The sequence below is a fragment of the Paenibacillus solanacearum genome (assembly GCF_910593845.1).
Classification (GTDB): Bacteria; Bacillota; Bacilli; order Paenibacillales; family NBRC-103111; genus Paenibacillus_G; species Paenibacillus_G solanacearum.
The window spans coordinates 1-41,666 of the sequence record NZ_CAJVAS010000052.1 but is presented as its reverse complement, the minus strand read 5'-3'; the positions used below and the strand labels follow the sequence as shown (position 1 = coordinate 41,666).

Sequence of the window (41,666 nt, the reverse complement as noted above, 5' to 3'; positions counted from 1 at the left end):
TTAAAGACGCTCTTGTAATCTGCATGCACATGAAAGACGAACATCGGAAAGCCGTATGAGGGAAAACCTCACGTACGGTTTGATGAGGAGGGGCTGAAAGTTTCAGCCCTTCACTCTAGCTGCATCGGAATACGTGATCCGGCCGGTCGGCACGCAAGGCAGCGAGCGGGTGAAGCGCCGGGCGCTAAGCGATCAGAATCGCGGGTCTTTGACGCGATGCTTTAAGTAAAACAGGATGGCGGCGCAGTCGATGCCAATAAATTGCTGCGGCTCGTTCCGCACTCGCTCAGCCAGCTCGTCTACGGTAATCCAGCGCGGGTTATGCGTCTGGTCGCCTTGCGCGAGCAGCTCGCCTTCCGCCATGCAAACAAAGTAATAGCCGACGGAATCGATCCCGCCTTTCAGCGTCTGGTAGGCGGCGAACGGCCGAATTGCTTCCACAACGGCATGCGGATGGATGCCGTCCGTGTCGATCCGCGTATCTTCCCCTTCGATCCAGGTGACCTCAAGTCCGGTTTCTTCCTTCACTTCGCGGCGCAGCGCGCCGGTCAGCGATTCGAAGGGCTCAACCCGTCCGCCCGGCAGCTCCAGCTGCCTCGGCTCGTTAGGCTTGACACGGGTTTGAATGATGATTTCGGTCTTTCCGTCGGATTCTCGCTCGACAATGGCACGGGCATTGACATAAAACAACGGCGGTCACTCCTTCTCCCCAATTGGACATTCTATATTTTAACATAAATGGATCGAGTGGAGGGCAGACCGAGACGGCACGGAGGAAAACAATGAAGAAATCGATAATTGTTTATTGCCAAATGGAAAAGGTTGGACTAATATTTTGTTATGTTAATGCGTTATCGAGTTAAATTAGTAACGTATTAACTTAATGAAAGTTCATGAGAGGCGGCGCGAGACATGACTAAAGCGATATTCCTGGATTTTTACGGTACGGTCGTCCATGAAGACGATGCTTACATCGACATGCTGTGCAAGCGAATCGCAAGCACCGCTTCGGTTCCGGCGGTATCTTCAGAGATTGGCCGGTTTTGGTGGAAACGGTTTTGCGGCAAATGCGCCGAAGCGTACGGTGAACGGTTCCAAACGCAAAGAGCGCTGGAAATCGAGGCGCTGCACGAGACGCTGGCCTCCGTCCAATCGCCGGAAAATCCCGACGAGCTCGCCGGGATTTTGTTCGAGCATTGGATGAAGCCCGGGCTGTTCGAAGACAGCGAGGCATTTTTTCGGCAGACGCAGCTGCCGGTATATATTTTGTCCAATATCGACCGCTCCGATCTGATCGCGGCGACCCGCAGCTGCGGCCTGGCGCTGGAAGGGGACCGTCTCATCACCAGCGAAGACGTTCGATCGTATAAGCCGCGGCAGGAAATGTTCGCCGAAGCGCTGAGGCGGTCGGGCGTCAAGCCCCATGAAGCGCTGCATGTAGGCGATTCACTCGCCAATGATGTGGGAGGCGCACGCATGGCCGGCATTCCGGTCGTGTGGATTAACCGCAAGCAAAAGCGGCTGCCGCCGGATTGCCGGCCCGATCGCGTCATATCCCGCTTAACGGAGCTGCTGGAGCCGCAATGAGATGCAAGAAGGAGTAAACAACCGTCAAAAATGTTGCAATGGTCCATACTTATAGACGGCATGCGGAATAAAATATGGAAGCGAATGCTGCGGGTTGTTTCCATTCGGTCAGAACAGCAGCAAATGGTCAAGAAAGGAACGATACTATGCCGAGCGACAAACAGGAGAACTATTCGCAGCAGCGCGATGCGACCCGGCTGCATGACATACTTCAGTGCGGTTACGCCAAGTTCAAAAGCTTGGAGTATGACGAAGCGCAGCAGCGGTTTGAAGAGGCTGCGGCGCTGGAGCCCCGCAGCGCCGAAGCGCACGCATGGCTGGCTGCGGTATACGGCCGCCGGATCGAAGGCGCGTGGAGCTTGATGGAGAAGGTCAAGCTGCTGCAGATGCTGGAGAACGAAGTGGCCATCGCCCTCGACATCGACCCGTCGCTGCCGCTTGCCCGAAGGATGAACGGCGCCCGCATGCTGAATACGCCGGAAATGCTCGGCGGCGATCCTGCGGCGGCGATCGATGAATTCCGCTACTGCATCGCCCAAGGAATGGATGAGGCCGACGTATGGCTGGCGCTCGCCGAATGCTATATTCAGACGGAGGAGCCGCACCAAGCGGCGGATGCGCTGGAAGAGGCGCTGCGGCGCGAGCCGGACAACGAGAAGGCGGCCGGGCTGCTGCGGCAGCTCGAAGGCGGAAGCGGCAGTGAACCCAATAACGCGCAATAAAGCGAAAATGCCCTGAGCTTATAGAAGCTTAGGGCATTTTCGTTTGAAGGCAAGAAACGTGCTGCTGCCGCCTTTGGCGGGCAGGCGACCGGCATACACCCGCCGCCTTGCCGCCGCCAGACGCATTCAGCGGGCTTTGGCTTGTTTGCGGGCAATTTCTTGCCCGGCTGCAATCAGACCGCTTTTCAACGCATTTCCTACTTTCTCCATGATTTCGTCGATGGGCTGATCCAGGTCATCGGCCACGATCAGCAGTTGTTCGCTGACCGTATTGGCTCCTGTTTTCAAAGCCGACTTAATGTAAGGCATCGCTTGCTTTTTTACCCGTTTGATGATTTTTCTCCGAATGTTGGACATGATGCTCACCTCCTTTCAAAGCTCCTGAGACCGAACCGCGGCTGTGGATCTGCTCGTTTAATGCTTGCGGCTATTCTTTTTCGGTTTGCTGGATGATTTCTTGTTCTTCTGGCTTGAAGACGAATCTTTCTTCGCTTTTTTGGATGCAGCGCGTTCTTTCTTTTCCTTTTTTAATACCGATTCGTCTTTCTTCTCTTTTTTGGCTGCGGTCTCATCGGGTTGATTTGCTTTGCGGGAAGCTTCTTTTTTCTTCTCCGCCGACTTCTTCTTTTTCGGCTGTCCCCAATGCTGGAGGGCGTCGCCGGTGGTGCGGGCGCCGATTCCGATCAATATCGCCTGAACGCTGTTGGCCGGCGGTTTGATTTCAACCGCGGGCTTGCCTTCCGCCGCCTGCAGCTTTTGGCTGACGCGCTGCCGCATGTCCGGCGTGAGCGTCCGGGTTTGCAGATTGCTCCAGCACATGACGGCATCCCGGTTCCGGCCGATGCTGGAATACGCTTCGCCCAGCTCATAAATGATGTTCGAATATTCGTCCGCCTCCAAGACGCCGGGCTGACGCAATTCCTGATCGATCAGGAACGTATAGTCTTCGATCGCCGTCTGCGTCCGTTTGAAGTACTTCTCCGGCAGTTGAGCGGCAGCTTTGCCTCGCAGCAGCCGGACCATGAGGTCATGCGGTGCGGCGGCCACCGCCTTGTCCAGGAGCATTAATCCGTTCTTGCACCATTTGAGCTTGTCGAGCGGCTTCGTCGCGTCCCGGGCGACCAGAATCATCGTGCTGCCATGATAGGCCTCCGCAAGAGGAACGCCCGGGTAATCGCGCCGCAGCAGCTCCAGCAGCCGGTTCGCTTCCTGAACGGAAGCTGCATTGCCTACGACGCCTTCGCCATGCAGCCGGATGATGTGATTCAGCCTCTCGTGGAACGAGGCGGATAGCTGGCTGACCTTTACGCTTTGAATTGTCAACGGATTCCTTCCCCCCTGCGTTATGAATTGTTCGCGTTACTTTTTCGCGGATTTGTGCTGGGCTAGACGCTGCAGTACCGCGCTCGCTTCGGCGGGATTTCCCGCATTTTGATAGGCTGTGCTCAGTTGGCGTAAGATCTCGCTTACCTGTTTATGCGACAAATAGCTGGAATTCTCCTTATAACGGTCCAGCAGAAACGTAAAATCCTCGATCGCCGTCCTGGAGCATTGGAAGTATGACTCTGGCAGCCGTACGCACACGTTGGCGCGCAGCAGCCGGATTTCCTTATGGCCCGGATCGAGCTTCACGGCCCGGTTCAGTGCGTCAAGCCCTTCCTGCGCCTTATCGGCCTTCTCCAGCGGCTTCGCCGCATCCCGCGCCAGCAAAGCAAGAGAACTGCCGTAGTACGCTTCGATGAGCGCATCGGAAGGCTCCGCTTCCCGCAGCTTCGCCAGCTTCTCATTCGCGTTTTTCGCCGCTTTTTTGTCGCCGTCGACGCCTTTGGCATGAAGCTTCTTCACTTCTTCTAACGGTTTCTTCTGTTTGTCGTTGGCCATGAACGATTAACCTCCCGATGGAAATTGCTGTTGAAGGATGAGAATCTGGTACACCTGCTGTGCAGGAAGCGGCACAAATCGGGAGATTCGGAACTCCGGATTGTAGACGTAGATTCCGCCGTCAAGGCTGCAGTTGGACATTTCGTGAGGAATGCGCAGCACATGTCTCATGCGGCTCTGCCCGATAAAGACCGTATCGTCCGTTATGGCCAATCCGCGCGTAAAGCCCGCCACTTGAATTTTCGTATCGTTTCCGGTAACGGCGTAAAAGGACATGGAGTCGCAATAAGCCAGCTGCGCGTTATGCACCATAACCGTGTGCGGCATATACAGGCGGCTCACGACAATATGATTCGCCGGGTCAATGCCGATGCTGTCATGCGGATGAAAGCCGGTCAAATCGACAGCGATAATCGCGCCGTTCCGCTGCATCGGGTCCAAAAACCATTTGTCATAGGGCGAGAACATCGAAACATATAACGTCGAACCTTCCAACCAAATGTCGTTGATATGATGAATATCTTTCTCTATCGGATTGAAACGGATCTCTCCGATTCGCGTGAACGTATCGGTCTCATAGCAGCCGATCGCATTCACCGCTGTCTCGGCCACAAGAACTACCCGCTCGCTGAGCTTGGCGACGCCATGGAAATCGAGCTTCCGGTGCTTCGTTCTGGATGTCAGCCGGAACGCCGAATCGAAAGCAAGGATCTGGTTATCGTCGGTCGCCACGATGAGCTTGTTATCCGCCCACGCCATCCCCATGCAGCTGGCGGTGTACAGCTTCTGCATGGCGTTGCGCTGAAAGTCGAGCAAAAACAATCCTCCTTCGTCCGGACCGCTGGCCGGACAGCTGACCAGGAGGCGCGTATGAACATATTGGAAATCTTGGTCATTTTCCAACCCGTACAGCAACACAGGCTTAATTCCCTCCTTCAGGTTCGATCGCTCTATGCTAGTTACGATATGTGAGTCTTGCAATCGGCGGTTGGATGAAATGCTTACTTTATCGAAAATATACACTTGTCTGAGTCAAGTCTTGTTTCTCTTGCATCTCATAAATAGAGTAATCCGGAAGGGGGGAAGATCACTGATCAATGGGAAGTAAGCGAGGAAAGGGTCCTAGCGAGAAACAAGAAAGAAGCGGAAGCGACCGCCGGCTCCTTGCCTCCGATGGGTATAACGCACACTATAGATTCGCTGTGGGAGGGTAGAATCGGTTGGAAACGAACATTACGCGGCATCCATCCCATATTACAAGAGATCACCGGTACAGGCTGAATCGACATCATAGCAGCGTGCTATGGCTTACGGGCCTGTCGGGATCGGGTAAATCTACGCTGGCTTATGCACTGGAGAAGGCGCTGTATCAGGCGAGCTGCCGCTCTTATGTTCTGGACGGCGACAATATCCGTCACGGCTTGAATCAGGATCTCGGGTTCCAGCCCGAAGACCGCAAGGAGAACATTCGCAGAATTGCGGAGGTGGCAAAGCTGTTCGCGGATGCGGGCATGATTGCCGTAACCGCGTTCATTTCTCCGTATCGGGCGGATCGCGAGATGGCGCGGTCGATTGTCGGCGAAGGGGATTTTATAGAGATTTACGTGAAATGCTCGCTGAGCGAATGCGAAAGGCGCGATCCGAAGGGGCTGTACCAAAAGGCGAGAGCGGGTGAAATCGCGCAGTTCACCGGCATATCCGCGCCTTACGAGCCTCCGGACCGGCCGGAGCTGGTCATCGAATCGGACCGGTATTCGGTAAGCGAATCGGTGGCCCGGATTCTGAACTTGTTATCGTCCCGCACGAAGCTGAGCCTGGAGAACCGGAACCGGGAATGACGCTGCTTCGCAGCCTGACGGCGGCGCCATCCTCTCGCGGGTCACGATGGCCCGGGCTTTCTGCGGAAATGGAATAGGAGGATGAATATGAAACTGCAATCTCACAAGATGACGGTTTCGATCGACGAGCATGCGTCCCATCTGGAACAATTCAAAGCTTTCTATAAACAGCTGGACGACGAAGGAAGAACGATAGAGAAGCTGCCCCGGCAGCGAATCGAAGACTATCAGCTGGAAGCGATCAACGCGACGCTGGCGCATGTCTGGAACCGGAACGAACATTACCGCGCGAAGCTGGAGGAAGCCGGCTTCACCGAGCCGAAGATCGACCGGCTGGAGCAGCTGTCGACGGTACCGCTGCTGCGCAAAGACGTCATTCGGGGAGATAAACAAAAATTATTATGCGTCGACCCGAAAGAAATCGGCCAGGTGCATCTCACGAGCGGAACGTCGGGCAAGCCGATCTATACCGCTTACACGCTGGCTGATCAATACGTGTACGATCTGCTGCCCAAATATTTGGAATTGTTCAAGGAAACGGACGCCGACGTGGCCGCCGTTGCGCTGCCGTACGAGTTTGCGCTGCCGGGTCTCGGATTCCAGCGGCTGTTCCAGTTTGCATTCGGCACGGCGGTGCTGTCGCTCGGCAAAGGCGGATACATGGCTCCCGTCGATAAATCGTTGGAGCTGATGAAAGAATACCAGGCCACAGTGCTGGCCACGACGCCGTCCTATGCGGCGCTTCTGGCGGAGCAAAGCGAGCGGTACGGCATTAAAATCGGCGAGGATATTAAGCTGAAACGAATCATACTCACCGGCGAAGGCTGCTCCCACACCTTCCGCACGCGGCTTGAAGCATGGTGGGGCTGCGAGGTGTCCTTCTTCTACGGCTCGACCGAATGCGGCGGCGTCGCGGTGGAGTGCAGCCATCACAAAGGTTATCACCTCATGGAAGGGCATGTGAAAGTGGAGATAATCGATCCGGTTACGGAAAAGCCGCTGCCTTACGGACAAACCGGAGAAATTATCGTCACGACGCTGCTGCGCGAGGGCATGCCGATGGTGCGGTACCGCTCCGGGGATATCGGCTATTTGCAGCCGTCCCAGTGCGCTTGCGGCATCACGATGGACGTCCTGCATCTGCGAGGCCGGATGGAGAGCATGCTGCGCTTGGGCGGCGAAGATTATTCTCCGTTCCTGATTGAGCATTTCCTGATGGAAATTCCCGATGTCGGCATGTGGTACCACTTCAAGCTGAACAAAGGGAAGTTCAAGATCGAAGCCGAGCCGTTCCGGACGAAGCTGAGCGACAAGCAGCTGGCGTCCAAAATCAAAAAGCATATGTTCGAGCGGATCGGCGTGGAGTGCGAAGTGGAAATCAGGCACGATATTCCTCGCACCTTCGGCAAGGCGACCCGGATATTCCAGTAAACGGGCGGAGACAACCTCTGTCGTCTGCGATGGAAATTCGCTGCGTCATGTGTGCTGGAGCGCATGTTTTCGAAAGGAGGTGTCCTTATGGTCGACAACGGCAAGGGGAGGGAGGCCAAGTTCAAGAATTTGTTGGCGCGCCTGGCAGGCTCCCCTCTGTATCGGCAAAAACTGTCCGGCTATGAGCTCGCCGGCGCGGGATTGGATCACATTCCGGCGCTGCCGTTCACAACGAAAGAAGATCTTCGGAAGGCCGGAACGTTCGGTCATCTGGCTGTTGAGATGAAAGACATCGCGCACTACCACGAGTCGACCGGGACGACCGGCGAGCCCTCTGCTTCGTGGTTTACCCGCGAAGATTTGGCTGCCGGCGGGAGACAGCTGAAGGATTGCGGCGCTCGGCTGACGGCGGACGATCTCGTGCTGGTCCGGTTTCCTTACGCGCTGGCGCTGCCCGCCTTCTTAATGGAGCAGGCGGCTTGGCAGACGGGAGCCGGGATCGTCCCGGCCAGCAGCCGCACCACCGTCACGCCGTACCCCAAAGTGCTCGATCTGATGAAACGGCTGCGCGTCACCGTGCTGGCGGGGCTTCCGCGCGAGATGGAGCTGCTGGCGGAAACGGCGCGTCTTCGGGGGATGGCGGCGCATCAGGATTTTCCTTCGCTGCGGGCCATATGCGTCGCCGGAGAATTGTTGGGCGAGAAGCGAAGGGAGCATATCCAAAGGCTGTGGGGCGTCCCTGTGTTCAATATGTACGGCTCGACGGAAACGGCCAACATCGCCACGATGTGCGAATACGGCGCGATGCATATCGTAGAGGATGATTTCTTCGTGGAGGTGCTGCGCGAAGACGGTTCGGGCCCTGCAGCCAGCGGGGAAAAAGGGTTTGCGGCGATCACGACGTTATCCCATCAAGGCTCTCCGCTGCTGCGGTATTTTAACGAAGATATGATCTCGGTCGAGCATTCTCCGTGCGCCTGCGGCCGTACGGGCGGCAAAATGACGCATTACGGCAGAAGCAAGGACCGGATCCGATTCGGCAGGACCGTTCTGGATGCTTGGGATATTCAAGAAGCGGTATACTCGCTCTCCCCCGTGCCCGATGCGTGGAAGGTGATCGAGCAGGAGAACGGGCTGCATGCGCTTCTCGATTCCCATGATGCCGGCAGCTGGCTAGCGGATGAGCTTGCCGGCGTATTATCCTCCAGGCTGCATGTGCCAGTCACCGTGCAGATCGTCACGGACGCATCGCTGCTCGACCGGGCCGTTCTCGCCAATAATGCGCCGTCCACCAAGCCGGTGTACATTGAGCGGCAGCCAGGGAGCGTATCGAGGCCGGATGCGTCCGCCAGCTTGCAGTACCTGCTGCGCCTTGGACAACGCAAGCTGGCGGACGGCGAGTTCGCTCTGGCGCGAGACCTGTTTCAGCAGGCGGTGACCGCGGATGCCCGGAGCGCGGAAGCGCATGCCTGGCTGGCGGCTGCCTACGGGCGGCTCATCGAAGCGGGCAGCATGCCGGTGAAGCTGAGGCTGCTTCCGCTGCTGGAGCAGCACGTTTCACTCGCGCTGGAGCTGGACCCGTCACAGGCTATGGCGCGACGAGTCAATGGCTCCCGGCTGCTGTATACCCCGGAATCGCTCGGCGGCGATCCGGCTGCGGCTGCGGCGGAGTTCCGGTACTGTATCGATCGCAACGTGGACGATGCGGACGTATGGGTGTCGCTCGGCGAATGCTATATGAAGCTGGGCAAGCCGGAGCGGGCGCTGGACGCATGGAAGGAAGCGTTGTCCCGTGAACCGGGGAACGGGAGGGCTAGGGAGCTGCTGGCCGAAGCCTCGGAAGGAAACGGTGAAATGGAAGCGTAAGGCTGCCGGGAACGGTTATTGACATTGGAGGAAGAGAAGGGAGTGCTCGTGATGAGCGATAAATTGCAACAACTGAGAGCTCAATTGGACGGAATCAACCGACAGCTGCTCCATCTGCTGAGTGAACGGGCGCGCATGGCGGGTGAATTCGTTCAGGAACAGCAGCAGCTCGGTTTGCCGGATGCCGGACCGATGGAGGACCCGAAGCTGATGAATGAAATGGCCCGCCTGCTCCCGGACATTCCAAAAGAGCGGAAGGAAACGAAGCCGAGCAGCCCGCTGCTGGTAAGCCGGCAGCATCAAAGCGAGGATACGGTCATTCGGGTCAAGCACGCGGAGATCGGCGGCGCCTCACATGTCACGGTGGCGGGTCCTTGCTCCATCGAGTCGGTAGAGCAGCTGTATGCCGTAGCGACCGCCATGAAGAAGGCCGGCGTTACGGTTCTGCGTGGCGGGGCGTTCAAGCCGAGAACTTCGCCGTACGACTTTCAAGGTCTCGGCGTGGACGGGTTGAAAATCATGAAGCAAGCGGCCGACGAAATCGGACTGATCACGATCAGCGAGGTCATGAGTGCGGAACAAATCGATATCGCCGCTCCGTATATCGACATCCTTCAGATCGGCGCCCGCAACATGCAGAACTTCGAACTGCTGAAGGCGGCCGGCCGCAGCGGGAAGCCCGTGCTGCTCAAGCGGGGATTATCGGCTACGCTCGAGGAGTTTATCCTGGCGGCGGAATATATCATGTATGGCGGTAACGACCAGGTCATGCTGATCGAACGGGGAATCCGCACCTTTGAGAAATGGACCCGGAACACGCTCGACATTTCCGCAGTGCCGTTATTGAAGCAGGAGACGCATCTTCCGGTGCTCGTGGATGTCAGTCATTCCACCGGCCGCAAAGATATACTGCTCTCCTGCGCGAAAGCGGCGCTTGCTGCCGGAGCCGACGGAATTATGGTCGAGGTGCATCCGAATCCGGAGGCGGCGCTCTCCGACGCGAAGCAGCAAATCAATATTGAAGAATTCAACGCCTTCTGGAAAGGGCTCCGCGATTCGGGCTTGTATCGTTGACACGTACCCGACCGACCATGCTCTTGCTTCCAAACGAGCTCACGAACAGACAGTCGATGGAGGAGAGTATATGACAAATCATGATTCGACGGGCAGAGACCCGCAGGATGCGGGCAAGGCGCTTCATTTGATGCAAGAGTTGATATTCGATATTTTGCTGGCGACGGACGGGCGGACGACGGATTTGCTGGAGACGATGCTGAACGAGAAGACGCTCGTGACCGTTCTACGGCAGGAGCAGGCTGGCGGGGAGGCGTCCGGACATCCGGAGGACGCTCCCGGAGCCGCCTATTATGTAAGGGAATCGCTTCTTTCGGGCGAGAAGAGCGGCTTTATCGTGTCTCACAATATCGCGCTTGTCCACTCGAGGCATGTGCCGCCCGCATTGTTTGAGAAGATTGCACGCCGCCGGGAAGGAATTGGAAAGGCAATCAGCTCAATGGGGCTGCAATCGTTCAGAAAGGTGGAAGAGACCGGGCGCAGGAACGGGGATGAAGCAGTCGACTTGCTCGGCCAGCCTATCAGCCTCCGATTCCCCGAGCTGCGCTCCCCAGTGCCTTACAAGAAATACGTGATCTATTTCGAGCATGCGCCGGGTATCGAGATGCTGGAGTACTTTAACCCGGATGTCATCCGCCACCGGCTGAACCAAGTGTTGAATCGTACAACGGAGGGATAAACCATGAGTAACGAAACGAAGAAAGCGCAAATGGAGGAAAAAAAGCAAATGAAAAAAGAAGAACAGCAAAAGCACAAAGAGCAAATGGAAGCCAAAAAACAGCAGAAAAAAGAGCAAAAGGAAAAAGAGAAAGCGATGAAGCAGGAAGAAAAGCAAGCGCGGAAAGAAGAGCACAAAGCCAAAAAAGAAAAACAACAGGAAGAAAAGAAGCAAAATCAGCCGCAAGAAGACTGAATCAGGCGGCTTGATCGCTAGACGATCGAGGTCCGGCCGCCGCTTGCGGCGCCGAAACATGATCGGGAATAAAGCGTGCACCGGGAATACCGGCCGCTTCGGAGAATTCTGTCCGGCCGCTTCCCTCCATTCGGAGGGGCGGTCGGTTCAGGTTTGAAGAGGCGGCCCTCCTCCGGTCAGCAGCAACATATCGATTACATACGCTCCAGAGGGAAGCCCGCTGCGGCCGCAAGGATGATGGTCATGCAGCGGGCCGTCGTCGCTTCGTTCCGAGGGTAGAGCGGACGCTTCACTTCTTCTTTTTCTTTTTTTGACCGCTTGCCGTGTTGTCCATTTGACCGAAGAAGTCGATTCCCGAATGAATCAATTGCTGGCCGGCATGTCGCGCACCGTTCCTCAGGGCGGCGATCAGCTTACTGGCCGGAATATCGGTCGGCTGATCCAATTGTTCGGCGGCTTCAATGATTTGCTGTCCTGCCATATCGGCTCCGCTCTTTACCGCCTTGGCATAGCTTTCGGTAAATTGCAGAAGATCTTTCTTCAGGCCGCTGATCAAATTCGAGATATCTTGCGGGTTCGATGACATGAGGCTCTCCTCCTCCATTAAGTTTCTTTCCCGTCCTGCGAGTCTAAGCCTCGTCTGCTGTTTTATCCCTATCCAGTCTTCTCAGGCAGTAATCCGCCTCCTGATGGCGGCCGGCTTGGCGGTACGCATGCGCCAGCTTGCCGATCGCTTCGAAGCGGGCATCGGTACCGAGCTCGCCTGGCTTGCGCAAATCCGCTTCCAGCAGCATAATATTCGCTTCAATGGAACGCTCTGACTCCGTTTCACTAACTGCAGGCGCGTGCTGCCGATTTCCGGCTCCCGGGGGCACTTGCCCGGACGTCTCCGCTGCCAGCATCTCCTTCGGCTGGTCAGGCGCAGGAACGGAACGAATTTGCACGGACTGCCTTTTACCGTCCGCATACATTTTCAATACGGCGACGATGATGCCAAGCACGAGAATCGTCATAATAAAGCTGCCCATAATAATTCCGAGAATGAAAATCATTTTGTCCGCGAGTCCCAATTTCTTCAGGTCCACGTCGTTTCACTTCCTTTGTCCGTGAGATCGGTGCCTCTTGCCGTAGTTCAGTTTCAGTATATGTACGGGTGTCCCCGATTTCATGGGTACGTGCATATTGTTCGGCGGAATTCCGCTCTCGTCCATTCCTCCGGCGGGAAGCGGCACATAAGCATATGGAGAAAGCAGCGGACAGAAGCTAGGCGATGATGAGGCTGCTAACGGAATGGATCGGGTCTGCCGTTAGGAGGACAGCCCCAAGGGAGGAACGATGGACATGAGTAACGACGATATGGCTCCTGTGGAAAATGACGAGCCGGCGGAACGCGCGGAGGATGCGGCGCAAGCCGAGCTGCCGCAGGCTGCAACGGAAGCTGACGGCGAATGGAGACAGTTCATTCGCAGCGAAGCGGAAAAGTGGCGGCGCCGGAAGGATGACCAGGAGGCGACATTGAATGCGGCCGCATCGGGACCGGAACCAACGCTCACTTCCGTCGTAGAACAATTACCGATCGATCGCATGATTCAATCCGCCGTGCGCTTGATCAAGAAGGAGCTGGACCTGCAATCGGCCAAAAAACGCAAGAAGCGTCGATAAGGTTCATAAGCACGTAACCGATACCGAGAGATCCTGGAGGATAGACGATGACACACGCATTTCTCCGCCGCACGGCGTCCTTGCTCTTGTTCGGGTCGCTGGTAACTGTGCTTCAGACGGGTCCCGCTGCGCTGATCGGCTGCTGGGGCCTATGCGCCGGACTGCTTGCCTTATATAAGCCAATGCGGTGGTTTGTACTGACGGCGACGTGCTTCGGCGCCGGTTTTTTTGTTTATTTGCACGTGAATTCGCGTTGGATTGCCGAGCTGCAGCCGGAGCAGCTGCGCATTCTGGCCAGCCGGGGGTCGCTGCTGCTTGTGATCCTGCCGCTTGTCCTGCTGACGCTGGCGCGGAAGCTGCCGTTCACAAGGTACGGGGGCAGGCCGCAATGGAACGAGCCGGTGGGCGTTCCTTGGATTTGGGCCGGGGTGGCGCGGACGAACGTCTCCGTATTTTTAGGAATCGCGATGACGGTTAGCGGTTTGGCCTTCCTGCCGTTGATGCTGCGCAGCGGATGGACTTCTATTCAGGAATCAATAGGATTCGCCGTCCTGTTCGCGATGACCAATGCGTTGCTGGAGGAGTTCATTTGGAGAGGCGTGCTGCTCAGCCGGTTTGCTGAGCAGTTCGGCGATCGATGGGCGGTTGTGCTGACGAGCCTTGGGTTCGGGCTGCAGCATTATTCACTTGGATTTTCGTGGGATCTGTGCGTCGCCCTTGCCGGCGGCGGCTTTTATTTCGGCGCAATGACGGTTCAATCGAAAAGCATCGTTCCTGCGATTGTATGGCATATGTCCATTAACATCTGGATGGTGCTGGGCGGCATAATCGTTTAGAGGGGGCTGAGACAATAGTCGGAGGCGGCCGGGCGAGCCTGTTATTCCTCTTTATTCGACAAAATCAGACATAACTCGGGAAAGCTGTTATAATGATAAGGAACTTGGCGCAGGAGGCGATGGAAGCATGAGTGTATGGAAGCATATCCCGTGGAAGGCCTCTCTTGTTTTCATCGTCATTCTTTTGCTGATGAACGGACTGTACTATTATCATGCCAAACAGATCTTGATGAATAACGAGAAGGAAAAGACGATGCTGCTCTTGAACAGCATCATTGCGAACGTCGAGAAGGCGGCGGCAGGGGAAGCCTATGTCGAACGGTTGATCGGAGAGAAGCTCCGCACCGCGGCGATGGCCGTCAAGACGAGACTGGACCCGGATATTGCGAACGTGACGAACGAACAATTGGCGGAGCTGAAGCAGTGGGCCGGTGTCGACGAAATTACGCTGTTCGTGCCCAAGGGAGACGATATTGTCGGCGTCCGATCGTCGGATCCGAAAGACTTGAATATTAGCTCCAAAGGCTGGGACACGATATTTATCGCATTTCAGCAGATGCTTCGCCTTGAGCCGGTGCAGGTCGGAATGGGCCAATCGCTGCCGAATTTCTGGAGCGGCCCGATCGACACCGCGTCCTCCAATCCCGCAGATGTGAACAAGTGGGGTTATTATTACGACGGAACGACCAATTACATCATCAATCCATATGTTCACGCCACGAGCTTTCAGCATTTTCAAACGTCGACCGGCATGACGGATGCGATCCGGCGCGTAACCCAGGATCACCCGCATGTGGTGCTGGAGGTGTCGGTGCTGCGTTCCGACAAGCTGCTCGGACGAAATCGGAATGAAACGCATCCGACGCCGAGCCACTGGTACTCGGAGCGGGACACGCTATTCGGCCAGTATCGTTACCGGGATGCACAGGAGCAGTATTACGCCGAAATGGCGTTATATGAGAGCAGGACGGTCATGTACAGAGCGGAATCAGAAGGCAAGCACGTATTGAAAAGCTTCTCGCCGCTTGTCATGGATTCGATGAAATACAAAGGGCAGGATTCACCGCTGTTAATTGAAATCGCTGCGGATTACGGCGAGATGGAGCATCTGATTCAGCCTTCGCTGTGGCGGTCCATGCTGTTTATGGCGGCATGCTCGGCATTCGTGGTCGTGATTCTGGCAGTCGTGCTAGGACTACTCCGCAAAAATAAGGAAAGCGCGCTGCAGGACGCGCAGGACGTATATGTCGGCAACATCGAAACGCTGTTTCAGTCGATCCGGGAGCAGCGGCATGATTTCATCAATCATATTCAAACGATCCACGCCTTTTTGTCGATGAAGCGGTATGATGACTTGCATCAGTACACCCAATCGCTTGTCGGGGAAATTCGCGTCGTCGGCGAGCTCGTCAACATCAAGGATCCGGCGCTGATTGCTTTGATGCACGCCAAAATTTCGCAAGCCGATTCGCTGCACGTTCAGCTTGAGCATGATTTCAAGCAGATGGAGCAGCTCAAGCTGAGCCCGATCAAAGCGACAGATGTGGTGAAAATGTTATGCAATTTGATCGACAACGCCTTCGATGCGACCGGCGAGCTTGCGCCGGAAGCGCGCAGCGTCCGCGTGAGCGGGAATATAACGGGCCGCCACCTGCAATTCCGCGTCTCGAATACCGGGCCGGCCATACCGTCCGAGCTGCAGCATAAAATATTCGAACGCGGCTATTCCTCCAAGGACACAGGCACGAATTCCGGTCTCGGGCTGCATATCGTCACGCAGCTGGTCGTCCGGTATAAGGGCATCATTCGCATGAAAAGCGATGACGGCATCACCGAATTTTCGATCGACATTCCTTTATCGTGAAGTGTATCGTGCATTAGCGTGCGTGCACTTGGCTTCGGGCGGAATGGAACAGCAACATGACAAAAGTCTCCTCATGGTATAACGAAGGGGAAGCGGGAATCCCGCCGACTACGTATTCAGGAGGAGATCACAGGATGGATCGGTTGAATGGAAAAGTTGCTGTAGTGACCGGAGCAAGCCGGGGGATCGGACAGGCCATAGCGCGGAGGCTGGCGGCCGAAGGCGCGCTTGTCGCCGTTCACTACGTTCACAATCAAAGTGCGGCGGAAGCTACGGTGCGGCACATTCAGGATGGCGGAGGATCGGCATTTGCCGTAGGGGCTGATTTCAGTACGTTTGAGGGCGTCAGCGCTTTTTGGGAAAAGCTCGATGCCCAGCTGCGGGAGCGCACCGGTGCGGCTTCCTTCGATATTCTCGTGAACAATGCCGGTATCGCTCAGATGCTATCCATCGAAGAGATGACGGAGCAAGCTTTCGACGAGGTCATGTCCGTGAATGTCAAAGCGCCGCTGTTCCTCATTCAGCAAGCGCTGCCTCGGCTGAGAGATGAAGGGCGCATTATTAACCTCTCGTCGGCGGTTACGCGGATCGCTTTCCCGAACCTGATCGGTTACAGCATGGCCAAAAGCGCGATCGAGACGTTGACGTTAATGCTGGCCAAGCAGCTCGGGGGGCGGAACATTACGGTTAATGCCGTTCGGCCCGGGATCATCGACACCGATATGAATGCCGCGATGCTGCAGAGCGATGAAGGCCGGAGCTTTGCCGCAGCGTTGTCCGTGTTTGGACGAGTGGGGCAGCCGGGGGATGTCGCGGACATTGCCGCTTTCCTTGCCTCTCCGGACAGCCGCTGGGTCACCGGCCAGTTCATCGATGCGAGCGGCGGTACGCATCTATAACGGCGGCGACGCGGATCGCGGGACTGTCCTGAATGTCTATTATGATGTTTTGAGTTTCGCTTTGGGCTGAATTTTTTTGAAAAAGGACCTCGACCTCCATTTTATAATGGAATGTGAGGTCCTTCTGTTCTGTGTAGGATAAGATGTCCAATGTCCTATGCTACGCGTCAGGCAAGCGCTTCGAGGACGGGGCCCTATTGCTCAGCTACGTTGTTGCGGGCCGTGGCCGGGTTTCGGCCAGGCGGCTTCCAGCTGAATGCCGTTATTGTCCGTAAATATAAAGTTGCGGATTCGCCCCTGGTCGTAAATAGCGGTGGTCACAACTCCGAGCTGCTCCAGCTTCGACCTCAGTGCGAGTCCGTCCGCTTCGGACGGCAGAGAGAAGGCGATGTGCTGAAGCGCTCCCGGCAAGAATCCGTAGATCGCATCGGAAGACGGTTGTTCCGCCAGACGCTTCAGCTCGTCGATGCTTTGGAATATGCGCGCATCCGCCGTTTCGAAAAAATGAATGCCCCACGTCTCTACATTGCCCGGCCGGATAAAGCAGTGCCGTCCCCTCCGTCCGGCCGCCGCGAACACAGGCCCGGCCTGCATTCCCAGCACCTGCTCATAGAAGCGGATCGTCTCGTCCAGATCTGGTGTGACGAGCGCAATATGATGAAACCCTGCCCATTGTGGAAATGCCGCTGTTTGGTTGTTGAAGTTCTCCTGCATTCATCATCAGCTCCTTCATTGATTAGATGGCTCCGTCAGGCGTTCCTACTTTGTTTCGAATATGCCCACGGTTTGGACGAGAAGCGCTTTGAGCGTTTCGAATTGTTCCGGCGTCATGCCTTCCTTCATCCGGTCTTCAACGTTTTGCGCAAAATGCGCGGTTTGTTCGGCCAACTGCTTGCCCGATGCGGTTAAAAAAATTTGTTTCGAGCGGGCGTCGTCGGGATGATCCCGGCGTACAACGAGATTTTTGTTCGCCAAGACGTTGATCAGGCTCGTTACGCTGGGGCGTTCGATCATAAGAATGAGCTCCAGCTCGGAAGATGTCACGCCGGGGAAGTGGTTGATGATGCCGAGCGCGCTCCACTGTGTGTGGCTCAGTCCGATCGGCTTCAGCTGCTTTTCGATTTCCCGCCGAAGGGTAATATAGGTCGTCTTGATCAATCGGCCGACCGGTCCGTTGTTCCATTCCCATGATGAAGCGGCTTTGTCGTTCATGCTTCGCCTCCGTATAATAGTTAGATTTCTAACTAAAATATAAGACTGCAGATGATACATGTCAATAGGCTGTATCACTGTGCTGTTGTAGTGCTCTGTTTTTTGGTATAGATAATATCTATGGAAGATAGTGAAAAACGCTATTTTATCTATTTCTTATGACTCCATATAATGAAACTTAAAGATGCTTTGGAGAGGGTGAGAGGAATGGATCATAGCAACATTCACGAACCGGACCGGGAGGCCAGGTCTCCCTGGTCGCGCTATAACGACAGCGAGTCGGTGGAGATCTCCCCGCCATCGCTTCCGATGAACGCCGACATCACCGTGCCTGGCAGCAAAAGCATGACCAATCGTGCGCTCCTCATGGCCGCACTCGCGAAGGGCACTTCCCGGCTCGCCGGCATATTGCAAAGCGACGATTCGCACTGGTGCATGTCGGCTTTGCGTGAGCTGGGCGTTGCCGTTGAGCTGGAAGGCGATACGGCGGTCGTTCATGGGGCAGTGGGGAGCTGGCCGAACCGCAGCGGTTCGCTGTACGTCGGATCGGCCGGGACAGTGGCCCGCTTTTTGCCGGCGGCGCTTATGGCTGCCGCGAGCGGCACCTGGCGGTTGCGCGGAAGCAGCCGCATGAGCGAGCGGCCGCTCGCACCGCTGCTGGATGCGCTTGCCGGGCAGGGCGCGGAGATCGCGTACGATGGAACGCGCGGCTGCTTGCCGTTCACGCTTCGCAGCAGCGGGCTGTCCGGCGGAGAGGCGGTGCTGCCAGGAGCCGTATCGAGCCAGTTTATCAGCGGGCTGCTGCTGGCGGCGCCGTACGCCAGGAAGCCATTGACGATCCGGATCGACGGACCGGTCGTCCAGCGGGATTATGTGGAAATGACGATCGACATGATGAAGTCGTTCGGCGTCGAACCGATCGTGGCGGACGAAGGTCGAACGATCGTTGTCGAACCCGGTATTTACAGCGGGCGTTCGCTTGCGCTCGAGCCGGACGTGTCGACCTGCAGTTATTTTTGGGCGCTGGCCGCGCTGACGAACGGCCGGGTACGCATTCACGGCATTCACTCCAATACGCGCCAGCCGGATATTGAAATATTGAACGTTCTCGAACGGATGGGCTGCACCGTCACGAAGAGCGGCGATGCCATCGAAGTGATCGGCACGGAACGGCTGCGGGGCGGATGTACGATCAGCATGAAGACCTGGTCTGATCAGACGCTGACGATCGCCGCGTTGGCACCGTTCGCCGACGGTCCGGTTACGCTGACCGATGCGGCCCATATCCGGCATCATGAATGCGACCGCCTTGCCGCCATCTGCCAAGAGCTGCGGAAGCTCGGCATCCGCGTGGAAGAGCATCCGGATGGCTTGACGGTTCATCCGGGAGTGCCGCAGCCCGCGCTGCTCGATCCGCATGACGACCACCGGATGGCGATGGCGTTGTCGCTCATCGGCGCCAAGGTCGCGGGCGTCCGCATAGCCGACCCCGGCTGCGTATCGAAGACGTGCCCGGACTACTTCGACCGGCTGCGCGAATTGGGCGTCGCCGTCGTCTTCGAAGAGCGGCCGGATGCGATTTCCGCACACGGCACGGAGTGACGCTATCGCGTGTGATCTGCTTGCGCAGCCCGGTGAGGCGGCTGTGTTTAATGTGTTTTATACGCAACGGTGCAGTCAACTGATGACACACGCCGGACCGATCGAGCGGAAAGGCTGCATGCCGACGGGGGCAGCAAGCTGATGGTATTTCTCGCCGGGCCGATTAGCCGAATGGTTGCACATTTGAGGAGCAGTCAGCCGAACGTCCCTCGCCAGGCCGAATGGCTGCACACCGGACGACGCAGCATACCGATCCTCCAACCGACACCTGTTATATGCAGGTGTCTTTTTTTGCTTGAACAACGACCGGCAAGCGCAGTCTCGTCGCCTCCTCCACAGCTTGCTGCAGATCAGTTCCCCTCGGTCTCGGGACCGGAGCCTTCTTTTATAGTAACGAGGCTTTATAGTTAAGAGTGGATCATCATATAAAAGGGCGATCAATGAGTTCGGGCAAGCTCTGCCGGACATATATATGCAGTACAACCGGTCACCGCATATACTTGACAGGGGATCAGTGTCCAATACCATACGAAGGCCGCGAGGCCTGCTATGTAATGCTTTTGCCATATGGCCTGCGTAAATCATAGAAGGGGGGAACATGGCAATGAGTTACTTCGGCCGATACATCGGCAGATTGATTGACTTGGAGCTGGATGGAGGGGTGAAGCATACCGGTATGCTGGTAGACGCCGGACCGGATATTGTGGTGATGTATTCCAGGGACAGCTACATGTACATTCCGCTAACGCATGCGCGGCATATCGAGCCTCTGCCGCCCGGTTCCTCTTCAATCTCCAATTCTCCCAAACCGCCTTCGGACGATAATCCGATCTGGAACGAGAAAGAGCTCTCGTATCGTAAAGTACTGCTTCATTCCAAAGGAATGTTCGTTGAAATATTCGTTACCGGCAATCAGTCGTTGCACGGCTACGTCACGACGATTTTGACGAATTATTTTGTGTTTTACTCACCCGTCTACAAGACGATGTATATTCCGCTGCTTCATTTGAAGTGGCTTATCCCGTATCCACCGGACCGAACGCCGTACACGCTTGAGCGAAACAAGCTGCCGGTCGCCCCCTCCGGATTAACGCTCGCACGTACATTCGAGGAGCAACTGAAGAAGCTGGCGGGTAAAATCGTTGTGTTCGACGCGGGGCTGCAAGCGGATTATACCGGTCTTTTGCTTAACAGTGAGGACCAAATTGCCGAGCTCGTTACCGCACACGGCAGAAAGCTCCATACGAACGTTCGGCAGATCAAGACGGTTCATTTTCCCGACCTGTAGCCGTACTGCTGGTTTCCAAGTGAAAACGACCGCATCAATCGCCGTTTGCTTTGTCCACGAGGCCATTTGCGAGGTTCGTGCTGTGAATCGCGTTTATTCGGTCTTGGCCGGGGGATCGGCGTATCCGGTATGGTATCGTATGGAGTAAGCAGGAGCGATTCTTTCCATTCGCCGAAGGAATTCTAGCTGCGGAATAACAGCCCTAGTTGTCATTTATTACAGAGAAGCCTATTCCGAGTAGGGGAAATCTTACGATTTCCGCTCGTAAATCTCGAAACGTCCGCTGTAATTCGTATAACCGAATTATTCAGAGGGAAAGGTCTCTGAATAATTCGGTTTTACTTGTTATGTTCGGATCGGACCGCATTTTGCTAGGATATACTGCGATTTGCCCTGCTAGTAACGAGGTTAGCCGAACAATGAAGAAGGCAGCCGAATGTAAAGGTTTGCCGTATGAATCGGAACTGGCATTATCGATGAGCCGCCTGCGAGGGCTATATTGTGAATCGCATTTGCTCCGGTTTTGGCGGATGTTCCGGCGTATCCTGGTATAATACTTGTGTAAGCACTAGCCCCAAATGATGCCATTGAAATCGTTTCCTGGCACAAATTTAAAACACCACCGTATCTTTCGAAGGAAGCCAATCGTATATATAGTGTATTTCGTTAAGAACGACAGGAGGGAGCCTACATTGACGATTCACGAATTCGGAAGCGCGTCGTTTACGGAAGAGCGGAGCCGCTTTGCAGCGCTCATTGAACCGTATCGCTCAGCCCTGCAGGCGTACTGCCGGTCCATCGCCCGCTCCTCCTGGGAAGCGGACGATCTGGTGCAGGATACGTGGCTGAAGGCATACCAGATGTTTTTGCGTCAGCCTGCACGCGGCGATATGTCCAAGACGTATTTGTTCCGTATCGCGCATAATACATGGATTGACCGCTGCCGGAAAAAGCGGCATGCCGCCGGAGCCCTGGAGGGCGAGACATTTCGTCTGCCGCAGGAAGAGGTGGATCCGATCGAGCTGCGCAGCGCGATGGAGACGCTGGTCGCGCATCTGCCGGCACGTCAGCGGGTACTCCTGCTGCTGGTCGATGCGTTCGGTTATACCGCCGCGGAAGCGGCGCAGCTGATCCGCTCGACCGAAGGCGCGGTCAAGGCGGTGCTGCATCGGGCACGCGCCAAGCTGAAGTCGCTGGTGGGCGTGTCCGGCGAACCGACGGAAGCGGCTGCCCCGACAGACGGGCGCGTCGTGAATGAGCACATCGTGTACGCTTATTTGCAGGCGTTCCGGCAGCATAACCCGCAAGCGCTGGTAAGGCTGCTTAACGAGGAGGTCCAGACCGATTGCGTACCCGCTGTTGTCGGTTCGTTTCACACTGGCACGCTTAGCAGCGGCATGCCGATGCACCCGCAAGCGGCGCTCAGCAGGGGGTTCAGTCCGGGCTATTCCAGCCCGCTGTTGGTTGCTTAAAAGTAAAGGATGAAAAGGAGGATTTTCGCGATGAGCACATTTATTCCATACGTCGTAGAACAGTCAGGCCGGGGAGAACGGTCTTATGATATATATTCCCGGCTGCTCAAAGACCGGATCATCTTTCTGGGATCGGCGATTGACGATCATGTAGCCAATAGTATCATTGCGCAAATGCTGTTCCTGACGGCCGAAGATCCGGAAAAAGATATCCATCTATACATTAACAGTCCGGGCGGGTCGACGACGGCCGGCTTCGCGATCTATGATACGATGCAATTCATCAAGCCCGACGTATCCACCATTTGCACCGGATTCGCCGCTTCGTTCGCGGCGATCCTGCTGATGTCGGGAGCCAAGGGCAAGCGCATTGCGCTGCCGAACAGCGAAATTATGATCCACCAGCCGCATGGCGGCGCGCAGGGGCAGGCGAGCGATATCGAGATTAGCGCCAAGCGGATCATCCGCACCCGCGAACGTCTCAACCAGATCGCCTCGGAGCGGACCGGGCAGCCGATCGAGAAGATTGACAGAGATATGGATCGCGATTACTTTATGTCCGCAGATGAAGCGAAAGCATACGGAATATTGGATAAAGTCATCCAATCGTTCCCAGGTTAATGGACCGCATGCAATGAATGGAAGGAGGCTTCTGTCTTCCCGTGTCAAACCGACCGGGAGGATGGGGGCCTTTTTGTATAAAAAAGAGGGAAATCCATCCAGTTTCTTGAAAATAGTAATAGGATCCGGACATTATGGAAGGGAAGATCCGGTTCCGCGCGATGTGTCCATTATAAACGGAAAGGGGCCATGCTATTGTACGATTGGATTGCATCGATCCGATGGACTGCAAAATCAAGCGTGATCGATCATTTGCTGAACCGCGTTAAGGAGGTGGAGGCAGTCCGGCTGCCTGCGGGACTCGAGGCGGAAACATGGGAGCTGCGCCTGGATGACGACCGGTTCGTTCTTAAAATCTGGAACAAGGAGTCCGATCCCGACGTCGGGTTCCAGTACACTTTGCTTGACACGCTGCACCGGCAAGGCGTCGCCGTTTCCGTTCCGCTGGGTTGGGGCTTAGACGCGGCGAACCATAAGGTGCTCGTCACCAGCTTTGACGGGAGCCCTGTCCAATCGCCGGGAGTACGAACTTTCGTCGATCTGGCCGCTCTGATGCTGGCTTTGCACAAGCGGCCCTTGGACGATTTTGCCCCGGCGCTGCATCGAAGGTGTGACTTTATCGCGTATTATTACCCGCGGCTGCGCGAACATCCCGACATCGAATCCGTCCTAACGGGGCTGGTGGGGAACGCAGAGATGCTGCAAACCTGCATGATTCACGGCGACGTTCACTTGGGCAATATGGTGGAGCAGCAGGGGCGGTATACGATCATTGACTGGACGAACGCTCAGTTGGGCGACCCGAGGTATGACGCGGCATGGGCGGCGTTCCTGGCTGCCATTTATGATGGGGAAGAGGGGTATCAAGCTTTCCTTGATGCTTACGCCGCGGCAAGCGGTTATTCGAGAGCGGAGCTGGAACCGTTCGAGGCGATGGCTTGTTTGCGCTGGGTGCTGCTAAACCGGATTGCCGACATCCCCAAAACCGAGGGAACAATCCGCCGGGTTAATCAAGCGATGAATGCGAATGCCTACGTGCAGGGGCATCGCGAATTGTTTATCGCGGAATGACGGCCGGTTCGTCAACATCGCAATTCGTAAGAAACGCTTTCCTGTCGCCCGAGCTATAATGAGGTGAAAGATAGCGACTAGACGGAAAGGATGTTGAAGGATGGCAGTGCTGACGCCTTATATTTTTTCGATGGATGCAAGGACCCAAGCGGATTTTTACTTACGCGCGTTCGGAGGAGAAATTGTATCTGTGCTGACATACCAGGAACAGCCTGAGGTTGCGGGGGAGCCTGCAAGGGAGCGGGTGCTGTACTTGAGCCTGGTGGCCGGCGGTATGAACTTCCTGATGTCCGATACATGGCTTGAGCCGATTAGCCGGGGGAGCGGTATGGAGTTATCGCTCGAGTTCGCTGGCGAGAGCGAAGCTCAAGAAGCGTTCGACAAGCTGGCCGCAGGCGGTTCCGTGAAAAGTCCGCTGAAACGGTCGTCCAAGGGGGCACTATTCGGGCAAATTGAAGATAAATACGGCGTGATCTGGAGGATCACGAACCGGAGCGAAGCGAAGCTGGCGTAGCGGGGCTGGGCTATGTATGTAATAGCACGCGAAGCTCAGTAGGCGCTGCGACACTGCGCGGCGGTCGTTCGAACTTTGGCGAACTTTTCGATGCGGCCGGATCTCTCTTTCGCGACTATGGCAAGTAATAGACCAAGAATCAACCGCTTCGGGAACGGCTCGGATACAATCGTTTCCCGGCGGACCACAATATTGGAGAAAGCGCGGTGTTAAGCGGAGTGATACGAACAGAGACGATTATTGCGGTTAACGATGTCAAGGCAAGCGCGAACTGGTATATGTCGCTGCTTGGCTGCAGCAACACGCACCCGGATGGCGATGTATTCGACCAGCTCGTCGATTCGGACGGGACGATTCTGCTCTGCCTTCATCGCTGGGGAGACCACGAACATCCGACGCTGCGGAGCGCGGAAGAAGGCCGGGCGGGCAACGGTCTGATGCTGTTTTTTCGCGTGGAAGCATTCGATGCAGTATGGGAGAGAGCGCAGGCGCTTGGATACCAAATCGATGAAGAGCCGCATCTCAATCCGTTTGCGGGGCACCGGGAATTCGCGCTGCGCGATTTGGACGGGTACGACGTGACGATTTGTTCCATGCCGGATTCAGTTTGACGCGTGATTCGGATCGAGCGGGGATCTCCTCTCCGTTTGGCAGACGTGCTGTCTCCACCAGCATGTATCGTGCAAAGTTGATGATTCGTTTCGGCATACCTCGTCAGCTTGCATCAGAATATGGAAGAAGGACTCTCGATAATGGATCATCGGGGCGGTCTTTGGGGGAATTGTCAATATTGAATAAAGAAAGACGGCTTGGCTCGCGAATGCAGCATTCTCGGGCAAAGCCGTCTTTTGCTTCGGAATATGACCCAAACGTGCGGTCCCGTGATTGCTATGAAGAATGACGTTCCAGATGGATGCGCAAAAAATGAAAATATTATAAAATGGTAAAATATGTCGTTCCATACCATAAAAAAGTATGATATGATCGATAAGAACATTTGTTCCTCATATTGGAAGGAGTGGAATTTGTGAATGAGCGGTATTCGGAAATCGACGAGGTCATCGCGTTTATTCATGAGAACATATATGACCCGCTTCCGCTTTCCCGACTGGCTGCCTATGCAGCATACAGCCCATACCATTTTACACGCATATTTAAGGAAAAGACCGGCCTTCCGCCGCTGTACTATGTCTCTTCGCTCCGTCTGCAGAAGGCCAAAGACTTGCTGCTTCGCACCAACTTGAGCGTACGCGATATCGGGCTAACGGTCGGACAGCAAAGCCTGGGGACGTTCACGACCCGTTTTACCGAAAGGGTAGGCGTAACGCCGTCCGACTTTCGCAACAAGGCCCAGCAAGCGGACGAGCATCTGCGCTCCTTGCAGGAAATCAATGATTGGCAGGAGCCGCAGCTGATTACGAGTCCTTATTCTACCGTCGAAGGGACGATTCATGCCGTAAGGCCATTCCAAGGCATTATTCTGATCGGCTTGTTTGCCAAACCGATCCCCGAAGGGCTGCCCATCCACGGAACGCTGCTTTCTTCGGTCGGCCAATTTTGCTTTACCGGCGTCAAGCCGGGCACCTATTACTTGATGGCGACAACGCTTTCCTGGGGAATGAACGCGATGGACATTTTAATTCCGCAAGCCACGCTGCGCACCCGGACCAAGGAGCCGATTGTCGTCGGTCCTGCCGCCAGCGTCCACTATCGGGAAGTCATGCTTCACGAGCCTCGTCCGGACGATCCTCCGATTTTGGTTTCTTTGCCTGTATTGATGAACACTTTCCTGACGAAGGTGCTGCAAACGAGCCGGTGAACTTGCCCGCTTGCTTCGTGCCGCCCGAGACAACGGCCTTGCTCCGCATGTTTTCGTTTATAGCGGTGAAGGCCGTTTTTGGCGAGCATTAGCCTTGATGCTTCATGCCGATGGCGAACGGCTCAAAGCCCAGCTTGCGGTAATAGGCGGCGGTTTGCTCCGTGCAGAACAGCTGGACATGAAGCCGGTGCTGCCGGCACTGCCCGACGAGCCGGCGAACGAGCTCGCTGCCGATCCCTTGCCTCTGATAATGCGGGTGCACGGCTATGCCGCACAGGCAGCCGTTGATGACGCCGTCGGAGATGACGCGGCCGGTACCGATCAATCGTTCCCCGTCGTAAACATGAAGCGCGTACCAGCTCCGGGCGGTCGCTTGAGAGACTTGTTCCTTGGACAAGCCGAGAAACTCGTTCCAATTCACCGCATCGTATAGCGCGAATAATGCGTCGAGATCCGGCAGCTCCTCTGTAAAACGGTAATTCATGCACAATCCCTCCTTGGTTTATACACGGCTCTCGCCAGACTATGCTTGTTCCGCAGCGATGCTCGCCGCTACTGTGTTGAGAGGGCCGAGCTTGCTGACTCGGGTCAGCAGCAGCGCCATGTGATAAGGCGAATATTTCAATCCGCTATCGAGCCAGTGCTGGACCATGCCCAAATTGGCGGAGATCAGATACGCGATAAGGTATTCGCGCGGCAGCATCATGAGCTCCTCATTGGGCTGGACGCTCGACATTTTGTTAAACATATGCTTTCTCATCAGCGCTTTCAGTTCGTTAAGATAGGAAGGATCCCCCTTCGGCCCCAGCATAATGCGGAAAAATCGGGAATGGTCGTAAAAATATTGAATGATGTCCAAAATCATCTGCGGCGGCTCCTCCAGGGTCGGATGGTTCAACAGCACGCGCAGATCGAAGTTGACTAATCGCGCTTCCACCCCGCTCAGCATCTCGTTCTTCATCTTTTGCAGCAGATCGTACTTGTCCTCGTAATGCAAATAAAACGTTCCCCTGTTCAAGCCGGCGCGGGTCGTCAGATCGCGCACCGTTATTGCGTCAAATCCCTTCGTTTCGATTAAATTCAAAAACGCCTCATACAGCATTTGCTTGGTTCGGATCACCCTGCCGTCCGTTTTGTCCATCTACACGACACCTCCCGCCACGAATGATCATTTTTGATTGGAATATGAACAGCGCGAACCGTAAGTGTTCATTAATGAACAGATGCGGCTAAGCTGATCATTGCCACGATCGTTGATCCGATTATAATCAACAATGTGTTCATTAATCAACAGGTCGTCACCGGCACAGTACCATGCTCGAGGCCGAATCGCAATCGATTCGATCCTGTTGCTGAGGAGTGATAGCGTTTTGTTTACCCGGTTTTCATTGAACAACGTCTCGGCGGTGATCATTCTGATCGTCATGCTGGCGCTGGGCGGTTCTTATATGGCGACCCAGCTCCAAGTGGAAAGCGTGCCGAATATCGATTTTCCGGCGGTCACCGTTCGAACTGCGTACCCGGCGCCGCCTGAGGACGTCATGAAATATGTGACCGAGCCGATCGAGGAGGAGATCCAAGGACTGGACGGGCTCAAAAATCTGTCCTCCGTCTCGGACGACAACATCTCGCTGATCGTTGTTCAACTGGAGGACGGCGTCGATACCGACAAGGCGAAAAAAGACATCGAGAGCCTGATCAACCGGGTGGAGCTGCCGCAAGCCGCCAAGCGGCCGGTCGTTTCCGTCGACAGCCCGGTCACCCAGCCGGTCTATTACTTGGGCTTGTCATCCGCGGACGGGGTCTCGCGATCCGAGCTGAGCCGTCTCCTGAATGACCGTTTCCTCCCGGGACTGCGCAGCATCCGGGGAATCGAGCGGATCGAGACTGTGGGCGACGACGAGGACGTGCTGTACATCCGGCTCGACCCGAACGCCCTTCAGCAATTTGGGCTCACCCCGACCCAGGTAGCCGGCTGGGTTCGCGGCTCGCTCGCTGATGCGGCGGCGGGTACTGTCAATATCGGCGGAAACGATCAAATGCTGCGCGTGAAGGGGAAGTTCGCCGCCATCTACGATTTGCATAACATGCAGCTCGTTTCCTCGCGCGGCGACGTGGTGCTGCTGGGGCAGTTGGCAGCCATCCGCACAGAGCATAAGGCCTCCTTCGTCAGCCGGCTGAACGGCGAACCGAACATCGCCATTCATCTGTACAAGAACGAAGACGCCAATATTATCGAGCTGATCGGGAAGGCGAACGAGCTGCTGGACCGGTGGAAGCGCGACTACCCGAGCATCAAGTTCGACATCGTCATCGACGGCTCCGCGGAAATCAAAAAGTCGATCTCCGGCATGCTGAGGGAAGGCGGGTTCGGGGCGGCGCTCGCGTCGCTGATGATTTTGCTGTTTTTGCGAAATGCGCGGATGACGCTGATCGCCCTCGTCTCGATTCCGGTGTCCATCTTCGCTACGCTGATTTTCATGAAGCTGATCGGGCTGACGATCAACATATTTTCGCTCGGCGGGATGGTGATCGCCATCGGCCGCATTGTCGACGACAGCATCGTCGTCATCGAGAATATTTACAGCCAGCTGCAAAAGGCGCAGCAGCGCAATGATTCCGTGCTGCTGCTCGCGACCGGGCAGGTCAGCAAGGCGATTACGTCGTCCACCGTTACGACAGTCGGCGTATTCGCGCCGCTTGGCCTCGTCAGCGGTCCGCCGGGGCAGCTGTTCTCCGAGTTTGCGCTCACGATCTCGTGTGCGCTGCTGGCCTCGCTGCTGGTCGCCTTGACCGTCATTCCGGTGCTGTGCAAGCTGCTCGTCTTGCGCGGCGACGGGCCGGTGAAGCACGAGGAGCACAAGGAGACCGGCTACATGCGCATGTACCGCCGGCTGCTGATCGTTGCTCTGAACCGCCGGGCGGTTACGCTGCTGGTCGCGTTTGTTCTGCTGCTTGCTTCTGTCGGCGGGACGGCGCCTTTTTTGAAAAAAGAATTTTTGCCGAGCGGCGACACGGAGAAGACGATGCGCTTCGATCTGAAGCTGCCTCGGGAAACGTCGCTCGACACGATGGACGCCAAGCTGAAGACGCTCGAGGACATGATGCGGGAAGGCAAAGACGAGAAGGGAGCTCCGCTGTTCAAGACAGTCGAAGGGCTGGCCGGCTACAACTGGAACAAGCAGGAGTACCCGTACCGCGCCTCTATCTTGGCCGAGGTTTACCCGGAAACGGATGCCAAACCGGTGCTCAAAGCCTACGTGGACAAAATCAAATACGAGCTGCCGCAAGGCTCGGAAGCGTTCGGAACGATCGTGAAGTTCGGTCCGCCGACGACGAACAAATTCGAATATATGCTGAAAAGCGACAATCAGGACGATTTGAAAGCCGCGGCCGCACTCGTGAAGGAGGAATTGAAGAAGGTTCCGGAGATGAGCAATGTGAAGGACAGCTTCGGCGACCTGAAGCGGGAAGTTCAGGTGCTGGTCGATCCGGCTAAGGCGCGTCAGTATGGACTAACGACCGCTTCGGTGCTGGAGTCGGTGAACAGCTGGATTGCCGAGGTGAGGCTGGGGGATATCACCTTCGAAGGCGTCGAGTACAGTACGCGAGTCCGGGTGGATGAGGCCCATCTGGGCAGCATCGGCCATATATCCGCCTTGCAGCTCAAGACGCCGGCCGGGCGCGCGATTTCGCTGCGCGACATCGCCGAGGTGCGGGAAGTCGGGGCGCCGTCTTCGATTGAACGGGACCAGCAGCGCCGCTACGTCAGCATCACCGCAGATGTGGAGGGCAACGACGTCGGAGGCGTCAGCTCGCGCGCCGCCGAGCGGCTTGCGGCCTTGCCGTTCCCGGACGGCGTAGAGCGGGAGCTGAAAGGAGCGCAGATCGACATCGAGGAGGCGTTCTCCGACATGATCGCGGCGATCGTCTCCGCCGTATTTATCGTCTATCTGGTGATGGTGCTCACGTTCGGCAACGCCAGTTCGCCGTTTGCCATTTTGTTCTCCCTGCCGCTTGCCGCTATCGGCGGGTTCCTCGGCGTCGTGATCGCCCGGGAGGCGATCAGCGTCACTTCGTTAATCGGCTTTCTCATGCTGATCGGGATCGTCGTCACGAATGCGATCGTGCTCGTCGACCGGGTGGAGCAGCTGCGCCATGAAGGCATGTCGGTTCGGGAAGCGCTGGTGGAAGCGGGCGTTACCCGCTTGCGTCCAATCATCATGACGGCCGGCGCGACGATTATCGCCTTGATCCCGCTTGTGCTCGGCGAGTCCGGCGGCGCGATCATTTCCAAAGGGCTGGCGGTTGTCGTGATGGGCGGCCTGACCACATCCACGCTGCTGACGCTGGTCGTCGTACCGGCGATCTACGAACTGATCGCAAGCGCGCTTGAGCGCATGCGCAGTCGCGGGCGGCGGTCCAAGTCCAAGCCGCTTGCTTCGGAATCCAGCGCAGTGCCAGGGCCGTAACCGCGATGATGAAAGACGATGCGATGGCAGGTTATGCGTGGCCGAAAGGAAAGCTTGCGTAATGAAGCAATATAAAGCGATAGCTGCGAACGATGTGTGACTGGCGTTAACGAGCGATACCCCGGGAAGCGATTTCCCGGGGTATACGCGTTAGAAGGGCGATATTAATGGCATTCCTTGAAGTAAATGATTTGCTGGTAACGGATATGATATTATTCCCCGTTGATCGTTAATTGCAGGTGGTCGACGGCCGCGCCGGTCCAGATGCCTTCGAGTACTTCTTGGGTCGTGGCAATGCGGATTCGCTTACCCAACTGCTGCAGCACGTGATCTTGAAATACGGCTCCGCCTGAACGACATAGACGGGAGACATTTAGCTGCGTTCGTGCGAAGAAAGCAATCGCTCCAGTGCGTCCGCAAGTCCACCCGTTATGGGGGTTAACGGGAGCCGTACCGCATCGCTGGCAATGACGCCTTGGCGAGCGAGCAGCCATTTGAGCGGCGACGGATTCGGCTCCTGGAACAACAGCCGGATAAGAGGAAGCAGCCGCGCGAACGCTGCGCCCGCGTCCTCGAGCCTGCCGCTTGCGGCTAGACGGTACGCCTCGCAGAACGAATCGGTGTACACGTTGGCGGACGCCGTCATGCCGCCGGCAGCCCCGGCGCGAAGCGCATCGAAGAGGCATGGGTCTTCGCCGCACAGCACCGGCTTGTCGGTAAGCGGGGTCAAGGCTGTGACCAGCTCGGTGCCGCCGGAGCTGTCCTTCATCCCGATCACACCGTCGATGTCCAGAATCGTCCTTGCCGTATCGACGGTTAATCGGACTCCCGTGCGGGCGGGAATCTCGTATACGATCACCGGGATTCCGATCTGCGCCACCTGGCGAAAATGCGCGATGATGCCTTCCTGCGACGGACGGCTATAATATGGTACGACGACAAGGACGCCGTCGGCCCCTAGCCGGGCGGCCATCTCCGTCCGGCTCACCGTCGCCGCGGTATCATTCGTTCCGGTACCGACCACGATCGGAACGGAGGTTCCTTGCTCCCTTATCAGCGCCCGGGTCTCCTCCGTGAGCGCCTTCACTTCCTCCCACGATACGGTAGGCGATTCCCCGGTCGTGCCGTTGACGACGAGCCCTTGAATGCCGTGCGCGAGCAGCTTCTTCACATGCGCCCGATACGATGGTGTGTCGAGCGTTCCATCCGGCAGGAAAGGGGTAATAACAGGCACGTAAATTCCTTGCAAATCCCGCTGATTCATCATGAGACCATCCCTCCAATAGAAATAAGTTCGAAATGATATGGCCGGCGAGGCGGAGCGGCGTTCTGGCCGCAAATCAAGCTTTGCTTTGCAGGTGGCGTACCGCCGCGCTGCCAACGGCTTCGTTGCGCTGACGCACCGACTGACCGTCCGTTACCGGAACCTTTTGTATAAAGTACTTTACCATGGTTTTTATCATCATAGTTATCTATAATAATTGATAGTGTTCATCTATATTATTGATAATGGGGCGTGAAACATGGATTTGACCTATTTCCAAACGTTCCGCGAGGTTGCGCAGCTTCAAAGCTTCACTCGGGCCGCGGAGAAGCTCGGATATGCCCAATCCAGCGTCACGACGCAAATTCAAAAGCTGGAGAAGCATTACGGCGTGCCTTTGTTCGAACGATTCGGCAAGGGGATGCGTCTGACTGCCTCTGGCGAAGCGCTGCTCAAGATAACGGCGCAAATGCTGGAGCTGTACGAGGAATCGCAGGAGACGATCGGCCGGCATCGCGGCGGGACGCTATCGATCGGCACGATCGATTCGCTCGCCTCTTATTACCTTCCTCCGGTGATCCAGCAGCTACGGAGCGGATTTCCCGAGCTTGCCATCAGGCTCCAGCCCGGCAGCGAAGCGCAAATGATCAGCTCGGTCAAAGAAGGCGAGCTTGACCTCGGATTGCTGCTGGACAATAAGCCGCCGGATTCATCCTTGCGGTGCATGGCGATGAAGGAAGAGCCGCTGCTGCTGATCACCCGGCCGGATCATCCATTGACGCAGCTCGCCGAGGTGGGGCTGGAACAGCTTCGCGGATCGGAGTGGATCATGGCTGAGGAGAGCTGCAATTACCGGAACATGCTGGAGAGCGTGCTTCGGGCACATGACATTCCGTATCGTGTCGGCTTTGAGCTGGGCAATCCGGAGGCCGTCAAACGATGCGTAATGGCCGGGCTCGGGCTAGCGCTCCTGCCGCGGATGGTCGCCGAGGAAGAGGTGCGCAGAGGAGAGCTGGCGGTGCTGCCATTCGCGCATCCGGACATACGCCTGCAGGTGCAGCTGTTTTATCATCCGAAAAAATGGATTTCGCAGGCGATGCGCGCTTTTATCCAACTGCTGCAGGCCGAATCGCCACCTGCGCCGGAGTCGTATTCCGCTGCTAGAGCGGCACGGAAGCTGTAAGTATGCTTACTCATCACAAGGTGTGCATAGAAGCTTTCTTCATTTCATCAATAAGAGCCTCCTTGCATAACGAATCATATCGCAGCACAATCGCGGCCTGAGTAATCGCATGCACAATTCGCCCTCCTGTCTCAAGGAATCCCTCTTGACCGGAGGGAGGATCCGTCCTATACTTTTATATACATATAGGGGTATATGTATATAAAAATGTTTGAGGAGGATCACAAGATGAATGAACCGAAAGAGAAAACGACGATTGTTCTGTTCAGCGGCGATTTGGATAAAGCGATCGCTGCCTTTATTATCGCGAACGGCGCGGCCGCATACGATCATGAGGTGACGATCTTCTTTACGTTCTGGGGGCTCAACACGCTGCGTAAGGAGGAAGCTATCTCGGTCCGCAAAGGCTGGCTGGAGAAGATGTTCGGCTTCATGATGCCGCGGGGGGCCGGCCGATTAGGACTTTCCAAGATGCAATTTATGGGTATGGGACCGAAGATGATCAAGCATGTCATGCGCAAGCACAATGCACTGTCGCTGCCTGAGCTGGTCCGTCTGGCGCAAGAGCAGGGCGTGAAGCTTGTGGCATGCACGATGACGATGGATCTGCTGGGGCTGCAGAAGGAAGAGCTGCTTCCGGGTATCGAGTATGCGGGCGTTGCCGCTTATTTGGGCGATGCGGCCGATGCAAAAGTAAACTTGTTCATCTAGGCTTGTATATTATTTATTTTTTGCTGTATAGTATACCCATACAGGTATAGGAGTGAAGGGGCGAGATGCAATGGGCAACTATAACTACACGGAGGATATGAAAAAACGGCTAAGGCGGCTCGAAGGCCAGGTTCGCGGCGTGCTGCGGCTGATGGACGAGGAGAAGAACTGCAAGGAAGTGGTCAGCCAGCTATCCGCTGTGCGCAATGCTGCGGATAAAGCGATCGCGCAAATCGTGGCGGAAAACTTGCACCACTGCATCCTGGAGGAGCAGCAGGCCGGCGGAGATCCAGGCAAAATGGTTCAAGAAGCGATCGAGCTGCTTGTCAAAAGCCGATGAAGCTGCGCTTCGCGGGCTGATTAATCGAATCGTTCGCAGGCCAGCGAGGTGCTGATTGCGCTGAATGCAGTATGCTGCGGTGGTAGCTGTCGTTTCATTGTAGGCAAGTTCAGGGTAAGTATGATGAATGTCACAGCCAGCCAACCTAATGAAGTGATAGGATCGGTGTAACGAACTACAGAGGGAGCGATTGCCATGTCATTCACGAATATTTTGATGTCCTACGACGGGTCGGAGCCGTCCAAGAAAGCTTTGGAGAAAGCGATCGCGCTGACGGAGCAAAACAATGCGAAGTTAACGCTGCTTCATGCGTATCACGTGCCTTCGATGGTGTCTACGCATCCTTTTTTAATTGTGCCGCCGGAATACATGACGAGTGTAGCGGACACGGAAAATCTGATTGTGGAAGAGCTTCGTGCGCTCGTATCGCATTTGCCTAACGCCCAAGCAGTTGTGGCGAACGGTCAGCCGGCCAAAGTCATCCTGGACTATGCCAAAGAACAGCAGTGCGATTTGATCGTTATGGGCAGCCGGGGGCTTGGCGGCCTGCAGGAGCTCGTTCTCGGCAGCGTGAGCCACAATGTCGTGCAGCATGCGCCGATCCCGGTACTGATCGTCAAATAAGAAGCGGGCGATCGGACACCGGCACTGCACCAGCGTATCTGTCAGCCGGTCAAGCCCTAAGCCTCGCGCAGCGGGCAGGCGTCCCCACAAGCAGCATTACAACAGGAACCATGCCGAACAAACGCGGCATGGTTTTTTTGCCGCGCCATGGCCGCACGACGCAGCGGCGTCTCGATGCTTGTCCCGGTTATATTGTTTTGTATAATAGTGGAAGAGCGCTTACTTCGAACGGTTCGGCCGTATTCGGCTTTACTGTCACACGAAAAACGGGAGGAATGTGTTATGGGACATGATCGCCAGTTGGTTACAAAAGAAGGACATGCGATGCTGGAACGGGTACGGCAAATTTGTGCGGAGCTGCCTGAAGTGGAAGAAATCGTAGACGGGTTCGGCCACATTACGATGAAAGTGCGAGGGAAATCATTCGTCTTGATGGGGGAAACGGAAGAAGGCGCGGGTATGTCGTTTAAGAGCGATCGCGAGACGCAGCACTTCCTGCTTCAGCAGAATGCCGGCTATATCAGAACGCCTTATATCGGTCAGCACGGCTGGGTATCCACGAAGAAGGGCGAGCCGTTCGACTGGGAGGGGCTGAGCGAGCTGCTCAAGGAAGCATACTTGCGGGCTGCGCCAAAGCGTCTGGCGAAGCTGGTTCAGCCTTGAAGCCACTCCATAAAAGCAAACCGCCGTCTCTCCTTGAAACGGCGGGCTTTGTGTCTATTCAAGCGGTCAAAGTCAAGAACACATAATTTTTTCGCTGCTTCGCTGTGTACATGGCCTGATCGGCTTGGTTCACAAGCTCGAGCATGTTCGTACACCGGCCGTAATCGACGGCGATTCCGACGCTTACGGTGATGGCCAATGGGGTGGTGTTATCGAGCGGGAGCGCGATTTGCTGAATACTTTTGCGAATGCGTTCTCCGACATCCTTCGCCCCGTTCTCGTCGATATCGGTTAATATAATGGCGAATTCCTCGCCGCCCCAGCGACCGATCGTGTCGCCCTTGCGCACCGTTTTGCGGAGCGCTTCCGCCACTTCCTTCAATATCAGATCGCCGCCAATATGGCCGGCCCGCGTGTTAAAGCTGCGAAAATCATCGATGTCAATGACAGCAAGCGCGATGGAGGCATTCCCGCCGCGCGTCGATCTGAACTCATTCTCCAGTTTTCGAAACAGGTAGCGGCGGTTGTACAACCCGGTTCCGTCATCGATAATGCTCTGTTCGTACCAACGAACGCTGATTGCTGTCCATATGGCACCGCTGGTAATGGAAATAACTACGGCAGCGCTAATCCCCCAGTAACCGAACTGCAACAGCTGCACCGTTACCAATAATAAAGCGGCGTTAGCGGCAGCCCCTGCCAGAGATAAATAATATCTCTTTTCCATATGCCTCACCTTATCTCTCTAGTTGGTCGTACTTTCGTATCAAGTCGGTCAAAGCTTCTCGGAACAAGGAAGACTCCTTGCGGTCCAGCTTCTCGGATAATGCTTTCAACTGCCGGACCAAGGTCGACGGATAGTAACAGGTTTTCATGACCATTTCTTCGTTGGGGGGCAAGGCAACCTGATTGCGCCCCGATTCCTTGGCCGACAGCAGCGCCGCACTGGCGGAACGCATTAATGTCTTGGAATCTTTGGCGTCTCGCGGATATTGGGCCACACCGGCCGTCACGCTTACTTCGGGAACGTTCGGGGACAGTCCGAACCGGTCTGCTGAACGATGAATGATCGCCCGGATCGATTCCATTCGCAGAAACGCTTGCTCCAGGCTAATCCCGGACAGCATGATGGCGAATTCGTCGCCGGATACGCGGAATACGTTGTCCTGCGCCGTTTCTTCGGACAAGATCGCCGCTATGGTCTTCAATACGTCGTCGCCGACATCGTCTCCCAGCTGATTGTTGATCTCCATAAAATGATCGATATCGATAAGAGCCAAGGCAACGGGCTCATGCGATTTAATCGTTTGCTGCAAGCGAAGCTCCAGCTCTTTGCGGTTCAATAAACCGGTCAATCCATCCAATGCACTATTCAAAGAAACTCTCCACCCTGTACGCTATTATATATAATTTTTCGTATGGTCAAATTAATTTTTTTTAATGTAGGTCGAATGATCCAGAAATTAACGGTGGAATGGCCTATAGAAGCAGCCGTACCGCAGCCGGCTGACCCATGATGACGGGCGCGAACAATCACTCCTGGTTTCGCTAAAAGAAATACACTTGTAGCTGGTAGGTTTAGGAATATACTGTAATTAGACGATCTGGACGCTGAGGAGCGGCCGACGCGATGTCGGCGCATCACGTGCGGCTTCGATCGCGGGGATGATTGGCGAGAGCGCACAAGACGAACGAACGAGAACAGGTCAAGAAACGGAAACAATCCAGTAAAGGAGCGGGATGAAGCGGATGGAGCACTCTGAATTTGCGATGCATATGGCTGGAGCTGCCGGCGAGGTGATCCCGGCGTGCGAAATGGCCGGCAGCCATAGCTGCATTCAAGACGCGTTCCTCGCCTGCGTGGGCAGCGACGGGAGGGATTTCTATGCTGGATAACGTTCGTGTGGCGGTGATGGGGCTCGGCCGTGCCGGTTATCGGCATGCGGCGCATTTGGCTGCGGGCATTCCCGGAGCGGAGCTGGCCGGCGTATACGATCCGAACGGTGCCCTGGTCGAGAAGGCGGAGCTGGAATGGGGCGTGCGCGGCTCGGGTCGCAGCGCGGAGGATTGGCTTGACGATCCCGCGGTTCACGCGGTCGTCATTGCCGCCCCGACGCCGCTTCACGGGATGCTGATCAAGCAGGCGGCCGCGCGAGGCAAGCATGTATTCGTGGAAAAGCCGCTCACAAGCCGGCTGGATGAGGCGGATGAGATCATCGAGGCAGTGGAGCGCAGCTCGATCCTGTGTCAGGTCGGCTTTATGCGCCGGTTCGACCCGGCCTACGTCGAAGCGAAACGAAGAATCGCGGCCGGTGACATCGGCAAGCCGATTTATTTCAAAGCCATATCCCGCGACCCGGGCTCGCCGCCCGCGGAATTCATCAAGCACAGCGGCGGCATCTTTCTCGATATGGCGATTCACGAATACGATATGGCCCGCTTCTTGATGGATGCGGAAGTAAGCTCCGTGACGGCGCACGGTCAAGTACTGGTACATGAATTCATGAAACCTCTCGGCGATATTGATCAGTCGCTCACGTATATGACGTTCGATTCGGGAGCGGCCGGCGACGCGGAAGTCGGCCGGAACGCCTTTTACGGCTACGACATTCGGGGCGAAGTGATCGGCACCGACGGGAGCATCACGATCGGCTCGCTTAAGCATCACGATGTCCATATTCATACGCGCAGCGGTTCGTTTCATGACATCGTTCCGTCTTTTCCGTTCCGGTTCCAGGAGGCGTTTCGGGAGGAGCTGGTTCATTTTATCGCATGCGTCAGAAAGGGTCAGCCTCCCTCCGTGACGGAGCGTGATGGAAAAGCGGCGCTTGCGATCGCCTTGGCGGCGCAGCAATCGTTCGATACGGGAGCGACGGTGAATATCGGACATGGGTGATTCGTGTGCGGCAAGCCGGATGCCGCCGCTGGCATACAGCGATGGCGGGACGTTCGCTTAGTTCTTCGCGTACGGGGGTGCTTCCGCGGATTAAATCCCAAAGCGGTCACCCTTCTCGACTTGGAGTTCGACCGGCCGCCGCGCAGCGCCGCAACGCAACGAGCGCCTGGGATTCGCTGACGTTGGAAAAGCGATCGGCAGTCCATCGGCCACATCGGCCATTTCGCCCCGGGTTGAGCGGTTTTGCCTTCTGCTGGTACAATGAATGCAGGAAGATGCTTGACCAATCCATATCGTAATGGAGGAAGCTATGGGATCATCTGATATTCGTATTAAGGCGACGACGCCGATCTTGCGCATGTTCGACATTGACAAGGCGAAGCAATTTTACATCGAATTTCTCGAGTTTCAGCTTGATTGGGAGCACCGGTTCGAGCCGGATTTGCCGCTGTATATGCAAATATCGAGCGGTGAGTGCGTGCTGCACCTGTCCGAGCATCACGGCGATTGCAGTCCGGGGGCGGCGGTCCGCATCGAAGTATCCGGCATTGAGACGCTTCATGCGAAGCTGCTGGCGAAAGCCTTCAAGTATGCGAGGCCTGGGCTGGAACAAATGCCGTGGGGAACGAAAGAGATCAGGGTCACGGACCCGTTCGGCAACCGGTTATCATTTTACGAAGCGATTGCATCCGAATAAGCCGCACCGCGCATTACGCGGCGCCAGATCAGGAGTCCCGTCTCAGGCGGAGGCTCCTTTTTCGTCTAAAGATAAGAGTATATCAACTTTATATGAGAGTTTAGGGATCTTCACAGAGAGAGACTTGGAGTAGAGAGTTTTGTACAGCGAGAACATTTGGTACAAGGAGAGGTACGGGGTACAGTTGGAGCAATTTTCCCAGGCAAATCCCAAGCGCGCGGTTCGGCGCTGCGCGGCGGTCGGTCGAATCCCACTATTTCCGCTTCAGAACTTTAGACTGGGAACGGCATTCAGCTATTGGATAGGAGGGCTCTATACATCCTCAACTTAGCAATTTAAAAGAAACTAATGTATTTGCTCTATGGTAATATGAAAAATAATTTTGAACAAAGAAGAGCTTGCGGCTTGATTTTGCTGATCAGTTGAAACCAGAAGGGGTGTAAGAATGGAAACTTTAGGGTCAATGAATGTCAATGTTATTACTTTATTCGTTGAGGATTTGAAAGACGCGATGTCGTTTTATCAGGAAGTCTTTGGCCTACTATCCGTTTACGAAGACAACAATTCAGCAGTATTCGATCTTGGCAATATAAGCATTAATCTACTGAAAATTTCTGAAGCGCAGAAGCTTATTTCTCCCGGAACGGTCGCAAATCGCAAGGCCGGTTCACGTTTTCAATTCACCATACGTGTGGATAACTTGGATGCTGTGTGCGACGAATTGAAGATACGTGGCGTAGCCCTGCTCAATGGTCCAATGAACCGGCCATGGGGAGTACGCACTGTCAGCTTTACTGATCCGGGAGGACATATCTGGGAGATAGCGCAGCAGCTCACTTAACCTAGGGCTGCTATACATGCTTGATTGAGCTCTAACGGGAGATAATAGTTGAACGGCTGCCGCGAAGCAGCCGTTATTACGCTACGGGCAGATTACATTATAACCATTCAATAACTTGCCCTATTTGACTTCTATATTTACGATGAGATTGCCCCTATTGGGGAGATCTTTGAAACAGGCAGCATCGCAAGGTCTTAAACCAACAATATATTTGAGGGTGATGGAATGGAGATTGTTTTGGAAGCATTGAAAACTCAAGAACAACTGATGAGTTGGAAGGAAGCATTTGAAGCTAACAATAAAAAGCGATCTGATGATTCCTATGTAAAATGTCTACACGAGAATAAACAAGGGATTCGCGTAACATTATTAGCAATTGCAGACAAAAAAGTAGCTGGCATTTGTCACCTAAAGTATAAATCAGGATATCCCTACTTTAATAATCTAGATATTCCAGAAATCAATGCACTTGACGTATTCCCGGAATATCGTCGGCATGGAATTGCTACCAAGTTAATTGAAGCACTCGAGGAAATTGCTAAAAAGAAATACAAACGAATTGGAATTGGTGTGGGATTGTTTAAGGATTATGGGATTGCCCAAAGAATGTACTATAAGAGAGGATATATGCCAGATGGCAATGGAGTCGTATATCACGGTAAAGAAGTTGCAGCCGGTGAAATGGTCCGAGTGGATGACGATTTAAATCTATTCTTCATAAAAGAACTTGTAATAGACTAATTGTATTGATTACGCGAACGAGGAAGAGAGATAGAGAGCCAAATCCATGAATGCCGGCATAAACTTCGTCAAAGATATAATACTCTTTTGAAGAGCCAGGATGATGAACTCTCGCTTCAACTGTATGAAGTAAGCAATCGCTTGGAGAATACTTGCTTGTGCAATCAATTTATGGGTAGTGGAGGAAATAATGATGTTGAAGCTTCTCTATTATTTAACTTTTGCATCCTCGTTGGGGGCCGGCTTGCTTGCCGGTGTATTTTTCGCTTTCTCGGTCTTCGTCATGCAATCGCTTGCCAAGCTTCCTACGGAACAAGGCATATCTGCCATGCAGAGCATCAATACAACGATTCTGCAATCGTCCTTTATGGTGGTCTTCATGGGCACAACTGCCTTAAGCGTTGTTTTGGGAATCGTTTCATTTTTCAAATTGGGCAAAATCAGCGCGTTATACGTGATTGCTGGGAGTCTGCTCATCTTTGTCGGAGTGTTCCTGGTGACAGCTTTATTCAATGTACCGCTCAACGATACTTTAGCCGCCGTAACCTCCGGGAGCTCGGAGGGGGCACAAGCGTGGAAGGAATATTTGGACAGTTGGATGCCGTGGAATCATGTGCGGACGATTGCTTCTATCGGGGCACTGATTTTCTTTATCATCGCAATTCGCAGGTGGGAAGTCTAACGGTAATGAGGCCGCTCGGTAGAGCAAAGCTGTTGTCGAAGCCATTGATGAAAACTTTCATTTATTACTGAGTGTTCGTGGCGAACTACACCGCAAAGGATGGCCTATTGACTGAAGTCCCCGCCGATTTCAGGCATTTAATGAATTTGGATGATTGAACTCCTAACGGGTAACGTTAGTTCAATAAAAAGGCGACAGTCCAGGACTTTATTTTCTAGTCCATGGCTGTCGCTTTATCAATATCAGGGGCCGGTCTAATACTTTATTTTCATCGTACAGCAGTTGGTCTTTAGAAGTGTGGTGAAAAACACCACGAATACTCGGTATGGTAGAATAATAGAAATACCTGATTAGAAATGAGGAACAGTTATGCGAGCAGC

The 41,666-nt window shown here is 55.2% G+C and carries 46 protein-coding genes; 32 read left to right on the top strand and 14 right to left on the bottom strand.

What is annotated here, in order from left to right:
- Nucleotides 1-192: 192 nt before the first annotated feature.
- Nucleotides 193-690, bottom strand: a complete 498-nt coding sequence (locus tag KXG62_RS30165; RefSeq protein WP_218095729.1) for an NUDIX hydrolase — start codon at nt 688-690, stop codon at nt 193-195.
- Between the two features lie 222 nt (nt 691-912).
- Here KXG62_RS30165 and KXG62_RS30160 point away from each other — a divergent pair, with 222 nt between their 5' ends.
- Both KXG62_RS30160 and KXG62_RS30155 read left to right on the top strand, forming a co-directional pair.
- Nucleotides 913-1,587 (top strand): HAD family hydrolase, encoded by a 675-nt coding sequence (locus KXG62_RS30160; RefSeq protein WP_218095728.1) that lies wholly within the window; start codon nt 913-915, stop codon nt 1,585-1,587.
- A 146-nt stretch (nt 1,588-1,733) separates the two neighbouring features.
- On the top strand, nt 1,734-2,309 hold the full coding sequence (locus KXG62_RS30155) for a tetratricopeptide repeat protein (RefSeq protein ID WP_218095727.1): 576 nt from the start codon (nt 1,734-1,736) through the stop codon (nt 2,307-2,309).
- A 126-nt stretch (nt 2,310-2,435) separates the two neighbouring features.
- Here KXG62_RS30155 and KXG62_RS30150 read toward each other — a convergent pair whose 3' ends face one another.
- The 4 genes from KXG62_RS30150 to KXG62_RS30135 are packed head-to-tail and all read right to left on the bottom strand — an operon-like array spanning nt 2,436 to nt 5,108.
- Nucleotides 2,436-2,666: a hypothetical protein gene (locus KXG62_RS30150; protein WP_218095726.1), complete on the bottom strand. Its 231-nt coding sequence runs from the start codon at nt 2,664-2,666 to the stop codon at nt 2,436-2,438.
- A 57-nt stretch (nt 2,667-2,723) separates the two neighbouring features.
- Nucleotides 2,724-3,632 carry a hypothetical protein gene (locus KXG62_RS30145; RefSeq protein ID WP_218095725.1) on the bottom strand — a complete coding sequence of 303 codons (909 nt, stop codon included), beginning with the start codon at nt 3,630-3,632 and terminating at the stop codon, nt 2,724-2,726.
- Nucleotides 3,633-3,668: 36 nt separating this feature from the next.
- On the bottom strand, nt 3,669-4,190 hold the full coding sequence (locus tag KXG62_RS30140; RefSeq protein WP_218095724.1) for a hypothetical protein: 522 nt from the start codon (nt 4,188-4,190) through the stop codon (nt 3,669-3,671).
- 6 nt (nt 4,191-4,196) lie between these two features.
- Nucleotides 4,197-5,108 carry a DUF4915 domain-containing protein gene (locus KXG62_RS30135; protein WP_218095723.1) on the bottom strand — a complete coding sequence of 304 codons (912 nt, stop codon included), beginning with the start codon at nt 5,106-5,108 and terminating at the stop codon, nt 4,197-4,199.
- A 302-nt stretch (nt 5,109-5,410) separates the two neighbouring features.
- Between KXG62_RS30135 and cysC the strand changes: the two genes are divergently transcribed.
- The 6 genes from cysC to KXG62_RS30105 all read left to right on the top strand — a co-directional run bounded on the left by cysC (nt 5,411) and on the right by KXG62_RS30105 (nt 11,312).
- Nucleotides 5,411-6,028: an adenylyl-sulfate kinase gene (cysC, locus tag KXG62_RS30130; protein WP_218095722.1), complete on the top strand. Its 618-nt coding sequence runs from the start codon at nt 5,411-5,413 to the stop codon at nt 6,026-6,028.
- 87 nt (nt 6,029-6,115) lie between these two features.
- Nucleotides 6,116-7,459 carry a phenylacetate--CoA ligase family protein gene (locus tag KXG62_RS30125; protein WP_218095721.1) on the top strand — a complete coding sequence of 448 codons (1,344 nt, stop codon included), beginning with the start codon at nt 6,116-6,118 and terminating at the stop codon, nt 7,457-7,459.
- Nucleotides 7,460-7,546: 87 nt separating this feature from the next.
- Complete coding sequence (locus KXG62_RS30120) at nt 7,547-9,325, top strand: AMP-binding protein (protein WP_218095720.1); 1,779 nt, start codon at nt 7,547-7,549, stop codon at nt 9,323-9,325.
- A 51-nt stretch (nt 9,326-9,376) separates the two neighbouring features.
- Nucleotides 9,377-10,399, top strand: a complete 1,023-nt coding sequence (locus tag KXG62_RS30115) for a bifunctional 3-deoxy-7-phosphoheptulonate synthase/chorismate mutase (protein ID WP_218095719.1) — start codon at nt 9,377-9,379, stop codon at nt 10,397-10,399.
- Between the two features lie 70 nt (nt 10,400-10,469).
- Nucleotides 10,470-11,078: a 4-hydroxybenzoate synthetase gene (locus tag KXG62_RS30110; protein ID WP_218095718.1), complete on the top strand. Its 609-nt coding sequence runs from the start codon at nt 10,470-10,472 to the stop codon at nt 11,076-11,078.
- 3 nt (nt 11,079-11,081) lie between these two features.
- On the top strand, nt 11,082-11,312 hold the full coding sequence (locus KXG62_RS30105) for a hypothetical protein (RefSeq protein WP_218095717.1): 231 nt from the start codon (nt 11,082-11,084) through the stop codon (nt 11,310-11,312).
- A gap of 289 nt (nt 11,313-11,601) precedes the next feature.
- Here the strand turns inward: KXG62_RS30105 and KXG62_RS30100 are convergent, their stop codons facing one another.
- Entirely contained in the window at nt 11,602-11,898 is a 297-nt protein-coding gene (locus tag KXG62_RS30100; protein WP_218095716.1) for a hypothetical protein, read from the bottom strand.
- Nucleotides 11,899-11,941: 43 nt separating this feature from the next.
- The gene (locus KXG62_RS30095; protein WP_218095715.1) at nt 11,942-12,397 is read right to left on the bottom strand and encodes a hypothetical protein; all 456 of its coding nucleotides are present in this window, start codon (nt 12,395-12,397) and stop codon (nt 11,942-11,944) included.
- Nucleotides 12,398-12,653: 256 nt separating this feature from the next.
- Here KXG62_RS30095 and KXG62_RS30090 point away from each other — a divergent pair, with 256 nt between their 5' ends.
- The 4 genes from KXG62_RS30090 (at nt 12,654) to KXG62_RS30075 (ending at nt 16,573) form a co-directional block, all read left to right on the top strand.
- Entirely contained in the window at nt 12,654-12,974 is a 321-nt protein-coding gene (locus KXG62_RS30090) for a hypothetical protein (RefSeq protein ID WP_218095714.1), read from the top strand.
- Between the two features lie 47 nt (nt 12,975-13,021).
- On the top strand, nt 13,022-13,810 hold the full coding sequence (locus KXG62_RS30085; RefSeq protein WP_218095713.1) for a CPBP family intramembrane glutamic endopeptidase: 789 nt from the start codon (nt 13,022-13,024) through the stop codon (nt 13,808-13,810).
- Between the two features lie 127 nt (nt 13,811-13,937).
- Nucleotides 13,938-15,674 (top strand): sensor histidine kinase, encoded by a 1,737-nt coding sequence (locus tag KXG62_RS30080; protein ID WP_218095712.1) that lies wholly within the window; start codon nt 13,938-13,940, stop codon nt 15,672-15,674.
- A 134-nt stretch (nt 15,675-15,808) separates the two neighbouring features.
- Nucleotides 15,809-16,573: an SDR family oxidoreductase gene (locus KXG62_RS30075; protein ID WP_218095711.1), complete on the top strand. Its 765-nt coding sequence runs from the start codon at nt 15,809-15,811 to the stop codon at nt 16,571-16,573.
- Nucleotides 16,574-16,774: 201 nt separating this feature from the next.
- On the opposite strand, the gene KXG62_RS30070 is transcribed toward KXG62_RS30075, so the two are convergent.
- On the bottom strand, nt 16,775-17,287 hold the full coding sequence (locus tag KXG62_RS30070; RefSeq protein WP_218095710.1) for a VOC family protein: 513 nt from the start codon (nt 17,285-17,287) through the stop codon (nt 16,775-16,777).
- 45 nt (nt 17,288-17,332) lie between these two features.
- Nucleotides 17,333-17,785, bottom strand: coding sequence for a MarR family winged helix-turn-helix transcriptional regulator (locus tag KXG62_RS30065; protein ID WP_218095709.1), 453 nt, complete (start codon nt 17,783-17,785; stop codon nt 17,333-17,335).
- 207 nt (nt 17,786-17,992) lie between these two features.
- On the opposite strand from KXG62_RS30065, the gene aroA reads away from it, so the two are divergent.
- From aroA to KXG62_RS30025, 8 genes are all read left to right on the top strand, one after another.
- Nucleotides 17,993-19,387, top strand: a complete 1,395-nt coding sequence (gene aroA, locus KXG62_RS30060) for a 3-phosphoshikimate 1-carboxyvinyltransferase (RefSeq protein ID WP_218095708.1) — start codon at nt 17,993-17,995, stop codon at nt 19,385-19,387.
- 598 nt (nt 19,388-19,985) lie between these two features.
- Nucleotides 19,986-20,675, top strand: coding sequence for a DUF2642 domain-containing protein (locus tag KXG62_RS30055; protein WP_246627710.1), 690 nt, complete (start codon nt 19,986-19,988; stop codon nt 20,673-20,675).
- 692 nt (nt 20,676-21,367) lie between these two features.
- Complete coding sequence (locus KXG62_RS30050; RefSeq protein WP_218095707.1) at nt 21,368-22,147, top strand: RNA polymerase sigma factor; 780 nt, start codon at nt 21,368-21,370, stop codon at nt 22,145-22,147.
- Between the two features lie 30 nt (nt 22,148-22,177).
- Entirely contained in the window at nt 22,178-22,768 is a 591-nt protein-coding gene (gene clpP, locus KXG62_RS30045; protein ID WP_218095706.1) for an ATP-dependent Clp endopeptidase proteolytic subunit ClpP, read from the top strand.
- 195 nt (nt 22,769-22,963) lie between these two features.
- The gene (locus KXG62_RS30040) at nt 22,964-23,839 is read left to right on the top strand and encodes a phosphotransferase family protein (protein WP_218095705.1); all 876 of its coding nucleotides are present in this window, start codon (nt 22,964-22,966) and stop codon (nt 23,837-23,839) included.
- A 100-nt stretch (nt 23,840-23,939) separates the two neighbouring features.
- Nucleotides 23,940-24,353, top strand: coding sequence for a VOC family protein (locus tag KXG62_RS30035; RefSeq protein WP_218095704.1), 414 nt, complete (start codon nt 23,940-23,942; stop codon nt 24,351-24,353).
- Between the two features lie 218 nt (nt 24,354-24,571).
- On the top strand, nt 24,572-24,964 hold the full coding sequence (locus KXG62_RS30030; RefSeq protein ID WP_218095703.1) for a VOC family protein: 393 nt from the start codon (nt 24,572-24,574) through the stop codon (nt 24,962-24,964).
- A gap of 416 nt (nt 24,965-25,380) precedes the next feature.
- Nucleotides 25,381-26,172 (top strand): helix-turn-helix domain-containing protein, encoded by a 792-nt coding sequence (locus KXG62_RS30025; RefSeq protein ID WP_218095702.1) that lies wholly within the window; start codon nt 25,381-25,383, stop codon nt 26,170-26,172.
- Between the two features lie 88 nt (nt 26,173-26,260).
- Here the strand turns inward: KXG62_RS30025 and KXG62_RS30020 are convergent, their stop codons facing one another.
- Together KXG62_RS30020 and KXG62_RS30015 are read right to left on the bottom strand one after the other, a co-directional pair.
- Nucleotides 26,261-26,656: a GNAT family N-acetyltransferase gene (locus tag KXG62_RS30020; RefSeq protein ID WP_218095701.1), complete on the bottom strand. Its 396-nt coding sequence runs from the start codon at nt 26,654-26,656 to the stop codon at nt 26,261-26,263.
- A gap of 39 nt (nt 26,657-26,695) precedes the next feature.
- Nucleotides 26,696-27,313, bottom strand: a complete 618-nt coding sequence (locus KXG62_RS30015) for a TetR/AcrR family transcriptional regulator (protein WP_218095700.1) — start codon at nt 27,311-27,313, stop codon at nt 26,696-26,698.
- A 229-nt stretch (nt 27,314-27,542) separates the two neighbouring features.
- Between KXG62_RS30015 and KXG62_RS30010 the strand changes: the two genes are divergently transcribed.
- The gene (locus KXG62_RS30010; protein WP_218095699.1) at nt 27,543-30,644 is read left to right on the top strand and encodes an efflux RND transporter permease subunit; all 3,102 of its coding nucleotides are present in this window, start codon (nt 27,543-27,545) and stop codon (nt 30,642-30,644) included.
- A gap of 373 nt (nt 30,645-31,017) precedes the next feature.
- Here the strand turns inward: KXG62_RS30010 and dapA are convergent, their stop codons facing one another.
- Entirely contained in the window at nt 31,018-31,911 is an 894-nt protein-coding gene (gene dapA / locus KXG62_RS30005; RefSeq protein WP_218095698.1) for a 4-hydroxy-tetrahydrodipicolinate synthase, read from the bottom strand.
- Nucleotides 31,912-32,167: 256 nt separating this feature from the next.
- Here dapA and KXG62_RS30000 point away from each other — a divergent pair, with 256 nt between their 5' ends.
- The 5 genes from KXG62_RS30000 to KXG62_RS29980 all read left to right on the top strand — a co-directional run bounded on the left by KXG62_RS30000 (nt 32,168) and on the right by KXG62_RS29980 (nt 35,429).
- Nucleotides 32,168-33,091: a LysR family transcriptional regulator gene (locus KXG62_RS30000; protein WP_218095697.1), complete on the top strand. Its 924-nt coding sequence runs from the start codon at nt 32,168-32,170 to the stop codon at nt 33,089-33,091.
- A 228-nt stretch (nt 33,092-33,319) separates the two neighbouring features.
- Nucleotides 33,320-33,802, top strand: a complete 483-nt coding sequence (locus tag KXG62_RS29995) for a DsrE/DsrF/DrsH-like family protein (RefSeq protein ID WP_218095696.1) — start codon at nt 33,320-33,322, stop codon at nt 33,800-33,802.
- Between the two features lie 70 nt (nt 33,803-33,872).
- Nucleotides 33,873-34,142, top strand: a complete 270-nt coding sequence (locus KXG62_RS29990; RefSeq protein WP_218095695.1) for a metal-sensitive transcriptional regulator — start codon at nt 33,873-33,875, stop codon at nt 34,140-34,142.
- Between the two features lie 195 nt (nt 34,143-34,337).
- Nucleotides 34,338-34,766 (top strand): universal stress protein, encoded by a 429-nt coding sequence (locus KXG62_RS29985; protein ID WP_218095694.1) that lies wholly within the window; start codon nt 34,338-34,340, stop codon nt 34,764-34,766.
- Nucleotides 34,767-35,048: 282 nt separating this feature from the next.
- Nucleotides 35,049-35,429 carry an MmcQ/YjbR family DNA-binding protein gene (locus KXG62_RS29980; protein WP_218095693.1) on the top strand — a complete coding sequence of 127 codons (381 nt, stop codon included), beginning with the start codon at nt 35,049-35,051 and terminating at the stop codon, nt 35,427-35,429.
- 58 nt (nt 35,430-35,487) lie between these two features.
- Here KXG62_RS29980 and KXG62_RS29975 read toward each other — a convergent pair whose 3' ends face one another.
- A complete protein-coding gene (locus KXG62_RS29975) occupies nt 35,488-36,156 on the bottom strand; it encodes a GGDEF domain-containing protein (protein WP_218095692.1) in 669 nt (222 codons plus the stop codon).
- Nucleotides 36,157-36,166: 10 nt separating this feature from the next.
- Nucleotides 36,167-36,805: a GGDEF domain-containing protein gene (locus KXG62_RS29970; protein WP_218095691.1), complete on the bottom strand. Its 639-nt coding sequence runs from the start codon at nt 36,803-36,805 to the stop codon at nt 36,167-36,169.
- Between the two features lie 373 nt (nt 36,806-37,178).
- On the opposite strand from KXG62_RS29970, the gene KXG62_RS29965 reads away from it, so the two are divergent.
- From KXG62_RS29965 to KXG62_RS29940, 6 genes are all read left to right on the top strand, one after another.
- Nucleotides 37,179-37,325 (top strand): hypothetical protein, encoded by a 147-nt coding sequence (locus tag KXG62_RS29965; protein ID WP_218095690.1) that lies wholly within the window; start codon nt 37,179-37,181, stop codon nt 37,323-37,325.
- Nucleotides 37,315-38,325: a Gfo/Idh/MocA family oxidoreductase gene (locus KXG62_RS29960; protein WP_218095689.1), complete on the top strand. Its 1,011-nt coding sequence runs from the start codon at nt 37,315-37,317 to the stop codon at nt 38,323-38,325. Before KXG62_RS29965 ends, KXG62_RS29960 begins: the two co-directional genes overlap by 11 nt.
- A 310-nt stretch (nt 38,326-38,635) precedes the next feature.
- Nucleotides 38,636-39,022 (top strand): glyoxalase superfamily protein, encoded by a 387-nt coding sequence (locus KXG62_RS29955; protein ID WP_218095688.1) that lies wholly within the window; start codon nt 38,636-38,638, stop codon nt 39,020-39,022.
- A gap of 445 nt (nt 39,023-39,467) precedes the next feature.
- Nucleotides 39,468-39,863 (top strand): VOC family protein, encoded by a 396-nt coding sequence (locus tag KXG62_RS29950; protein ID WP_218095687.1) that lies wholly within the window; start codon nt 39,468-39,470, stop codon nt 39,861-39,863.
- Between the two features lie 225 nt (nt 39,864-40,088).
- Complete coding sequence (locus KXG62_RS29945; protein ID WP_218095686.1) at nt 40,089-40,604, top strand: GNAT family N-acetyltransferase; 516 nt, start codon at nt 40,089-40,091, stop codon at nt 40,602-40,604.
- A gap of 190 nt (nt 40,605-40,794) precedes the next feature.
- Nucleotides 40,795-41,286 carry an anthrone oxygenase family protein gene (locus KXG62_RS29940; protein WP_218095685.1) on the top strand — a complete coding sequence of 164 codons (492 nt, stop codon included), beginning with the start codon at nt 40,795-40,797 and terminating at the stop codon, nt 41,284-41,286.
- The last annotated feature ends 380 nt before the right edge of the window (nt 41,287-41,666 follow it).

What these genes read in the sequence shown, in the direction of transcription:
- KXG62_RS30120 (WP_218095720.1), top strand. Translation starts at nt 7,547, where the DNA reads ATGGTCGACAACGGCAAGGGGAGGGAGGCCAAGTTCAAGAATTTGTTG.
- KXG62_RS30100 (WP_218095716.1), bottom strand. Translation starts at nt 11,898, where the DNA reads ATGTCATCGAACCCGCAAGATATCTCGAATTTGATCAGCGGCCTGAAG.
- KXG62_RS30155 (WP_218095727.1), top strand. Translation starts at nt 1,734, where the DNA reads ATGCCGAGCGACAAACAGGAGAACTATTCGCAGCAGCGCGATGCGACC.
- KXG62_RS30140 (WP_218095724.1), bottom strand. Translation starts at nt 4,190, where the DNA reads ATGGCCAACGACAAACAGAAGAAACCGTTAGAAGAAGTGAAGAAGCTT.
- KXG62_RS30065 (WP_218095709.1), bottom strand. Translation starts at nt 17,785, where the DNA reads ATGAACGACAAAGCCGCTTCATCATGGGAATGGAACAACGGACCGGTC.
- KXG62_RS30090 (WP_218095714.1), top strand. Translation starts at nt 12,654, where the DNA reads ATGAGTAACGACGATATGGCTCCTGTGGAAAATGACGAGCCGGCGGAA.
- KXG62_RS29990 (WP_218095695.1), top strand. Translation starts at nt 33,873, where the DNA reads ATGGGCAACTATAACTACACGGAGGATATGAAAAAACGGCTAAGGCGG.
- KXG62_RS30150 (WP_218095726.1), bottom strand. Translation starts at nt 2,666, where the DNA reads ATGTCCAACATTCGGAGAAAAATCATCAAACGGGTAAAAAAGCAAGCG.
- KXG62_RS29945 (WP_218095686.1), top strand. Translation starts at nt 40,089, where the DNA reads ATGGAGATTGTTTTGGAAGCATTGAAAACTCAAGAACAACTGATGAGT.
- KXG62_RS29965 (WP_218095690.1), top strand. Translation starts at nt 37,179, where the DNA reads ATGGAGCACTCTGAATTTGCGATGCATATGGCTGGAGCTGCCGGCGAG.
- KXG62_RS30160 (WP_218095728.1), top strand. Translation starts at nt 913, where the DNA reads ATGACTAAAGCGATATTCCTGGATTTTTACGGTACGGTCGTCCATGAA.
- KXG62_RS29960 (WP_218095689.1), top strand. Translation starts at nt 37,315, where the DNA reads ATGCTGGATAACGTTCGTGTGGCGGTGATGGGGCTCGGCCGTGCCGGT.
- KXG62_RS30075 (WP_218095711.1), top strand. Translation starts at nt 15,809, where the DNA reads ATGGATCGGTTGAATGGAAAAGTTGCTGTAGTGACCGGAGCAAGCCGG.
- KXG62_RS30055 (WP_246627710.1), top strand. Translation starts at nt 19,986, where the DNA reads ATGGCAATGAGTTACTTCGGCCGATACATCGGCAGATTGATTGACTTG.
- KXG62_RS29980 (WP_218095693.1), top strand. Translation starts at nt 35,049, where the DNA reads ATGGGACATGATCGCCAGTTGGTTACAAAAGAAGGACATGCGATGCTG.
- KXG62_RS30110 (WP_218095718.1), top strand. Translation starts at nt 10,470, where the DNA reads ATGACAAATCATGATTCGACGGGCAGAGACCCGCAGGATGCGGGCAAG.
- KXG62_RS30020 (WP_218095701.1), bottom strand. Translation starts at nt 26,656, where the DNA reads ATGAATTACCGTTTTACAGAGGAGCTGCCGGATCTCGACGCATTATTC.
- aroA (WP_218095708.1), top strand. Translation starts at nt 17,993, where the DNA reads ATGGATCATAGCAACATTCACGAACCGGACCGGGAGGCCAGGTCTCCC.
- KXG62_RS30015 (WP_218095700.1), bottom strand. Translation starts at nt 27,313, where the DNA reads ATGGACAAAACGGACGGCAGGGTGATCCGAACCAAGCAAATGCTGTAT.
- KXG62_RS29950 (WP_218095687.1), top strand. Translation starts at nt 39,468, where the DNA reads ATGGAAACTTTAGGGTCAATGAATGTCAATGTTATTACTTTATTCGTT.
- KXG62_RS30035 (WP_218095704.1), top strand. Translation starts at nt 23,940, where the DNA reads ATGGCAGTGCTGACGCCTTATATTTTTTCGATGGATGCAAGGACCCAA.
- KXG62_RS30125 (WP_218095721.1), top strand. Translation starts at nt 6,116, where the DNA reads ATGAAACTGCAATCTCACAAGATGACGGTTTCGATCGACGAGCATGCG.
- KXG62_RS29995 (WP_218095696.1), top strand. Translation starts at nt 33,320, where the DNA reads ATGAATGAACCGAAAGAGAAAACGACGATTGTTCTGTTCAGCGGCGAT.
- KXG62_RS30000 (WP_218095697.1), top strand. Translation starts at nt 32,168, where the DNA reads ATGGATTTGACCTATTTCCAAACGTTCCGCGAGGTTGCGCAGCTTCAA.
- KXG62_RS30070 (WP_218095710.1), bottom strand. Translation starts at nt 17,287, where the DNA reads ATGCAGGAGAACTTCAACAACCAAACAGCGGCATTTCCACAATGGGCA.
- KXG62_RS29985 (WP_218095694.1), top strand. Translation starts at nt 34,338, where the DNA reads ATGTCATTCACGAATATTTTGATGTCCTACGACGGGTCGGAGCCGTCC.
- KXG62_RS29940 (WP_218095685.1), top strand. Translation starts at nt 40,795, where the DNA reads ATGATGTTGAAGCTTCTCTATTATTTAACTTTTGCATCCTCGTTGGGG.
- KXG62_RS29975 (WP_218095692.1), bottom strand. Translation starts at nt 36,156, where the DNA reads ATGGAAAAGAGATATTATTTATCTCTGGCAGGGGCTGCCGCTAACGCC.
- KXG62_RS30085 (WP_218095713.1), top strand. Translation starts at nt 13,022, where the DNA reads ATGACACACGCATTTCTCCGCCGCACGGCGTCCTTGCTCTTGTTCGGG.
- KXG62_RS30080 (WP_218095712.1), top strand. Translation starts at nt 13,938, where the DNA reads ATGAGTGTATGGAAGCATATCCCGTGGAAGGCCTCTCTTGTTTTCATC.
- clpP (WP_218095706.1), top strand. Translation starts at nt 22,178, where the DNA reads ATGAGCACATTTATTCCATACGTCGTAGAACAGTCAGGCCGGGGAGAA.
- KXG62_RS30105 (WP_218095717.1), top strand. Translation starts at nt 11,082, where the DNA reads ATGAGTAACGAAACGAAGAAAGCGCAAATGGAGGAAAAAAAGCAAATG.
- KXG62_RS30115 (WP_218095719.1), top strand. Translation starts at nt 9,377, where the DNA reads ATGAGCGATAAATTGCAACAACTGAGAGCTCAATTGGACGGAATCAAC.
- dapA (WP_218095698.1), bottom strand. Translation starts at nt 31,911, where the DNA reads ATGATGAATCAGCGGGATTTGCAAGGAATTTACGTGCCTGTTATTACC.
- KXG62_RS29955 (WP_218095688.1), top strand. Translation starts at nt 38,636, where the DNA reads ATGGGATCATCTGATATTCGTATTAAGGCGACGACGCCGATCTTGCGC.